A 57,671-nucleotide genomic window follows, 5' to 3' on the forward strand; every position below is an offset into this window, starting at 1 on the left:
GTTTGACAAAGTAATCCTGAAAGTCGATCCAGCCACTTTCAATCTTCACTTTATTTTGAATACAGTCATCGGTAGGCAATAGAATCGGTGTGCTAACACCATAAGAGCGGGCGATATTAGCAGCAATCTCACTGGGTCTAACCCCCTGCTGACGCTGCTCGGTACGGTAGATATGGGTGGCGAAATCTTTATCCCCCAAATACATCCAGGCATCTGATCCCAAGCGTTTTAGCTGATCCAACACTTGGTTGCTTTCATCCTTCAGCCCCCAACCTTTGGTGGTATCGATCTCGTCGGCTAGGGTATAGGTCAGGGTATCAATATCGGGAGACACCCATAATCCGTGAAACGCCTGATCATCAGCCACGTTACCAATCACGCTGAACTGCGCCGCAAACCGGCTAAAAGCAAAACCTTCGGCCATCTTGGCACCGCCCACACCGCCGCTCAGCAGCACAACCTTCAACGGCGAGCTCATGAGGCCACCCGCACGCTAGCGTTTGTGGTCGCGATAAGCTGAAAGCCTTCTCGGCTAGCTATTTCAGTGGGTTGACGTGCAAAGGTTTCAACTACGCTATAGAGCGTGTTACGCCGTACTGGATCGCGCCCCGCACCACTGATCATGCGAATCATATCTTCCGGCACAATCTCCTGCTCATTCTTACCACCTGCGGCCCGCGAGATACTTTCATTCATCAGCGTGCCGCCCAGATCATTCGCGCCGGCCTGTAGCATCTGCTGTGCATATTCTGGCCCCAGCTTCACCCAAGAGGCCTGAATATTATCGACCCAACCGTGCAACATCAGCCGAGATACTGCATGCATACGAATGTTTTCGTCTACTGTTGGGCCCGGTCTAACATTGGGAATATTCATATATAGCGGGGATTCGTAGTGAATAAATCCCAGTGGAACGAATTCAGTAAAACCACCTGTTTGCTTTTGGATAGTGCGTATTTTGCCGATGTGCGAAGCCCAATGTTCTGGGCTATCGATATGGCCATACATAATGGTAGCGGTCGTCGGTAAACCTAACTGATGAGCCGTTGTGATGATTTCAATCCACTGCTCAGTGGTCAATTTATCCCGCGTCAGTTGTTGACGAATTTCAACATCCAGAATCTCAGCGGCGGTACCCGGCATCGAGCCTAAACCATGATCGATTAAATCTTGAATAAACTCAGCAATAGACATCTTGCTCTTTAATGCGCCAAACCAGATTTCAAAAGGCGAGAAGGCATGGATATGCATCGCCGGTACACGCGTCTTGATAGCCTTGAGGATTTCACGGTAGTGGCTACCCTCAATATCGGGATGTAAACCGCCCTGAATACAAACTTCAGTGGCTCCCCGTGCCCAAGCCTCTTCGGCTCTATCGGCCACCTCTTCAAAACTCAGCAACTCGGCAGTGGCTTCCTCTTTACGCTTGGCAAAGCCACAAAATTTACAGCCCATATAGCAAACATTGGTAAAGTTAATGTTGCGGGTAATAACAAAACTCGCTTGGTTGCCCACTGTCTGTTGGCGCAGATAATCTGCTGTTGCGATCAACCCATCAAGCTCGGCACCAGTAGCACTAAATAGGGTGACGGCATCGGGTTCTGAGAGCTCAGTCCCCTCTATAACAGAGACCAGTATGTCGCGGATGTGGACATTAATACCATCCAACTGCATCAGCAGTTTATGTTGCACTGACACGCTGTTATCCAAACTTAAAATACTCGGAGCATTCATATTTCTTTCCTTAATTTTAAATTCAATGACACCTAAGAAAAGACGTGGGGTGCTGACGCTGATTAACGTTATTAACACGACTCAGCATTGAACCAACCTTGCAGAGAAAAGAATGAATAGCGGAACGAAGGTGACAAACAGCAATGTAAACGACAGAAGCGAAAACCACGCTAATGACTAAAAAGGCTGTTTTAAAAATCAGCCGCTGTTGAATTGAGAGGGTCTGAATAGACATCAGTATCACCACTTCTTATTTATTCTTATTCTCGGTAGAGGTTTGCATCCACAAACTTTTTACCAAACGGTAAAATAATACTAGACTAACTTTTACCATATGGTCAAGCTTTTATTGAGAGGTAATTAAAACCCACAAATAAACAATATAACTAATTGAATTATATTGAATTATATTGATTTATATATAATTAATATCTTAATTATAAAAACATATCGGGCGTATTTACTGAGAAAAGAGATAGTCGAAAGAGTACAATTGATAAAATATGTGGCGAGAAAAACCCAATAAGCAGCGTCTTTATCACGGCCATCAAGCACCGCTAGAGGTATTATCGAGGCGTAAAAAAGCCAGATAACATTCTGCGAAGAAGCTTATCTGGCTGTTTAAATAGACAACTTAGTACAAAGTAATCATCGATAGATTTACTTCATTCCTAAGCCTTTAATAACGAGATGTGTCAAAAATTCAGTAGCACGATCGAAATCATTATCCTCTAGCTTCTCTTTACCAAGAGAGAGGCTTACCTGGGAGGAGAAATCCGCATAGGTCTGGGTCGATGACCATATCATGAAAAACAGGTGGTAGGGGTCGACTCTATCCATAACGCCCTCCGCAATCCATTTTTCAACCAGCTTCACATCATCATCTAAGGCCGGTGTCAGGTGGGTCTGAAGATATTTTTTCAGATAGGGTGCGCCATTGATAATTTCAATAGCAAATACTTTAGATGCGTTCGGATAGTGCCGCGAAATCTCAATTTTACTCTTGATATAGTTAGTGAGTATCTCTCTGGGAGAGTCGCCTAACTGATCCATCAAAGTCATCTTCTCGATCAAAATATCGAGGATATTTCGCAACACGCGTTGGTATAGTAGCTCTTTAGAAGAGAAGTAATAGATCAAATTTTGCTTCGACATTCCGGCTTTTTCTGCAATCGTTTCGAGCGCAGTGCCATGATAGCCATTTTGCGAGAACAGCTGTTCTGCTGCACGCAAAATTGTATTCTCGTGGGCTTCGCGAATGCGAGAACGACGACGAGGTTTGTTAATAACGATTTCTTCCGATGAATTCGGCATGGTAGCTGGATATCCGGGAATAGAATAAAGTACTGAACGCTTATTTTACCATGTGGTCATGGATGAGAAAAACAAAGTCTAAGATGCATCTCAGCCTAACACTGAAACACATCCTTTTAGGCCGTGATAGCACGCCATAGCAACCCTGTTTTCGGCCTACGGCCGTTAGCCTTAATCAGCGGTTCGCTCAAACATAAGATCCCACACGCCATGTCCTAGCCGTTCTCCGCGCTTCTGGAATTTGGTCACCGGACGCCACTCGGGCTGCGGCGAATAAGCCTGATCACCCGCCACATTCCGATAACCCGGTGCCGCACTCATGATTTCCATCATATGTTCAGCGTAGTTTTCCCAGTCAGTGGCCATGTGCAATTGACCGCCCACTTTAAGTTTCTTGCGAATAGTTTCGGCAAATGAAAGCTGTACGATACGGCGCTTGTGATGCTTTTTCTTATGCCATGGATCAGGAAAGAACAGCTGTAATGTACTCAGGCTTTCATCCGGAATACATTGGGCCAACACTTCAATTGCATCATCACAAAACACCCGGATATTAGTCAGGCCTTCTTTCTCAACATTGCTCAGCAAGCGCCCCACGCCGGGACGGTGCACCTCAATGCCGATATAGTTCTTTTCGGGCTGATCCTTGGCCATCTCGATCAACGAATCACCCATACCAAAGCCGATCTCTAGCACCACAGGTGCCTCGCGACCAAACACTTGATTCAGATCCAGCATCCCCTGACTCAGTTCTAGGCCCATCTGCGGCCATACCGTTTCCATCGCCTTCTGCTGGCCTTCGGTCATGCGACCAGCACGCAGCACAAAGCTCTTAACGGTACGCATATACTTCTCCCCGACGGAATCTTCCGGGGTCTGCTGTTCAGTTTTGTTATCTTCTGACATCGATCTGGACTCTTATTAAAACAAAACAGCCTGATCTGTGGATCAGGCTGCTACAATCGTTGGTTTAATCAGGCGACCCGAAAGGCCACCTTTGCATATAAATCAATACGTTAATAACGCAGGTTAGACTTTATTACTTAGCGACTATGGTACCTTCCATTGGCGAAGATGCGCTGGCGTATTTCTTCCGCGGCATCCGTCCGGCTAGGAATGCCTCACGACCCGCTTCAATCGCTTTACGCATCGCAGAGGCCATCAACATAGGATTGCGGGCGCCGGCAATCGCCGAGTTCATCAATACCGCTTCACAGCCCATTTCCATGGCAAAGGCCGCTTCAGAAGCGGTACCGACACCGGCATCCACTAACACCGGCACTTTGCAATCTTCCATAATCACATTGATATTGTGAGGATTGAGAATCCCCAATCCAGAACCGATCATCGATCCCAACGGCATAATAGATACACAACCCAGTGATTCGAGTTCTTTAGCGACAATTGGGTCATCACTGGTATAAACCATGACCTTAAAACCATCCCGCACTAACACGTCAGCAGCTTTGATCGTTTCGACCACATTAGGGTAGAGGGTTTTCTGATCGCCTAACACTTCCAGCTTCACCAGATCATGGCCATCCATCAACTCGCGGGCCAGCATACAGGTGCGCACGGCGTCTTCAGCATTAAAGCAACCAGCAGTATTCGGCAAAATGGTATATTTATCCGGTGAGATAACATCCAGTAAGTTTGGCTCATCTGGGTTCTGGCCAATATTGGTACGGCGTACCGCTACGGTCACGATTTCAGCACCACTGGCTTCAATCGCCAGACGGGTTTCTTCCAGATCACGATATTTACCCGTGCCAATCAAAAGACGCGACTGGAAGCTACGGCCGGCGATAATCAGTGGATCGTTATGTTGTTCAGACATTGTGTTCTATCCCGTTAAATTCTGTCATGTTATCTCAAGCATACGTCAGAGCAGCGATGACTCAGCCGCCACCAATCGCATGAACCACTTCGACCCGGTCGCCTTGATGCAGCACTGTTTCAGCGTGTCGGCTGCGAGGAACGATCTCCAGATTCAGCTCGACGGCCACCCGGCGCTCTCCCAGTTCTAGCTGCATAATCAGATCAGCCACACTGGCGCCTTCTTGAACGTCTAGATTGTCACCATTTACCTGTATCAACATTGAGCTTGATCCACTTCTATTAACTTAACTGCCGAAATGCAACCCGGCCAAGATTCAACCAGCCGGCCAGAAACAACATCCCACCCACCGGGGTTATTGCGCCTAACCAAGACTGTCCACTCAACGCCAGCGCATAGAGGCTGCCGCTAAAAAACACAATGCCCGCGATAAAGAGTACCGCCGTTTGATTCCAACCTTTATCAGGCTGACGCAGCATCAATAGACCGATACCAAACAGCGCTAGGGTATGGAACATCTGATATTGGATACCGGTGTGCAACACCTCATACAACCGCTCGCTCAATTGCGTGCGCAGCATATGTGAAGCAAAGGCACCGAGACCCACAGTAATAAAACCACTCAGCGCGGTGAAAAAAATAACAAAACGAGCAGACATAAACGGTACCGGGCAATAAGAGTGGCTATTCTAACAAAGCTAAGCGGTCTCGATAAGCAATAAAAAAAGCCGCACTCATTCGAGGGCGGCTTTTTTTATCCGAGCAACAAAAACCTAAAGGATCAGGCTTCCAGCATCGCAGTTTTAATCTTCTTCATCGCGTTCTTTTCAAGCTGACGAATTCGCTCGGCAGACACTTCATAACGTGCCGCCAGTTCGTGTAGGGTCGCTTTCTCTTCACCCAACCAACGCTGTACCAGAATATCGCGGCTTCGCTCATCCAGCTGTTCCATCGCTTGACTCAGACGCTGATTAGAATCGGCTTCCCAGTTAGAATCTTCCACCTGACTAGCAGGATCTTGGCTGTGGTCTTCAAGGAAATAAGCCGGTGATTGATAAGCCCGCTCATCGTCATCGCCCACGGGAGCATCAAAAGCCATATCGGCGCTGCTCATCCGGCCTTCCATCTCCCGGACAACATGTTCATCAACACCCAGATCACCCGCCATTGCGGTGACTTCAGCGTTAGTTAACCAACCCAGGTTTTTCTTTTTACTGCGCAGGTTAAAGAACAACTTACGCTGAGCTTTAGTGGTCGCGACTTTCACGATACGCCAGTTACGCAAAATAAATTCATGCATCTCCGCCTTGATCCAATGCACCGCAAAAGATACCAGACGAACCCCCATGGTAGGGTCGAAGCGTTTAACCGCTTTCATCAGGCCCACATTGCCTTCTTGAATCAGGTCGGCCTGAGAAAGGCCATAACCGGAGTAAGACTTAGCAACATGCACCACAAATCGCATATGAGATAATACTAACTGACGCGCTGCTTCAAGATCATTCTCAAAATACAGTCGCTGTGCCAGTCCGCGTTCCTCTTCTACTGTGAGAACAGGAATCGCAGTCACCTGACGTATATATGCCTCCAGATTCTGACCTGGAGATAATACTTCAATGACCCGTAGGCTCTTGCCCATTTCTCAACCTCATTACTTATTCATTTCAAAGAGTATCAATATAAGTTAACGCTATGACACTCTTCAGCCAGATTAGTTCCAGCTATTTACAACCCGCTATCCGGTACCGTTTATAGTCACGTCGATCAACCGGTACCCAGCAGACCCACAAAGATAACCACAACACTAGCAGATGGCAAGTGTAACGCCTTAGTCACTTTACCTATATTTACACTTAATGCAGCACTCGGGTTTGATGCAGCGCAACATTTAACCGCTATCAGCGGAATAGACCATCGAAAATTACTGCGGTTGGATCTCTCGAAGGTGCCGGCCCACTGCCAGCCAAGCACCGGATAAGCCCAGTAGAATACTGATCAGTAGTAACAGCAGTGTTTCGACGAAACCTAAACCAGCTAATTCAAATTGACTATTATAGAGCGTTACCAGATGTTCAACCGGGTTACTGAGCAGCAATAGACTCAACTGAATCAGAATCCAAGCACAGACGCCGCCGGCAATACCGAACCAAATGCCATCATAAAGAAATGGCCGGCGAACATAGGCATCCGTCGCCCCTACTAGCTTAGCAATGATGATTTCATCCCGGCGACTCTCGATCGATAGCCGAATAGTATTGCCCACCACCAGTAAGACCGCCATAACAAACAGCGCCGTCAGCACCCAGACTGCCCGCTCAGCCAAGCTTACAAAGCCGGCCAACCGTTGCACCCACTCCATATCCACCACCGCTTCATCAACCTGCGGCAGCGCTTGTAATTTAGCCTGTAATAATGGCACCGACGCCACCGATAGATCACGCGGCATCACCATCACCACGGCCGGTAACGGATTGCTCTCCAGAAAGTCGAATACATCACCAAAACCGGACATCGCCTGAAACTCTAACATCCCCTGCTGGGCGGTGATCAATTCGGTGCCTGCCACATCATTCCGCAGCAATAGCTCGCGGCTTAAGCGCTCGGCATCGTCGTCCGAGACACTCAATTGCAGATAAAGGGCAACCCGTGGATCGCCCTGCCAGCCATCACCTAGCTGTTGTAAGTTTTTTAGCCCTGCATACAGGGCACCAGGCAAGGCTAAAGCAATCGCAAGTACCGCTAGGGTCATGAAGGTGGTTAGCGGTTGTGCCAACAAGGAATAATAGGATTGCCGAGCCACTTCAACGTTATGCCGCACATAACTACGCCCTTTATCACTGATATTGAGCTGATGGTGTTCGGCACCACGGTGTATCTTGGCATCCCGTTTAGGGTTCGGTTCAACCCGAACGGCACCTTTACGACGTTGATTATTTTCCATCACTGACCAACCTACCCCGATTGAGAGTAATCACCCGATGCGGCATCCGCGCAATCAAGCCTAGATCGTGGCTGGCAATCAGCACGGTAGTCCCCACCTGATTAAACTGCTGAAACAGGCGCATCACCTCTTCAGACAGTTTGGGATCAAGGTTGCCGGTCGGCTCATCCGCCAACAGCACCTGAGGTTTATGTACAATCGCTCGAGCAATACCCACTCGCTGTTGCTCACCACCGGACAGCACCACCGGATTAAGTTTCTCTTTTTCCAGCAAGCCAACTTTATCCAGCGCTGCACGCGCCCGACGAGCAGCATCAGCAGGATCGAAGCCACAGATCCGTAGCGGCAAGACAATATTTTCAAATACCGATCGGTCGAATAATAATTGATGATTCTGAAACACCACCCCGACACGACGACGGTGATAGGGAATCTGCCGGTTACTCAAGGTCGCCAGATCCTGATTGCCCACTAACACCCGACCATTCGAGGGTCGCTCCATCAGCATCAGCAGTTTCAGCAGGGTACTCTTGCCCGCGCCAGAATGGCCGGTCAAAAAGGCCATTTCGCCACTGGCAAGGCTAAAGTTAACCTGACTCAGGGCATCATAACCATTGGGGTAACGCTTGGTGACGTTGTCGAAACTGATCATTGATATATTCGATACATGCCGTTAAACCGTTGCTGAAAGTCGACTAGTCAAACAGTGCCGAGACAAATTCCTTTGCCTTGAAGGGGCGTAGATCATCAACCTGTTCACCGACACCAATATAACGAATCGGCAGATCCAGTTGTTTCGCAATAGCAAAGATAATTCCGCCTTTAGCCGTGCCATCTAGCTTGGTTAAGCTGATACCACTCACGCCCACCGCCTCTTTAAACAGCTTCGCTTGGCTCATTGCATTCTGACCGGTGCCGGCATCCAGCACCAACATCACTTCATGGGGAGCATCAGGGTCTAACTTTTTCATCACCCGCACAACTTTTTCCAACTCTTGCATCAGATGATCTTTATTCTGAAGACGGCCCGCGGTATCGGCGATCAACACATCCACATTTTTAGCTTGAGCGGATTGCAACGCATCGTAGATCACGGATGCCGAGTCGGCCCCGGTATGCTGCGCGACCACTGGCACATTATTGCGATCGCCCCAAACCTGCAGTTGCTCAACGGCCGCCGCCCGAAACGTATCACCCGCCGCCAGCATCACAGATTTACCTTCCGCCTGATATTTTTTCGCCAACTTGCCAATAGTGGTAGTTTTACCCACCCCATTAACCCCAACCATCAGTAAGACAAAGGGGCCTTTACTCTGGTTGAAGTCGATCGGTTGCTCTACCTGATCCAACAATCCCGCCAGCTCTTCTTTTAACGCGGTATAAAGCGCATCAGCATTAGCTAACTGCTTGCGGCTCACTCGGGCTGTCAGTTTGTCGATGATCTCCGTCGTTGCCTCAACGCCAACATCGGCCAGTAACAGTTGGGTTTCAATCTCTTCAAAGAGATCATCATCGATCTCTTTGGCACCGAGAAATAGATTACCCAAACCTTCGGTCAAGTTACCTTTAGTGCGACTCAAACCCGCTTTAATGCGGCCGAAAAAACCGGTTTTCTGTTTTGGCTCTGGGGTCGGCGCGATGTCTGCAATGGGCTCAGGCTCGGCAATCACTTCCGCTGCAGCCACTTCTGCGACGATAACGGGCTCAACCGTTTCAGCCAGCTCGGCAGGTGCCGGCGCTACAACGTCGGCTTCTGCTGCAGGGCTAAGTAGGGGTTCAGGCTCTACCACGGTTGCTTGTTCAGCGACCGGTGTTTCAGCAGCGTCGGTAGGCGCGTCCGGCGTTACCGGCTGCGGCGGTGCGGCGGCAACCGTCTCCGTTGCAGCCACGTCGGCTGCAACAACCACTTGATCGGCACTTTCAGCTGGCAGATCGACCGCCTCAACTGAACCTTTCTGAGTATCATCTTTCTCAGACTTGAAAATTGATTTAAGCTTCTTAAACATGCTTGATTACTGTCCGATGTCAGGCGCTAAAGGTGCAAAAAAACAGGGTAATCCCTGTTCCATCCGCGAGTCGTCCTGTATGTTTCATTTAGGCCGGATATCTTACCATAGTAAAGCCCAGCTAGGGCACTGCAAACAGGCCACAAAATGACCAGGAATAACTGATGTCGGATGCTAAATCGCCGCTATTTAACCGCATGTATCTGAAGATTATTGTCTGGATCGTCGCCGTCGCCATCGTCTTACTCACCGCCGGGCAGAACAGCAGCTCAGACTTTATCCGCATCAACAAACACCCAGATCTTCCGCTGTACTATGTCGATCACGACGACACAACGGTGCAACTCAGCTTGCTGTTTCGCACCGGGGCCGCCATTAATAGTGAACAACAACTATTGCAACAACTCCTGCTGCAGCAGGCCGAACAGCAACTAGCCGAGTTAACCAAGCAGCCGCCCTTTAACACACTCAACGCGGCTCTCAGTGCCGGAATTTCCGCCGACAAACTGCAAATATCGATCACCTTACCGGCCAAGCAAGCCAAAGCCGACGCGATAAAAACGATGGCGGAACAACTGCTACAACGATTAAGAGCTTATCACCCCGGCACGGATCTAGAACAGCGATGGACACACTTGGAAGCCGCGCAGTATTTAAACCTAAAAGATCCAGAAAACCGCCTGCTGAGCACCTTTGGCAATCTCATCAGCAGTCCAGCGTCGATACACCCCTTACAACGTTTTGCTGAGTTTTTTCATCACAGCGTTCGCCCGGACGCCGTCACCCTCACCCTGAAAGGGCCTGATACCGCATCACTGGCAGAGCGCCTCAGTTCACTCTTAAGAGCGCCCTCTAGCGACAATCACAGTATCAACCAGCCCCTGAGCCTCAGCCGTCAGCGACTGTCACCGCAGGACAATCAAACCTATCGCCTATTGGGCTTGGCACTTCCTGGACGACAACAGCCTCAATTTGCCACTGAACTGTTAGCGGTTAGCACCCTACAACAGCTGCTGCAACAGCAGTCTCAGATGAACGCTCGATTGGTCTGGAAATCACTGGACAAGCAGGGTTTTGTCGCTATGATTCTGCAGGGCTCGAAAATCAACGCCAATGATGACCTAGGCCCTCTTATGCAAACACTGCTCGCAAAACTCGATGACCGATTGATCAACGACACCCGAGACATGCTGCAGAATAACTACCAGATTCAGATGGAAGCGATCGAACCTCAGCTGAGCCTGCTCAACACCATTGCATTCTATCAATTGCCGCTAGACTACCTGAATAACTTCGAGGAGAAGCTAAATCAGGTTGATAATGCCGAGGTCAAAAAGCAGATCACGCTGTTTCTAACCAGTCCAGGCCGTTATCAGCTCACGCTACCCGCCTATTGATTTAATGCAGCGTTCAACTTTTAAGGAATTAACATGGCCAGACGTCGCCCACAGCGCACCTCTCAAAAAATCAGTTCTGGAAACCAGCAACTGCGAATTATTGGCGGAGACTGGCGCGGCCGCAAGCTAAGCTTTCCTGAAGTTGAAGGGCTAAGACCCACCCCTGACCGGGTAAGAGAGACGCTGTTCAACTGGTTATCGGTTTATATCCCCGGCGGGCGCTGTCTCGACCTATTCAGCGGCAGCGGCGCATTAGGTTTTGAAGCCCTATCCCGGGGTGCGGCCCATGTCACCATGATCGACAACTCATCCGTGGTGATTCGTCAGCTACGGCAAAATATTCAAGATCTAAAAACCCAACATGCGGAACTGATCACCGGCTCCGCTACCGAATGGCTGGAAACCCGCAGTGGCGATTTAGAAGTACAGTTCGATGTGGTCTTTCTCGATCCCCCATTCCACCAAGACCTATCAGCCATCTGCTGCCAATTGCTAGAACAGAACAACCTACTCACCAGCAATGCCATGATCTATCTAGAAACCGAAAAAGAACTCACCAACCCGCTAGTGCCCGACAACTGGCAACTCCATCGCGAAAAAACCGCCGGCCAAGTCACCTATCGGCTTTATAAAAGAACTTGAAAGAGCCTAGGTCAGCTGTGCATCAAAAGTGGTATTCATTATCGAGGGACATACCTTGTCAGACATCGCCAAAACACCGAAGCCACCCTACTATGCCGTTATTTTCACATCGACACGTACTGATGGCGATCATGGATATGCCGAAACCGCCGAGAGAATGGTCGAACTAGCGGAACAACAACCGGGCTTTCTCGGCATAGAATCCGCAAGGGAAGGGGTGGGTATCAGCGTATCCTATTGGGCAGATTTAGACTCAATCAAGCGCTGGAAAGCACATACCGAACATCTAGCAGCGCAACAAAAGGGCCATCAGCACTGGTATTCCTCTTTCAAGGTACGCATTGCAAAAGTTGAACGCGACTACGGCATCTAACCGTATAGCCTGCACTCTTGCTCACTACGCTCTTTTCATCGATACGTCGATTGAGCATCGCCCCTAAAAAGGGGCCTCTCTGGGTGCTGACTAATACGGCAACGCATCATCGACGTAATACCGCGCCTTCATCTGCTCGATCTGTTGCAACGATACCCCGTCATTGGTTTTAAAGGTCAGGCTAAAACGCTGACCGGGGCGCACAATGCCCGGCTGGTGAGCCACATAGCGATGTAACTTGCCTGCACTGTCTTGTGCCATAAAGCCCATCACTACGCCTTTCAAGGCCCTATTGCCGCTATAATACCATTGAGTTGTCCAACTCGTATTACTGGCACGGCGCTGCTGCTCCAGTTTCATATAACTTTCCACCGCCTGCACAAATTGTGCATATTGCGCCTGCCGCACCGCCTCCTGCTTAGCTTGTTGATGATCTACATAAGCGCCAAGGGCTGTGGATAAAATGGCCGATACGCCACCGCCTTCTCCGGCGGTTTCTTGATCATTATTATCGCGCTTCTGCCAGAGACTATTATCGTCACGCAACGTCGCTGCATTAGGGTTGATGCGTCCAGCTTGGTAATACTGTTTTACCTTATCCGCCAGCGCTTTAGTTTCGGCGGCGCGTTCGGCATTAACCGGGTGATCATGGGCAAATAAGCTACGCGCATTACCCTGCTGCTGATATTGTCGCTGCCAAATCTGAGTAGCGGCATAAGGGTCATAGCCAGCTAGCGCACTGTAAAGTACACCGATACGGTCGGCTTCCCGTTCTAACTCATGGGTGTACGCCGCTTGATAGCCCTCTTGCCGGGCTGTTTTCGATGCCAGCAAGCTAATTTGCTGAGATGTTTGCCGCTCACCCACATGATTAGCCACGGTGTGGGCAATTTCATGACCGATCACGGCCGCTACCTCGTCATCGTTTAACTGCTGCATTAACCCCTGATGCACCACGATATAGGTGCCGCCGGTGGTAAAGGCATTAAACGAATCCCGATCGATCAATATCGGCTGCCAGCGCTCTTGACTCAGATGACTGACCTGATGAACCCGATCAAAGATACGCACCAAGCGCTGATATTGCTGTCGATCCAACGCCGCATCAACCTTGCGACCGGCTTTTTTCTCGTCCGCCAATAGCTGTTCTACCGCGGCATTACCCTGCTGTATCTGGGCACTACGGTCGGCAGCACTCAGAGTACGCTCGCCTGTGACCCTATCGGTTTCCGTTATCGATTCCGCAACGTTATACAGACCTTTATCGATGCTCTGTAACGTCGAGCAACCACTGAGCAGCGCAACACTAAATATCATAAAAAATGGAGCTAAACGTTGTCTTATCTTCATCCGATCACCTTTTAATCATCCTGGCTAACCTATATATTCTTTATTGTAATAAAAATATTTTTTCTTATAACCACTAAAGATCTATACATTCCATTATTGTATTTGTGATAGCCTAGCAATTCAGCTAATATCGCGCCCTTGCGGATTTGCTAATATTCATTCAAGCAGAGTAGACGTGAACTCATAATGAACATTGCAGTATACCCGGGTACATTTGACCCTATAACAAATGGACACGCCGACCTGGTTGAACGGGCATCTAAGCTGTTTGATAAGGTTGTTGTAGCCATTGCATCTAGCCCTAATAAAGAACCACTGTTGCGGCTGGAAGAGCGGGTTCGCTTGGTGGAAACAGTAACATCGCACCTCGATAATATTGAAGTGGTTGGCTTTGATTGTTTGTTGGCTGATCTGGTCAGCCAGCAAAATGCTAATATTATCCTGCGCGGCCTACGTGCTGTTTCTGACTTTGAGTATGAGTTTCAGCTCGCCAATATGAACCGCAAGCTAGCGCCGAAGACGGAAAGTATTTTTCTGACGCCGGCAGAGCACTTATCTTTTATTTCATCGACCCTGATACGTGAAATTGCGAGTCTTGGTGGTGATGTAGAACAATTTGTGCACCCATCAGTCCATAAAGTGCTGAAAGATCATTTCGGCCACTAATATTTAAGTCAATACGAGTCAGTGAGGTAGCCACCATGGCATTAATTATCACAGATGAATGCATTAACTGTGACGTATGTGAGCCGGAATGTCCTAATGAGGCGATTGCTCCCGGTGATGAAATATACGAGATCGATCCGAACAAATGTACTGAATGTGTCGGTCACTATGACACACCACAGTGTGTCGAAGTATGTCCCGTAGACTGTATTCCTAAGGATCCAGATCACGTTGAGAACGAAGAGCAGCTGATGGAGAAATACCACAAGCTGACCGGTTAATAAGCGCTTACAAGCCGCGCTTATCGACGCTCCAGCGGTTAAGACTCCGTCATAACCAATAAAAGCAGGCACTCGCCTGCTTTTTTATGCCTGCAATTTACGGCACCTTTTACTTAACTACGCTCACAACGCTAATGGCGTTTGGTCCACCCCATAACGCTGATCCAACAAGCTGCCGATCGCAGTACCTCCTACCGCAAGATGATAGGCATACTGCATATGTAGACAACGCACTTTATCCCAGTGACGAATACCACCGATACCATAGCTATCAAACAGTTCAGTAAAACCCAATTCGGCAATACGCTGTCGATCACTATCCGCCATCATCTGCCAACGTAGATCAACATAACGTTGCTGATCCGCCAAATGCGCAGCCCGCAAGTCATCATCGGTTTCCAGCTGTTGCTCAATACGCTTCACTTCGCCCGAGGTTTCAATCTCAGCGATCGCCTGATAGAGATCTTTCGAGCTAAGCCAATAGAGCGTCGGGAAAGGCTGATCATCCACCAGCGAACGCATTTGTAATACCCCAGGCACGCCCTGAGGGCTCTGCCAAGCGATATCAACCAGTCCACGGGGCTCACGCCCTAGCTGCCGTTCAATGAGTTCAAGCTGCTGTTCAGAGGCGGCCATAGTTGTTCCTGTTCTGCATATTATACTTGTGTGGATTCTAAACGTTCTGCCAGTGTCACCACTTCTTCACCGGCAACTGGCACTCGGGCGGGCATAATCAAGGCACAATTATCAAAGGGGGCGGCAATAAGCTCTTGATCATCGGTGGCGATCAGCTCGCCTTTGCAATACTGCTCAAAGCCTTTAACCGGGATCGCGAAACGAAACTGTTCCGTTTGCGCATTAAGCACCCGGTCAATACGATAATGCCCTGCCGTATCATCCGCAGCATACCCCCATGCGGGTATCTCGACGCAACTATCCAACATGCCATGCTGAGCGATAAATCGCAGGGTCACCGCTAATGCCTGCTGACTGGTCGAGGCAGCAAAATGCTGTCCACACTCCGCCACTAAGGAAACACCTTTGTCGGCGTGACGCTGATGCTCGGAAATCAAAATGCCTTGATGATAACTGCCGGGATCATACAGCAGATGAGGGAAAGGAAACTGCAAGCGGTCGGCAAAGGCGGTATTCCCTGAAGTCTGTGGATAAATCAACATCGGTGCGACCGCAAAGGTGGTGGAGTGCAGATCCAACACACTATCGGCGTTCTCAATATAGGGTAGTAACTCAACGGCGCGGCGGGTTTCGTGACTATCGGGGCAGCTCAACCGCTCCGGTAGCCAGATGCGGTTCATATCTTCATCAAGACAGCGGCTGGCAAACGGCCGTTGTAGATCAAATGTCTGATAAGCATCGACATTGGCAAAAATCAGTGTCATCGCGCCACACATTGGGCGGATATTATTTTCCAACAACCACAGTAAGGCATTCGCACCGCAGATTTCGTTACCATGGGTGAGCGCTTGGATCACCAGCTCTGGCCCTTCGCGGCCCGAATCAAAACGATGAACATAATCAACACCACAATTACCCTGCCGCCAGCCGTTCAGGTCGCGGGGTAACAGCTCAATGGGCGCATCAGATGCGGCGATCGAAAATCGGCACGGTGGTACAGTCATAGAGTCATCATAACCTTTTACTAATAGACGATGGCTAACGCCTATGCTGCGCCCGAAACAGCGGGTGATCGGGTCGATAAAAACCGAGATTTAAAGCCGTTTAAACACTGGCATATTGCTCATCACGTCCGAGCCATCGCTGAATAATCGCATCACTCAACTGCGGATCAGCCATAATCTGTCCAGCCACTTGTTTCACTCGAGTCAACAGATCCGCATCCCGTTGTAGATCGGCCACTTTGAAGGACATCATACCGGTCTGACGGGTACCGAGTACTTCTCCCGGCCCACGTAATTCGAGGTCTTTCTCTGCAATTTTAAAACCATCGGTGGTTTCACGCATGACGGCTAAACGCTCGCGCCCCTGCTGTGACAGGGGCGCATGATACATCAGCAAACAGAAACTCTCGACCGAACCACGGCCCACGCGGCCGCGTAACTGATGTAACTGCGCCAACCCTAACCGCTCGGGATTTTCAATAATCATCACCGAGGCGTTCGGAACATCCACACCCACCTCAATCACGGTGGTAGCCACCAGCAGATCGAGTTCGGCGGCTTTGTAACTGGCCATAATGGCGGCCTTTTCAGCCGGTTTCATGCGGCCGTGAATCAAACCGATGCGCAGCTCCGGCAATGCCTCGCGCAGCGCTTCGGCGGTCACTTCGGCGGCCTGGCACTGCAACGCCTCAGATTCTTCAATCAGAGTGCAGACCCAGTAGACTTGCCGCCCCTGACCACAGGCATCACGCACCCGTTCGACAACCTCTGGACGACGCTGATCCGAAATTACCACCGTATTCACCGGTGTGCGCCCCGGCGGCAGCTCATCGATCACAGAGCAATCCAGATCGGCATAGGCGCTCATGGTCAAGGTACGGGGAATCGGTGTAGCCGTCATAATCAATTGATGAGGTGCCCGATGATCAGTTCGACCTTTCTCACGCAAGGCTAGGCGCTGATGCACACCGAAGCGGTGCTGCTCATCAACCACGACCAACCCAAGATTAGCAAAGTGAACCTCATCCTGAAATAGTGCATGGGTGCCCACCACCACCTGTGCCGAACCATCACTGATCACTTCTAGCTGGGCCTGACGTTTTTTACCTTTTAATTTACCCGCCAACCAAGCTACTTTCAGCCCCAACGGCTCGAGCCAATGGGTAAAACTAATAAAGTGCTGCTCGGCCAGAATCTCAGTGGGCGCCATGATCGCCGCCTGAAAGCCACCCTCAACCGCTTGCAGTGCCGCCAAAGCGGCCACCACGGTTTTACCCGAGCCCACATCACCCTGCACCAGCCGCAGCATCGGATAGGGCTGAGCTAGGTCGGCGCTAATCTCTTGGCTGACCCGCTGCTGAGCCCCCGTCAAGGGAAAGGGTAGTTGTTGTAAAAAAGCATCCTGATACTGCCGATTGGCCCGCAGCTCCGGAGCGCCTGATTGCCGGGCGCGCTGACGTAACTTAATCAGTGAAAGATGGTGCGCCAACAGTTCTTCAAATGCCAATCGCCGCTGCGCTGGGTGATAACCATCGAGTAACTGTTCTTGGTCAGCATCCACCGGCGGACGGTGCAGATAGCTGATCGCCTCATTGAGAGAGGGTAAGCGCCACTGCTGTCGCAGATGCTCGGGTATCAACTCGGTCAACGAGCCTTTGGCGAGATAGGACAGGGCGCCATCGGTTAAGGCGCGCAAGCGGGCTTGATTCATCCCTTCGGTGGTAGGATAGATCGGCGTCAAACTCTCTTCTACTGGCGTAATCACCGTATCATCGACCCGTCGGTATTCCGGATGATAGATTTCCAAACCGCTAGCACCAGTACGCACTTCGCCGAAGCAACGCAACCGGGTGCCCGGTTTAAGATTGTTTTTCTGTGCCGCTGAAAAATGGAAAAAACGCAGTGTAATGGTGCCCGTACCATCTTGTAGGCGACACACGAGGCTGCGCCGCCGTCCCATGGCAATATCGGCCCCTTTAACTTCACCTTCAACGACCCCTTCATCGCCGGGCCGCAGGCCGCCAATAGGCATAATGCGAGTGCGATCCTGATAGCGCAGCGGTAAGTGAAACAGCAGATCTTGCAGGGTACGAATATCCAGCTTTTCGAGTTTCTGCTGCAACGCCGCCCCGACGCCTTTCAGCTCTGTCACCGGCAGTTGCGCGAGGGCGGTATGCATATCAGTGTTTATTTTCCGCGACGGCACAGCTATTCAGTGCGTCAATCAATAGATCGATCGCCTGTGGCCGAGGGAAACTAGCCCGCCAAGCAAGCCCTACGGTGCGCACCGGTGGTGGCGACTTAAAGGGTTTAGTCACCACCATATCCGACTGATAATAACCGCCGGTCGCCGACTTAGGAATTACACTGGCTCCTAGCCCTGAAGCCACCATCATACGGATAGTTTCCAACGAACTCCCCTCGGTGATGGTGTGCTTATCAGAGCCATGGGAGAGGGTCGGACAGGCTTCCAAGACCTGGTCGCGAAAGCAATGGCCTTCGCCAAGCAGCAATAGATCTTGCTCATGTAACGTCTGGCTATCGATCTGATCTTTACTGGCTAAAGGGTGATCCTTAGGCAGCAACATCATAAAGGGCTCATCATAGAGCGGCCGGGTGAGGATATCGGGTTCATCAAACGGCAACGCCACGATAATGGCATCCAACTCACCATTACGAATTTTAGGACGCAGGTTTTCGGTGAAATTTTCTTCGATATAGAGCGGCATCTTCGGCGCCCGCTTTTGTAGTTCGGGCACCAGTTGCGGAAATAGGTATGGTCCGATGGTATAGATCGCACCGACCCGCAATGGGCTGGCCAATTGATCCTTACCCTCTTGAGCTAGATCTTTGATCGACTCAGCCTGCTCCAGCACCGTTTGCGCCTGACGCACCACTTTCTGCCCTACCGGTGTTACCCTCACCGCATGCTTACTACGCTCGAACAGTGCGGTGCCCAATTCGTCTTCAAGTTTTTTAACCGCAATACTCAAGGTGGGCTGGCTGACAAAACAGCGCTCGGCGGCACGACCAAAATGTTGTTCTTGGGCCAGGGTAACGATGTAACGTAACTCGGTAAGAGTCATACGCGGCTTTCCTTTGTTATGATACGGACTCAACCTGAGACAGGATAAGTACTGTGAAGCATATGTTAAACAGGGATCAGATTCTAATCGCCGGTTGCGGTGATGTCGGCAGTCAGCTAGGACTGAACCTCGCCGCCCAAGGACATCAAGTGTTCGGCCTGCGCCGTAATATAAACCAGCTGCCCGCGGGTATCCAAGGGATCGCCGCTGATCTAAGTCAGCCTGACACGCTTCAGGGCCTGCCACAACCGCTTGATACACTGTTCTATATCGTTGCTGCTGGCCAGCGGGATGCAACCGTCTATCAACAAGCGTATCCCCAAGGCCTAAGCAATCTACTGAATGCCCTAGAACAACAGTCGATTCGGCCACGACAACTTTTCTTTATCTCCAGTACGGCAGTCTACCATCAACACCATGATGAATGGATAGATGAACAGTCCCCCACCGAGCCAGACAATTTTTCCGGCCAAATCATGCTGGCGGCGGAGGCGATCGCACTTCAAAGCGGCCTAGCGGCGACGGTGGTGCGTTTCAGCGGGATTTACGGGCCCGGACGCAACTATATGCTAGGGCAGGTTAATCGCGGCATAGGCTACCCTGATACGCCGTCACGCTATAGCAACCGGATTCACCGTGACGATTGTGTCGGCGTGCTGGAACACCTTTACCAACTCTCCCATCAACAAGCACTGCCGCCGCTCTATCTAGCCAGCGATGATGCCCCCGCGCCATTACACGAGGTCAGTGACTGGCTGGCTAAACAACTTAAGGTCGAGATAACGGAAAGGTCAGCGCGGCGTACCATTGGCAGCAAGCGCTGCCGTAATACAGTATTAAAAGCATCAGGTTATCAATTCAAATACCCGGACTATCAGAGCGGATATCCTGAATTAATCGAGGCTTTTCGCCAATAATCGCAGGGATTACTTTTGATCGATATGGGGATCGCGCAACAACGGATCCAGATCTTTCGGGGTATCGGTATGATGGTAATATTGATACCGATTAAAGCGATACTCCATAAAACGGAACAGAGCAATAATCACCGCACTGATCGCTAGATACACCATACCTGCGGCTAAGAACATCTCCAGCGGTGTATAGGTGCGGGCAATAATGGTCCGCGCCATACCGGTCAGATCGAGCAGCGTAATGGTACTGGCTAGCGCACTCCCCTTAAGCATCAGAATTACTTCGTTGCCATACGCAGGCAAAGCGATACCGAAGGCGCGGGGAATAATAATCCGGCGAATCTGCACCGGCTTACTCATACCCATCGCTTCTGCCGCTTCGATTTCACCATTCGGAATGGCCTGAATCGCACTACGGAACAGCTCGGCACTGTAGGCCGCGGTATTCAAACTGAAGGCGATAATCGCGCACCAATAGGGCTGTTTAAGAATCGGCCAAAGGAACGAATCACGCACATATTCAAACTGCGATGCGCCATAGTAGACTAGGAAAATCTGCACCAGCAGCGGCGTCCCACGGAAAAAATAGATATAGATAAAGGGCAACACCCGCACCCAAGGTCGGCTAGAGGCCCGCATCAAGGCGAGCGGTATCGCCATCGCAATACCAATCAGGCCCGAGATCAAGACTAACTCCATGGTTAGCCAAGCGCCTTCCAACAAGCGAGGCAAATACTGCCAGATAACACCCCATTCCCAGGTCATCCTCGATTCTCCCGGCCCGCAGGGTTAGCCACCCGTTCCATAAACATGGTAAATCCTGTGGTCGCGGCCGTCAGCAGTAAATAGATGCAAGCGGCAACCATAAAGAAGGTAAAGGGCTCTTTCGTGGCGCTGATAGCCACCTGTGACTGACGCATAATATCGTTCAGTCCCACCACCGAGACCAACGCAGTATCCTTGAGCAACACCTGAAACAGATTACCCAAACCGGGAATCGCCAGACGCCACACCTGCGGCAGGATAATCCGGAAGAAGGTTCGCCGAGGACTCATGCCACAGGCAAGCCCCGACTCCCACTGGCCGTCCGGAATTTCCATCATCGCCATCCGAAACACTTCGGTCGCATAGGCGCCAAACGCAATCGACAAGGCGGCAACACCGGCCACAAAAGGGCCGATCTCGATATACTCGTCGTAGCCAAAGCCACTGGCGATCCACATTAGCAATTGCGAGCCACCGAAATAGATCGTTAGCACTAACAACAGTTCCGGCAAGCCACGCACCAGCGTGGTATAGCCGGTTGCGAACCAGCGAGCGAAACGGTTTTTCGACAGTTTTGCCGCTGCGCCTGCCAAACCAAACACCAGCCCCACCAATAAACTAGACAGTGCTAGCTGAATGGTGACCCAAGTACCGGATATGAGGAGTTGACCAAAGCCTTGCAGGTCCATGAAATACCCTAAAAAACGGGCCGGTCAACGCCGGCCTCAGTGATAAAAATGGTTATTCACACCATTAATAGATGGAGAATGGGAAATACTTTTTGTTGATTTTATCGTAGGTACCATCGGCAACAATCGCCTTGATCGCAGCGCTAAACTTATCTTTCAGCGCATCGCCCTTACGAACAGCTATACCGATCTTATCGTTAATATCGATATCTTCACCTTGGAAATCAAAGCCCTTACCTTCTTCTGAACGCAACCAGTCATAAGCAGGAAATTTATCCGACAACAATGCATCCAGACGACCCGAAGTCAGATCCAAGTAGGCGTTATCCTGAGTGTCATACAGTTTTACATCAACGACATCACCGAGGTTATCTTCCAGATACTGACCGGCAATGGTCGCTCGCTGTGCGCCAACGGTTTTACCCTTCAGACCCGCTTTTGTCACTTCAATATCGCTACCTTCAGATGTAACGAAGGCCAACACATTGGAATAATATTTTTCTGAGAAGTCGACAACCCGCATACGCTCTTCGGTAATCGACATAGAGGCGATAATGGCATCATATTTCTTTGACCGCAGGCCGGGAATAATACCATCCCAATCCTGTGCCACGATCTCGCAATCAGCCTGCATCTGAGCACACAGTGCTTTAGCAATTTCAACATCAAAGCCAATCAGCTCACCGCTAGAATCAACCATATTAAAAGGCGAATAGGCGCCTTCGGTAGCGATACGGATAGTATCCCCTGCCGTCGCTGTCTGAGCGGCCACAAGACCTCCGGCAACTAATGCTACGGTGGCAAACAATTTACGTATATTCATCATCAACATCCTTCTAATCTTAATTTTCTTATTCAAAAAAGCCTAACTGTGACTGGCCATGAATTCCTGCACACGCTTAGATTTTGGACTATTAAACACTTGCTCTGGTGGCCCGATCTCTTCGATCTGACCCTCATGTAAAAAGACCACTTGGCTGGACACGTCTTTTGCAAAGCGCATCTCATGGGTCACGATCAACATCGTTCTGCCCTCTTCCGCCAACTCTTTCATGACCGCTAACACTTCATTGACTAATTCAGGGTCGAGCGCTGACGTCGGCTCATCAAACAGTAGCACCTGTGGATCCATTGCCAATGTACGCGCTATTGCCACTCGCTGCTTTTGTCCACCGGACAGATTATCGGGGTAAGCATTGCGTTTATCCGCAAGACCGACTTTTTCCAATAACTGCTCGGCCCGCACGGTGGCCTCTGCTTTCGACTGTTTCAACACCTGAGTCGGTGCTTCGATAATATTTTCGAGGATGGTTTTATGTGGCCAGAGGTTAAAGCTTTGAAACACAAAACCAATGCGCGCACGCATCTGTTCCAGCTGTTTGCGATTGGCCGCCACCAGATTGCCATCTTTACCCGGTTTCAACTCCAGTCGCTCATTACCCACGGTAATTTCGCCCTGGCTCGGGTTTTCCAGCAGATTAATACAACGCAGCAGGGTACTTTTACCGGAGCCACTGGAACCCAGAATAGAGATAACATCACCATCATAAGCGGTGAGTGAGACACCTTTGAGGACGGCAAGGTCACCGTAGGACTTATGAATATCGTTCAGCAGCAGGGCTGTTGGGGCATTCGCCATGATCAGGCTTCCATCTGGTATTTATTATTCCGCTGATAACGGCTAAATAACGTGAAGGATAGCGCCTATTGCGTCAAGCACAGTAACGTATAGGCCGGCAGGATCGTCTGCTGCTATCCAGATGTTTCTTATCAGAAACTTCTACAATCAGACAATTTTCCACAAAACGCCCTCGGAAGCAAACAAAAATAGAACACAGGGCCGCAGACAACGGGTAAAAACAGGGCTAAAAACGAAAAATGGCCCCGAAAGGCCACTTTTAATCCACATTTATCGACAATATTTTAACTACTGAACTGACTGAGCAGCGCTTCCTGAGCGCTCACCGGTTCTTCCCCTTCTAGGGGTTTATTAAGCGTATAACTACCATCAGAATGCATCGCCCAACTACGGCAATTATCCGCTAAGTAGAGATCCAAATCACTCTTCACTCGATCGGCTAACTTGCCGGTCAACGGAAAGCCCGTTTCGACACGATTAAGCATATTGCGCTCCATCCAGTCGGCACTGGAACAGAGCACTTCCGACTTACCCTTATTACCGAAATAATAGACCCGGGTATGTTCAAGAAAACGGCCGATGATCGAGCGCACCGAGATATTTTCTGAAATCCCGACAATGCCCGGCCTCAGACGACACATGCCGCGCACAATCAACTCAATTTTAACCCCACGCTGAGACGCCTGATATAGCGCGCGGATCAATTGCGGTTCGGTTAAACCGTTAATCTTAACGATAATATGACCCTGCTTGCCATGCTTTGCTTCTCGCTCGATCATTTCCAGCATGCGCGCGTGCAGTGTAAAAGGCGCATTATGCAGCTTTTTCAAGCGTAGAATTTTGCCCATACCGGTTAACTGATGGAAAATTTTGTGCACATCTTCACCAACATCGGCATCACTGGTCATATAGCTGTAGTCGGTATAAAGCCGTGCCGTACCGGAATGGTAGTTACCAGTGCCAAGGTGGGCATAGCGCACTAGTTTGCCATCTTCACGGCGTACCACCAGCATCATTTTGGCGTGGGTTTTAAAATCAACCACGCCATACACCACCAGCGCGCCCGCTTCTTGCAATCGCCCTGCGAGCTGTAAGTTCGATTCTTCATCGAAACGTGCCCGCAGCTCGATCACCACGGTCACCTCTTTACCACTGCGGGCAGCATCCACTAACGCATCGACAATATCGGAGTTTACCCCGGTACGGTAAAGCGTCTGCTTGATCGCCAGCACCTTAGGGTCTTTCGCCGCTTGTCGCAGTAGGTCGACTACCGGTGAAAACGACTGAAATGGATGATGTAGCAGCTGATCTTTATGACGCAACACATCAAAAATATTTTTCTGTTTGTAGCGCCCTGACATACCCGGCGTAAAGGGCTTCCAGCACAACTGTTTGCAATCAACCAGATCGCGCAAGGCCATCATACGAGTCAGGTTAACCGGGCCATCGACCCGATAGGTATGCGCTTCGTCGAGATTAAATTCGCGCAGTAGGAAGCGGATCAACACCTCAGGGGTACGCTGATCTACCTCAAGCCGCACCGCCGCGCCATATTTACGGGAATGCAGCTCACCCAACAGAGTACGGGCCAGATCTTCCACTTCTTCAGAATCAAAAGTTAAATCGGCATTCCGGGTGATACGGAACTGATAACACCCTTCAACTGTCATTCCAGGAAACAGCTCATCAGCAAATTCATGGATGATCGACGACAAGAAAATCAGATTATCGCCACCATCACAGAGATTATCCGGCAGACGAATCAAGCGCGGCAGTGAGCGAGGCGCGGGAATGATTGCCAAGCCACTTTCCCGACCGAAGGCATCTTTACCATCCAACTCAACGATAAAGTTAAGGCTTTTATTCACCAAACGGGGAAATGGATGAGAGGGATCCAGCCCAATAGGACTCACTACCGGCTGCACTTTCTCTTCAAAAAAGATACGAATCCACTCTTTCTGCTCATCGCTCCAGTCACGCCGACGTTGAAAGTGGATGTTCTCTTTTTCTAGCTGTGGAAAGATGGTCTCATTAAGAATTTTGTACTGCCGTTCAACCTGCGCACTACAGATCTCGCCGATGCGGTTCATCACGACCTGAGGATGCATCGCATCGGGACCCACCGATTCACGGCCATACTTCAACTGTGCCATCAACTCAGCGACTCGAATTTCGAAGAATTCGTCGAGGTTGCTGGAGAATATCAGCAAAAACATCAACCGCTCCATCAGCGGATGGGTCTCATCCAAGGCCTGCTCCAGCACCCGGATATTAAACTGTAGATGACTCAGTTCACGGTTGATATAGAGTTCGGGGGCTTTCAGATCCAGCGGCAGCTCTTCAACCGGTTCAGTAACCGCGATCGCTTCCCGGCTTTCCACCAATGCGATAGAGGCCTCATTGGCCGCCTCGCTTTGATCCGCTAGTTCCACCTGTTCGGCATCTGACAACGCTACCTGTTCATCAGTCAGCTCGTCGACCTGCTCAGTCGCCGGCTCGTTAATCTGCTCGCTCATGTATGCCCCTCTGTTTTTGTATTGTTCCCGTTACCCCGGGATATTACTCATTCAGTACTTGTGCAGCCCGTTTAGCGAAGTAGGTCAAAATACCATCGCAACCGGCTCGTTTAATACAGGTCAGCGATTCCATCATCACACTTCGCTCATCCAACCAACCATTCTGGAAGGCCGCCATATGCATCGCATATTCACCACTCACCTGATAGACAAAGGTGGGGACTTTTAATTCATCTTTAACTCGACGCACAATATCCAGATAAGGCATACCAGGCTTCACCATGACCATATCGGCACCCTCAGCCAGATCCAGTGCCACCTCATGCAAGGCTTCATTACTGTTGGCGGGATCCATCTGGTAATTAAACTTATTACCCTTACCTAGGTTAGCAGATGAGCCGACAGCATCACGGAAAGGACCGTAGTAGGCACTCGCATACTTAGCAGAATAAGCCATAATACGGGTGTTCACTCGGGTATTCAGTTCCAGCTCTTCACGGATGCAGCCAATACGCCCATCCATCATATCGCTAGGCGCAACAATATCGGCCCCCGCTTCAGCATGGGACAGTGCCTGACGTACCAGTGTATCCACTGTACGATCATTTAAAACATAGCCATTGGTATCGATAATGCCATCTTGGCCATGGGTCGTGAACGGGTCCAGCGCCACATCAGTAATCACACCCAACTCTGGGCAGGCATCTTTCAGCGCTTTGACTGCACGCTGAGCCAAACCATCGGGATTATAAGCTTCTTCAGCCAGTTCAGACTTAGCACTCGCAGGCGTTACCGGGAAAAGCGCCACCGCAGGCACCCCTAAAGACACCAGTTCACGGGCCTCTTTAACCAATAGATCGATACTCATCCGCTCGATACCCGGCATTGAGGCAATCGCTTCACGCTGGTTCGTGCCTTCGATAACAAACACGGGATAGATCAGATCATCGGGCGTCAAAACGTTTTCACGCATCAGACGACGGGAAAAATCATCAGCACGCATACGACGCATGCGGGTTTCAGGGAAAAAACGCTGACTATTAGTAAATGACACAGAAAACTCCTTTTAGAAGCGGGTATTTGACCGGAAAACAATGACATTATTATGACAGAAGCCACGGAGTGACGACTATAGATAAAGCATTATACTTAGTGACCTAGATTATAAATGGCTGAAATAATGAATGATTAACACTCTCAGCTCCGTCGTTATGATACTCAACGGCAAATCTAAGTATTTTAAACACCACGAAACATCGAGGGGAATCGCTGGTCCAACCGCTGTGCGGTAAGGTTCAGCCGCTTTCAATCTTCACCTTAAAGGGAGTACCCATAATGAAAAAAGTAGCCGTGATATTGTCAGGATGCGGTGTCTATGATGGTTCAGAGATCTATGAATCCGTATTGACCTTGCTAGCGATTGAGCAGGGCGGTGCCAGCTACCAGTGCATGGCCCCGAATATTGATCAGATGCATGTCATCAACCACCGTAGCGGTGAAGAGATGGCCGACGAGCAGCGTAATGTCCTAACCGAAGCCGCACGTCTTGCCCGCGGAGAGATTATCGATCTCGCCGACGCAAACCCAGCCGACTATGACGCTCTGATCATCCCCGGCGGCTTTGGCGCAGCCAAAAACCTCAGCGATTTCGCCGTTGCGGGTGCCGCAGCAACAGTTAACCCCGCTCTACTGGCCTTCACCCAAGCGATCCACGCCAGCGGCAAACCGGTAGGCTTGATCTGCATCGCCCCAGCCATGACCCCGCTGCTATTTGGCGAAGGCGCCACCTGCACCATTGGTAATGACCAAGCAACTGCCACAGCGATTGAAGCGATGGGAGGTCAACATCAGGACTGCGAGGTTGGCAACATCGTCTTTGATGAGAAATTCAACCTAGTGACAACCCCAGCCTATATGCTCGCCGGTAGTATTAGTGAAGCCGCCAGCGGTATCAACAAGCTAGTAAATAAGGTGCTGCAACTTTCTTGATCGCTGTTATGATTGGCGCCCAAAATACGTTAGCGGGTAGTGAGTAAGGTTATGTTGTCAGTCAAATGGGCCTATTGCCTCAGTTTAATCTTGGCAGTTCAGAGCGACTAATGGCTCACTCACTCTCTCGCCGTATCGGCCTTATCATTACATTTCTGTCTCTTGTACTAACCATCAGCCTGTTGTTGCTTGGTGGTTATCTGCTTAACATCGTGCATCACGTCTCCATTGTTGAGCTTTGGCTACACAGCGATAACCCATTAAACCTGTTAGGCCTGTGGCTAGCGGGTTTTCTCCTGCTGCTCATGCCGACGCTGATACTTGCTAAACAACTGAGCAAAAAGCTGCTGCAACCACTGCATCAGCTCACCGAAAAAACCCGGACTTACAACCGCCAAGGCCCACCAGTGGACTTTGAACTACACAGCGATACCGAATTTAGTGAACTCAGTACAGCCCTGCAAGTGATGCAGGAACACCTCAGTGACAGTGATATTCAGTTGCAACGGATGACCTACCGGGACACCTTAACTGGCCTCAACAACCGCTTCGGGCTGCATCAGGAATTAAGTAAACTGATTCGCTGGGCGCGTAAACAGGAGAGCCGGATGGCGCTGCTGTATATCGACCTCGATCACTTCAAACAGATCAATGCGTCATCCAGCCATGCCTATGGCGATCAAGTGCTGCAAATCATCGCCCAACGGCTGCTCGATGTGATCAAAGCGCAAACCCAGAAGCAGCAGCTTCCTTTCCCTGAGGAGCTACTGATCTCACGCCCCGGTGGCGATCAGTTTGCGGTGATGCTTCCCGATATTCTGCATGTCGATGAAACCGAGCAACTCAGTGGCCGAATTATCGAAGCCCTGCAACAGCCCTATCATGTCAACGACAAAACGTTCAACCTGTCCTGCAGTATTGGTATCACTCTCTACCCAGATGATGCTAATAGCGCCGAACGGATGCTAAAACACGCTGATATCGCCATGTACGAGGCCAAACACGCAGGCCGTAATCGGGCCCGCTATTTCCTCCCGGCGATGCACCGTGAGGTGGAAGAACGGGTCATGATTCAGCAGGGCATCAGCACCGCTATTGCCACTAACCAGCTCTTTCTTGAGTATCAACCCATTGTCGATCTACAACTGCATAAGCTGATTGGGGCAGAGACTTTGATACGTTGGAACCACCCGCAACGGGGCCGATTAGGGCCTGAAACCTTTATTCCCATTATTGAAGAATCCGACCAAATCGGCGCACTAACCGTGTGGCTGATCGAAACGGCCGCCGCCGAACTCGCTGCGCTCCCGTGCCAGCAAAGTGCCAAGCTGTCGATCAATATCTCGTCCGCCATACTCAACAAGCCAGAACTGGCTCGGCTGGTAAATGAAGCTCTACTCAGAGTCAGTCACAGCCCGCACCAGCTCTGCTTAGAGATCACTGAAACCAGCTTAATGAAGGATATCGATAACACCCTGCCGCTGCTCATGCAGTGGAAAGCCGCGGGTTACCGTATCTGGATCGATGACTTTGGAACCGGCTACTCATCTCTCAGCTACCTCGCCCGACTACCCATCGATGGGGTGAAAATCGATCGCAGTTTTATTCAGGATTTGGATCATTCAAAGCCGGTAATCGAAGCGATTCTCGCGCTGGCTGAAACCATGGATCTCTTAACCGTATGTGAGGGTATCGAAACGATCGAACAGCAGTACGCAGTGACCAGCCTCGGCTGTGATTTTGCCCAGGGCTTTCTCTTCTCTGAACCCTTATTGATTGACCAACTCAAAGAACAGTTAGCCTAATCTGTACCATTACGGCCATAACAGCGCCCGATAACCAGCTCGGTGCTAACTTCAGCGTTAGCGTTCACACATGGCCTGCCCAACACTAAAACAGTCTCGACAGGCAAAGACTGCTGTAAATTTTTTGACCTATATCAGCTCAGCAACAGTTATTTAAAAGAAGTCGTGATTCCTGACGATACACCTATATTGTTCAAGCTGATCTGTGATCAAAACCGGAAGCAACAGGATGAAGTACTTAAGCGCTATGTATATCTCATTAAGTGAATCGCTGGGCATTTATACACCGGACCAGCTCTATGAGCTGTTCACTAACAAACAGCACAGTATGCCGATCTCCCGTCATCGGGCCGCGATCATGCAGAGTCGAATTTTCTTCTTCTGTGCTATTTTTGCCGTTTTAGTGCCAACCTGGTCATTGATCGATCTACTCTTTTTACCCAGCGCACTGTGGGGCGAACTGCTATTAATCCGCGTGCTCTCGGCCGCCGCATTTACGTTACTGGCTTGGCAAGCCCGCAAAGAGCCGGATTTACAGCGCGCCCGCTGGTTACTCGCAGGGATGCTATCGATCACGCCGCTGTTTTATCTGGTTTCCGATCACTGGTTACAAGCCTATGAGTTGAGCGGCACCGAACAGGTCATCGCCGAACTCTACGCCCTGCTGCCCTTTGTTATGATTGCTGGATTAACCCTGTTTCCACTAACCCTAAAAGAGCTACTGCTATTCGCCACACCGATGTTGGCCGTGGTGGTGATCTCATCGTTGCCTCAAGTTAACAGTGACATTCCCCAGGCGGTTTCCACTATCTGGCTCTTCTCTTTGATTCTCGGTGTCGCTATGTTCGCCTCCCTGAATCAACTGCGTTATATGCTCTCGCAGGTCAACCGCGCCAGTTATGATGTGTTAACAGGCTTGCTGACCCGTCGAGCAGGCATCGAAATGCTGGATCTGCAATTTCGCTTATCTGCCATGAGTGGCGCCAATCTATCGATTCTTTATCTTGATCTCGACCACTTTAAAACCGTCAACGATGTGTATGGGCATGATGCCGGCGATGTTGTACTCAGAACCGCCGCACAACAACTCAACACTCTGGTACGTAAAGGAGATAGCGTGATTCGTTGGGGCGGCGAAGAGTTCATCATCATTCTACCCACCGCAGAATCCGGTGAAGCCGATGATGTCATTAGACGCTTGATGCATGCCGGACTCGGGCTACGTCCTGATGGTGCGCCTGTGACTGCCAGCATTGGTGTCGCAGAAGTTCAGGCCGATGCCGTTAATGATTGGAAAGCCTTGATCGAACTGGCAGATCACCGGATGTATACCGCGAAAACACAAGGGCGCGCCCGTAGCCTTGGGGTCAACCAAACCGAACTATTGTGGCCTGCAGATTCCGCAGCCTCAGACAGTCCCCTTGAAAAGCAAGTCGCCGACGTGAGCTGTTAACAGCATGATCAATCCATATATCAACACACTTAATTGGTGGGAAAAGGGATCTGTGCTTTCACCACATCACGACATAAATTACGCAGCCAGATACTGCCCGAATCTTGATCGACCGCTTTTGGCCAAACTAAATAATAGTCGATATCTTTTGATTCAAAGGGAAGCGGCTTAATCGTTAAGCCAAACCGTTCGGCATAGCGGGATGCCAGCAAACCGCTGGAACTAAACAACAACTGTGTTCGCCCTACCGCCTCTAAAGCCGCCATAAAATAGGGGGTTCGCAGCGCAAAATGTTTTTCTCTCGCCAGCTTACCCAAAGGGTCATTACCGGGCAGTTTTGCCCGCCCGCCCAAATTAACCAACACATGAGAGTAAGCCAGATAATCCTTGATGGATACCTCCGGCTGTGCCGCCAAAGGGTGATTTTTGGCCATAATCAGGACATATTTCTCTCGTCCAAGCAATAACCGCTCAAAGTGATGAGGCACCCGGATAAAGCTACTACATAGCGTCATATCACAGACCTGATCAAGCTCCTCCAATAAACTGGTTTCCGTCACTGTGGTTGTATCTAGGGACGCATTCGGTGCTTCTCGATAAAAACGTTCGGCGATACTCGGCACATATACCTGAGCCTGATAATGGGTTGTTTGCAAACGGAAAGTCCGATCGCTCAGCTGTGGTTCAAACGGTGGCGCCGACATAACATTGGCGATCTGCTCCAACATTTGCCGCACGGGGTTTTCCAGCGCCAGCGCCTTTGAGGTCGGAATCATTCCTCTGGCCGTACGGACAAATAATGGATCATCAAAGGCTTGTCGCAAACGCTGCAAGACTCGACTCATAGCCGACTGACTAATAAACAGGCGGTCTGCGGCCCGCCCGACATTACGCTCCTCAAGCAGATAGAGCAGCCCCGTGAGGCTCTTAATATCTAACTGTTGGAACTGCCCTGGTAAGACCAAACTATTCATCCGCGCCTCCTCATTCGATCCACCCCAACTAATCCCTTAAGTCTTACCCGATTTCTGCATAATGATATGAACTATTATGCATTGGTAACGAAATAGAATAAACGCCATGCTAGAGGCTCTGCTTTTTCACTAACGAGCACTCATATGACACTGGATCGTAGCCGCTTTTTATATGGACTGTTTTTTTGCTGCATCACGCTGATGTTTTGGGGCATGTTACCAATTGCGCTAAAGCTTTCGACAGGATTTATCGACCCGATCACCCTCACTTGGTTACGGTTTACCTTTGCCGGTATCGTGATGCTCTTATGGCAGCTAAATAGAGGCAAGCTGGCCGAATTTCGCCACCTATCCAGAAGCCACATCATCAGCCTGCTCATCGCTGGCACCATGTTGATAGTAAACTACACCTTTATGGTCTGGGGATTAAGCTATCTTCACCCCGGTGCGGCACAACTTAGCTTTCAGTTAGCGCCACTGTTTCTAACGCTGGGCGGTTGGTGGTTTCTTAAAGAGCGGGTGTTTTGGCAACACTGGACCTGCTTTGCACTAATGGCGAGCGGCATGCTGCTGTTTTTTCACCCCGCGATTGAAAGCAGTACCGGACTCACCGGTATCGGCTTTTTAATTGTTCAGGTCTCGGCCCTCGGCTGGACCGCCTACGCACTGATCCAAAAATCATTATTTAAAGTGCTCTCGCCCTCTAACATTCTGTTGAGCATCTACCTTTATGCGCTGATCATCATGCTGCCTTTTGCCCACCCCACAAGTTTATTAGAACTGAATAGCCAAGATTACTGGGTGGCGCTGTTTTGCTGTGTTAACACCGTTGTCGCCTACGGCGCATTCGCTCAAGCAATGCGCTACTGGCAAACGGTACAGGTGAGCGCCTGCGTAGCCATGACACCGGTGGTTACCTTTATACTCTCGGAGGTTTGTGTCGCCTATGGGCTCTTCAGTGAGGTGATATTTTCGGCCGAGGCCGATCAGTTGAGCTTGCTAGGGATGGCCTTAGTTATCGCGGCGGCGATCACCGTTCAGCTGCTTAGCCCGATGCTGACAAAGCGCCATCAATCAAGGCTGGAACAAGCTTCAGTCCTAAAAACCCCCTTAACTAACGACTGAAATAAAAAATCCGCTACCAGAAGCTGATAGCGGATTCATAAGGCCAGCCGCTAATACGGCTCAAATGTAAAAGATAACGCCTTAAAGGCGAACTTCAATGCCCCGTTCTTTCATATACTGCTTCGCTTCGGGGATACTGTATTCATTAAAGTGGAAGATAGACGCCGCCAACACCGCATCCGCCTTACCTTCAATGCAGCCCGCCACTAAATGATCCAAATTACCCACGCCACCTGAGGCAATCACCGGCACATTCACCGCATCACTGATCGCCCGAGTAACACCAAGATCGTAGCCGTTTTTAACCCCGTCTTGATCCATTGAGGTCAGCAAAATTTCACCGGCTCCCAACTGCACCATCTTTTTCGCCCACTCAACCGCATCCAGCCCGGTTGGCTTACGTCCACCGTGGGTGAAAATTTCCCAACGATCGGTTTCGCCTGGCTGAGAGACTTTTTTGGCATCGATAGCCACCACGATACACTGAGAGCCAAACTTATCGGCCGCTTCGCGAACAAAGTCCGGATTAAACACCGCTGCACTGTTAATCGACACTTTATCCGCACCGGCATTCAGCATAGTGCGAATATCATCCACCGTACGAATACCACCACCCACCGTCAGTGGAATAAACACCTGAGAGGCCATTCGCTCAACCGTATGCACCATAGTATCCCGCCCCTCATGGGTCGCGGTAATATCAAGAAAGGTGATCTCATCGGCACCCTGTTCGTCGTAGCGCTTGGCCACTTCAACCGGGTCACCGGCGTCGCGGATATCGACAAACTGCACCCCTTTTACAACGCGGCCGTTCTCTACATCCAGACAGGGGATAATACGTTTTGCCAGTGCCATGATTTTTACCTATAACAACTCATATACGACTATTAAACAGATTAGCGTTTGCCATCCCAGTTAAGGAAGTTTTTCAGCAGCTGCAGCCCCACCGTATGACTCTTCTCGGGGTGAAACTGTGTAGCAAAAACATTATCTCGGGCAATGGCCACATCGATATCAACACCGTAGTGGCAACCGGCCGCGACCAACGGCTTATCCACCGCATCCACGTAATAACTGTGGACAAAGTAGAACCGGCTAGCATCATCAATACCGTGCCAAAGCGGGTGATCGAAGCGCTGATGCACCTCGTTCCAACCCATGTGTGGCACTTTAAGGCGCTCGCCATCGGTCTCTTTAAGGTCATCGCCAAAGAAGCGCACGGTGCCGTCGAAATGCCCAAGGCAATCAACGCCACCATTTTCTTCAGAGCGCTGCATTAAAGCCTGATAACCCACACAGATACCCAAGAAAGGCTTACCCGAACTGATCGCTTCTGCCACTTCACGGTCAACCCCCAGCCGGCGAATCTCAGCCATACAGTCGCGAATCGCGCCCACACCCGGCAACAATACCCGGTCGGCATTACGCACCTGCTCAGGATCGGCGGTGACCAACACCTCAACATCGGGCATTACATGTTCTAATGCTTTAGCAACCGAGTGCAGGTTGCCCATACCATAATCAATGACTGCCACACTACTCATTTATAGCGACCCTTTAGTCGATGGCATCTGATCTGCAGCCCGTTGATCAATCGTCAACGCGCCCCGCACCGCCCGACCGAAAGCTTTAAAGATAGTCTCGGCTTGGTGGTGGGCATTAAAGCCTTTCAGGTTGTCGATATGCAGCGTCACGCCCGCATGATTGACAAATCCTTGGAAAAACTCCCAAAACAGCTGAGTATCAAATCGGCCAATATTGCCACGGGTAAATTCAACATTCATATCCAACCCTGGGCGACCGGAAAAGTCGATCACCACACGAGACAACGCCTCATCCAGTGGGCAATAGGCATGGCCATAACGCAAAATACCTTTTTTATCCCCAACCGCCTGCGCAAATGCTTGGCCGAGCGTGATACCGATATCTTCGACCGTATGGTGATCATCGATGTGATTGTCGCCCTTGGCAACAATGTCCAAATCAATCAGGCCATGACGAGCAATCTGATCAAGCATGTGCTCAAGAAAAGGGACGCCGGTGTCAGCATTCAGCTTACCGCTGCCATCCAGATTCACAGAAACAGTAATCTGGGTTTCCAGGGTATTACGGGTGACGGTGGCTTTCCGTTCGGCCATGATCTTCTCCGCGATGAGTTAACAGAACTGTTTGTAAAAACATTCGTAAAAATAAGCCGCTATTATACAACCAATAACACCTTAATGCGTAGCACTCGGGCCGATTAGCAGCGTAAAAAGCCCCGGCCAACTTGCTGTTTTCATTTACGGTTAATCTAGGGTCTGTAAAATCGATCTGCTACTATGCTGTTAATAATCAACTTTACAAAAACATGTGACACAAATGGCATGTTTTACTAACAGATCTGCTGTATTGATATATCTGTTACCGATGCATGATCCAAGGAGAAGACATGAAAACGCTGTTAAAGATTTTTGGGGGCCTGATTGCACTACTACTGGTGGTAGTGGTTGCAGGCGGAGTCCTACTGGGGATGTTTTTTGATCCCAACGAATACAAACCTGAAATCCAAAAACTAGCCCTTGAAAAAGGCGGTGTTCAGTTACAGATCAACGGTGATCTAGGCTGGTCAGTCTTCCCATGGCTCGGCATCGAAATCAATCAGATTAAAGTGAACTATCCCGGCAAACCTCAACTGGCTGAGCTGAATCAAGCACAGGTCTCGGTTGAACTCCCTGCACTGCTTTCCGGCAATGTAAAAATGAGCAGCATTTTGTTGGATGGCCTGACGCTAAACCTTGAACAAAGCAAACAGGGTAGTAACTGGGCTGTCGCTGGCACAGCGCAACCATCCACCGAAAGTACCCCAGAGACTGCCGCCGAAAGCAGCGGTGGCGCAGCCATTGCGCTGGATATCGAAAGCATCGCGATCACCAACGGTAATATCAGCTATACCAATACGACCACCGACAGCAAAGTGCTATTGAAAAACTTCTCCATGACCTCGGGCAAAGTCACCACCGGTGCCTACTTCCCTGCCGAACTCAGCTTTCAAGCGGAACAATATCAAGCAGATCAAAAACAGCTAACCCTCGACGCAGCCCTAACCGCTGAATTTTTCCTCGATTTAGCTAACCAGCAATACAATATCAAGGGACTAGCAAGCACCTTAGGCCTCAGTGGTGTAGCCTTCAACGACAAAACCGTACAGGTAAAGCTGAACAGTGACATCGAAGCTAACTTGGCCAACGAAACCGCCACGCTGAAAGGTATGAGCTTGAGCGCCGCCAACGTGGCTGCTAAAGGCGATGTCTCAGTCGCTAGCTTCAGCAAGCCCGTTATCAGCGGCAATCTCAATGTTGCTCAATTTAGCTTGCAAGAGTTACTAGCAGCACTGGGTCAACCGGCAATCGAAACCACCGATCCCGATGTACTCAAAGCCATCAGTTTCAATGCTCAACTCGGCGGTGCCGCCAACACCCTCGGGCTGAATAAAATGAGTCTGAAATTGGATGACACCAACTTCAATGGCAGCTTCGCGATGAATCTGGCCACCGGCTCAATCGCCTTCAATATGAAAGGCGATGAACTGAATGCCGACCGCTACCTGCCCCCCGCATCAGAACAACCCGCACAAGCATCATCCGACAGCAAAGCAAAATCTACAGGATACTCTAAAGAGCCTATCATTCCTGTTGAGCTACTCAAAGGGCTGAATATGGATGTTGATTTGGGGCTGAAAAAATTACTAATCAACAAACTGACTCTGACCAACCTCGAGCTTGCCACCAGTGCCCACGGCGGTTTAGTGAATATAAGCAAACTCAACGCGGATATGTACAGCGGTACGCTGCGTAACTCAGTGATTGTCGATGTACGCAAATCACCGACTAAACTGACGGTTAATAAAAACATCAGTAATATCCAGATCGGCGACCTGCTGATGGATATGGCTGAGGTTGATCGCCTAACCGGTACCTTTAACACCCAAACTAAAATCACCGCTCAAGGCGACTCAGTGCATGCCATCGTTAACAGCCTCAACGGTAACTCTAAAATCACCATGCCCGATGGCGCGGTCAAAGGGATCGATATTGCCCAGACAATCTGCCAAGGCTTCAACAATGTAACCTCCTTGGGCATCGATACCGAACAGGTCGATCGCTCCACCCCCTTTGCCGATCTTAGCAGTAACTTTAAATTCACCAACGGCGTCGTTAGCAATCAGGATTTAATTACTAAACTCGATGCCATCACGTTGCGCGGCAAAGGCAGCGTTAGCCTGCCGGCGCAAAACTTAGATTACCGCCTCGGCTTAACCATTGAAGAAAATCTGTTTAAGAAAACCTGCTCTGTCAATAACAGCCTCGAAGGGGTTGAGTGGCCAGTCAACTGTAAGGGCAGCTTCGACACCGAGCCGGCTAAACTCTGTCGTCCCGATGCCAGCGTGCTCAAAGAGCTGTTAAAACAGAAAGCGAAAAAACAGCTGGAAGGCAAACTGATGGAAAAACTGGGTGGCGAAGAAGGCAGCAAGGCCGAAGGCGCTAAGAAACTACTCAAAGGATTGTTTGGAAGCTAATGACAGCCGATCAGTTCTCCACCGCCGTGCTGGATTGGTTTGACCAGCACGGTCGTCACGACCTGCCTTGGCAGGCCGACAAAACAGCCTATTTCACCTGGCTATCTGAGATCATGCTACAACAAACTCAAGTCAGCACGGTGATCCCCTATTTCGAGCGTTTTCGAGAGCAGTTTCCCACGGTGGAGGATCTTGCGGCAGCAGAGCAAGATGAAGTACTGCACCTGTGGACCGGCCTTGGCTACTATGCCCGCGCCCGTAATCTGCATAAAACCGCTAAGATCATCAGTGATGATTTTGGCGGTCAGTTTCCCGATAGCATCGAAGCGCTCGAGCAACTCCCCGGCATAGGACGCTCCACCGCTGGGGCGATTCTATCGATCTCTACCGGCAAGCGAGCTGCAATTCTCGATGGCAACGTCAAACGGGTATTGGCCCGTTACTACGCCATTGAAGGCTGGCCCGGCACCACCGAAAACATAAAGCAACTGTGGCTATTTGCCGAACACAACACCCCTCACCAGCGAGTTGCCGATTACACCCAAGCAATGATGGATATGGGCGCAACCCTTTGTACGCGCAGCAAACCAGCCTGTCTTCTCTGCCCATTGGTAACAGGCTGTCAGGCCCATCAACAGGGGCGCGAGAATCAGCTTCCTATCGCTAAGCCAAAAAAAACCATTCCGATTAAACAGACCATGATGCTGTTGATTCGGAATGAAGAGGGACAGATATTGCTCCGCCAGCGTCCCCCTAGCGGCATCTGGGGCGGTCTATGGAGCCTTCCTGAAACATCTGACCTACGTGATGCCGAACAGGAAACTGGCCTGCCTATCGATGCTGATAGCGCCTCAGCCCTGTCGCCTGTGCGTCACACCTTTAGCCATTTCCATCTCGATATCACCCCGGTGCACATTGAACTGCGGGATAATGACCTTACAAACAGTGTCATGGAACAGCCCGCCACTCTCTGGTATAACTTACGCCAGCCACAGAAGATCGGTCTGGCCGCCCCGGTAAAAAAGCTACTGGGCAAACTAAAAACCAGCTACACACCGGTCTCAGAGTAAACGATCAGACTAACCTTGGAGAACACCATGACCCGCACCGTAATGTGCCGCAAATACAAAGAGGAACTGGAAGGACTCGATAAGCCCCCTTATCCGGGTGCCAAGGGCCAATTGATCTTCGATACCGTATCGAAAAAAGCCTGGACCGAGTGGACCAACCACCAGACCATGCTGATCAACGAAAAACACCTCAGCTTAATGGACCCATCAACCCGTGAATTCCTGCAACAAGAGATGCAGAAGTTTATGGATGGCGATGACTACGAAAAGGCCGAAGGCTACGTTCCACCGTCGAAATAAGTACAGAAAATAACCAATCACACTAAAACTGCAAAAATAACCACTTTTATGCTGCAGGATGATTGACAGCGCAGCCTGAAATCAGTTTAATACGCACCTCTTGTTTGCCCGGATAGCTCAGTCGGTAGAGCAGAGGATTGAAAATCCTCGTGTCCTTGGTTCGATTCCGAGTCCGGGCACCATTTATTTAGTTAAAAGAGCCTCACTCATCTTGTAAAAAGAGAGCTGGGGCTTTTTTACGTCTGGACTACCGCAGCTCGGAACGCGAACCAAGTTCGATTATTCGTTGCTACGCCCCTTCATAACTATGAACAATAATCCCCATGGGGAAACTTCTCGCTAGGCTCTAGCGCTCAACGTTTTGCTTAAGTAGAGTGGACCTGACAGGCAACTTGTGACCGCTATCGGTCGTGACTTTAAACTTAGGCGCTCAACACTGGTCTTTTTGAATGCTGCCCGCCAGTTATAAAGCTGCGACTCATCAATACCGAGCGCTTTGGCTGCTGAACGACACTGCTTTTGGCTGCGAGCTTTAGAGCTTCTGACTTGAACGATGGAGCGTATTGCCGACGTTTGCCCCTGGATGTCATTGTTCACCGAGCTAAGCGATTTTACTCGTTTAACTCGGTGTTCAAAATGCTGGGGCGGATCAATATAGAGAATACGGGCATACGATAAAAGTAAGTTGCGCTGCAATAAATTAGCTTATCGGGTAACTGGATATTAACCACAGAGCCGCCAACCCGGGAATAATCTCTAAAGGCTAATTTAAATAGCCCTTATGTCTTAATAGTCATCGTTATCTATCTTAGAAATTTACACGTACACCCACGGCAACTTCATGACTTGCGAGATCATCGATCTTAAAACCGTCAGTAAATGAATCCTGCCCAGTGCTTACATCGCCGAATGTGGCATATTGGTATTCACCATAAATGGAAGCCTGTTTGGTTAATGCATAACTGCCACCTACACCCACATTCCAGGTGAATTCAGTGTTATCACCATTTTTATAGTTATCATAATAACCATCGGCTACACCATCAAACGGATCGAATGCAGCAACACCCGCTCCGCCAAGACGTGCTGAGTAGCGGTTCTTAGATACGCCCACGCCAGCTTTAACGTAAGGCGTGAACTGAGATTCATTAGAGAAGTCATAAAAAACTTCTACAGTAAGGGTTGTGCTTTTGACGTCACCGTTGAGTATATATTCTTCACCAGCGCGACTACCGGTGCCGACCTTCCTGTCGTCAAAGTCACTTTCGTGGTAGCCGATACGCCCTTCAACACGCAGCTGCTCATTGAACTGATAACCGATACCCACCTCGCCTGCTATACCGCTGCCTGCATCAAATGATCCAGGAAAATCAGCATCAGAGGCAACATTGTTTCCGTAGGGTGTTGAGTCATTCGCCTGTTGATTGGTGCCGAGTTGTGCCGTCGCATAAAAGCCTTGTGCCAGCACTAATGAAGGAGTGGCTAATATTATTGCAATCGCTGAAGCAAACTTCTTACCTGTATGGTTCATCATTTCCCCTCTTAATTCTCTTAATTGATGTAGAAAGTAGGGCGAGTATGACGCAAACTACCAGAACCGATAAGCTCACTAATTTAGAATGGATTGGTCTGATTATGAGTACAATTGATTTCACCAACTTGCGCCTGCTGGCTGTGTTTGCCACTGTTGTCGAGCTAGGCAGCTTTGCCGCAGCGGCTCGTAAACTCAACACCAGCCGCTCAAGAGTGAGTGAACAGATCGCCAGTCTGGAAACAGTGCTAGCCGTGCGGCTCTTACAGCGCTCAACCCGCAAACTCACGGTCACATCCGAGGGTCGTAATGTTTATGAGCAGGCACAACTACTGCCGGATATTCTACAAAAAGTGGAATCCATAACCCACACCGAAATCCCTAGCGGGCGCGTCGCCATTACGATGAATCACGACACAGCACATAAGTATATTTTACCGGTGCTGGCGGATTTTCAGGCACAGTACCCTGAGGTATATCTGGATTTTATTCTAAGCGATGACACCTTAGACTTTATTGATGACCAGATTGATCTGGGTATTCGGATTGGTACCACAATAGATGATTCACTTATTGCCCGCCCCCTTCACGAAGAAAAGCTGGCCTTGTTCGCCAGCTCGTCTTATCTGGCGCAGGCAGGGACACCAGTCACAGTAGAGGATCTGGAAAACTGCCGCTGGGTGACTCTCATGCAAACCAACTTTAATGGTTCATTACGCCTGTGGGAAAATGGTGCGCCGTTGGAAATAAGACCGAAGGATTTTTACCGCTGCAATGCACCGCTGATGATGCAGCAAATGGTAGCCAACGGCATGGGGATTTGCGCACTGTTTCCATCGATGGTGCAGCAGGAAGTAAATAATAAACAGCTGATTAATGTGATGCCATCGGTAAGAAGTGACACGCTTACATTGGCTCTGGTATACCCCTCGCGCCGCCAGATTCCACAACGAACGCGGGTGGTAATTGATTATTTGCTAGCGGCGGACATGTTTACTTTAAAAGAACCCTGAACTGCTTTTCAGAAGATTTACCATGACCAATAGAGCTAAGAATGATCGTCAGGGTTTTATCTAAAAAGCACCCATTTATATTGGAAAAAGGTTACACATAATCGCACCAGATTTTGTGAAACAGACCATGGAGATGATAGGCATAGAGAGCAGAACCGACATCCCCGCAGCAGACATCGCCAAAGAGTGGTAATGCACCGTCCGCGATAACGAAGAGCATCTCTCCACAGAAGATACCGAGAAAAGCGATAATCATTGCTGCTTTCGGTGCCACCTGATACCCCATATCGCTACTGGAAGCAGCTCCCACTGTACCTACTAACACTATAGAGCAATTGATCGCTTGGTCTGTTCGTTAATGATCGATACCTCAAAAGAGCATGTGCCTTCCTTCATCAGAAGGACGACAGAGTCTTAAAGTCGAAAAAACGAAACAACCTTACTAGGGGAGCAAGCTTCTTGTCGAAGACAGATAAAACAACTTACTTATCTTCGACCGCCGCATCCTAGGCCTTATAGAACTCAGGAAAGATCGCATTATCCGCAGGATAGCTACCGGGACTCACGCGAACCTCCTCAGGATTAACACTCGGATCGGTGCCGGGTCTTGGATCCCAGATAGCATCATCGCCCAACCAGCGGGTTGAGAGGGCCATGCGATCCTGAGTAGTCGATTGGTTACCCGGTGCGCCATGCAGGGTCCAGGCGGAGAATAGCAAGGCATCCCCGGGCTGAAGATCAAAGCCGATAATATCGAAATCATCCCGGGCCGCTTCGATATCGGGACATGGAACACCCTCACCGGTACCGGTCCAGCTGTTCTTATCTGCACCTGAGGTACCGAAAGCTTGCGGCAGATAAAATAGGTCGTTTTGTTGCGAGCCTCGAACAAACTCTAAACCACTGCCCGCTACCGTCACCGGCGTTAGCGCTAACCATATCGAGGCGATCTGCTTACCTCTAAACGGCCAGTAAGGTACGTCCTGATGCCAAGGCGTCGGAATCGCTGTTTCAGCTTTCTTAATCAGTAGATGATCAAAATAGAAACGAGCGCTCTGGCTCTGCATCGCTTGGGCCGCAAGACGGGCGCAACCGGAATCTTTGGCATATTGATAGATAAGATCATGGGAGCGCCACAGGTAACGGTCGGTAAACATCCGCCCTTTTTCGGCTCCGGGGTTAGCATCGTTACAGAGTTTGCCGGGGTTTTCGAGTTGCTGTTGGCCGAAGGCGAGCAGCTGGGTAATCCATTCCGGGTCAACTGCATTACGAACACACACCACCCCCTCCTGTTGATACTGGCGGATCTCTTCTGCACTTAGGTTTCGCTCTATCATGTCGGTTTCCTCTTATAGTTATTGTTGATCCGACTATAGCGTTATCATTAGTATTGATTAAGTCGATAAACTTGATATCTATTATGGAAAAATTTGATTATAGCTCGCTAAGTTTCAAAAGCCTTAACACTCTCAAGCAGATTTATGAGCAAGGCTCTCTCACCGCCGCAGCCATAGAGTTAGGACAGAACCAACCCACCGTAAGCTATACGCTGGAACAGCTGCGTGTCGCACTGCAGGACCCGCTATTTGTCCGTTCAGGCCGTGGGGTAGCGCCCACCCAACGCTGTCACCAGATCATGCCGGAGGTTGAGCACTTACTCAGCGGGATGACGGCGCTATTGCAGCAAAAAGACTTTGATCCCGCCGACGCCTCACTAGAAGTCACTATCTCCTGTAACCAATATGAACTACAGGTCATCGTGCCTCGTCTCGTCCAACGGTTAAATCGAATAGCGCCGAATATTCGTATGACATTTATTCAATCGCAGGTAAATGGCCATCAGCAACTGCAACGTGGTCAGTGCGACCTGCTGCTATCCCCGGTGGTACGGGATTACGAAGCACTCTATCGGCGGGTGCTATTTAAAGATCGTTATGTGTGCTTAATGTCCACCACACATCCATTGGCTCAGCCATCACTGACGAGGGCAGATTATCTCGAGGCTAAGCATGTAGAAATTCGTTATGAGGGGGGCTGGAAACCCTTTTATCTAAATACACCCGAGTTGCAGGGGGCTACGTTGAACATTGCCCTTGGCCTACCGAGTGTCGCTAATATTGTGTCTATCATCGCCAATACCGACCTACTACTGACACTACCGGAACGCTTAGCGCAACTCATCGGTGACTCAATGGCGCTCAAAGACCCACCCTTTAAGAGCGATTTTGAAGTTTGCCTTTACTGGAATAAAATAACTCACCATTCCAAGGCCCATCAATGGCTACGTGAACAGATTATTAACCTCATCTCGAATGAAATCATCCACGCCCCTGACTAACGATTAAGCAAAATGAGCGTTTAGTGCTTCAAGCACCAGAGCGCCAAGAGCGGCGTATCGACTGAGCGCATCGCATGAACAATATGGGATGGGTTGTAAACATAGCCACCGATGCCCGGCGACCACCAGAAATCATCTGCTTGACGCCAAAGACCGTGGCTCAAGACGAGATAGATCTCTTCCGGCAGATGGTGGTGATTGGGATAAGTTAGACCCGGTCGCATTAAACTGATCCCAACCGTTATATCATCTCGCCTCTCAAGTCCGCGAGGGCCAATAATCTCGGCATTGATATGACCGGCCATAAAGTCAGGATGCTGCGGGGAGGAACGCTGAAACCAAAACAGAAGATCAGCGAGCGAAAAGCACGCTTGAGCTAACGAGCGCAGCTGAGGTGGCAACTGAGGAATAGTGGCACCAAGCTGGTGACGTAAATCATACAGTTCAACCTGCGGTGAAATGTGCATAGATGGTAGGGATAGCACTCCCTGCTCTGCCAGCCGCTGACGGATCACTTCGGCGGCTTTGAGCCCCGGCCCAGCCAGCTCAGTCGTTTTTAACAACCCGCTTAACTGAGAGCGAATATCATGCAAGACCGCCACAACATCGCCAGATTCCATCTACTTGTTAGCCGTTTCGATCTTTTTAATATAGGCCTCCATTGAGGCTAAATTAAGCTGATCCACCTGACTCTGAATCTGCATTTTAACATTGGCTTTGGCTTCGCTTGAATAAAGACGATACAGGGTAAAATTAACCCCCAGTGATAATACAAACAGCAGCGTAATCACGATCAACGCGTCCAGATGGAGTTCAAACTTCTTCAATGTTTATCCTTTTCTAAGCAGGGTTCAATGCGCTTAAGCCATTCGCTTGCTGGCTCAGGTATCGAAAATAGATACCCCTGCATCAACGGCCTGCCGTGCTGACGGAGATATTCCGCTTGCTCTTCGGTTTCCACCCCTTCGGCGACAACGCTTAGGTCAAAGCGCGAAGCAATTTGCTGGATGACATTAACCAGCTCGGCATCACCCGCATCATTGAGCATATCGCGGATAAAGCTCCGATCAATCTTGAGTTCAGCTAACGGCAGGCTTTTCAGGTAAAAGAGGCTGGAATAACCGGTGCCGAAGTCGTCGATAGAAAAACTGACTCCCGAATCGGCTAGCGCAATCATCTTACCAACCACTCGATCGATATTATCCAACATGGTGCTCTCAGTAACTTCAATCACTAACTGAGCCGGGTTGGCGTTATAGCGCTGCAAACACTGCTGTGTGTAATCAACAAAATCATCACACTGAAAGCACCGCGAGCTGACATTAACCGACATTTTCAGGGCGGGATGACTATCCCGAAGCCCGCCTAACAGCGCCGATACTTGGTCGATCATCCAACGGTCGATCTGTACAATGAGATCAGACCCTTCTGCCAGCGGAATAAACATCGCCGGACTGATCAAACCATCGTCAGGATGTTCCCAGCGCACCAGGGCTTCTGCGCCATGTAAGCGGCCATCGGAGCATACCTGTGATTGTAGATAGACTCGCAGCTGATCATTTTGAATCCCCAGACGTAAGCGATGTTCGTCGGTAAGCCGTTGCTCAATTCGCTCCCCCATACTGGATTCAAAGAAAACCGCCGGACCACCATCACTGCCCGCATTTTTCGCCCGAAAATAAGCGGTTTCAGCCCGACTAATCACCGATGTTACCGCTTCATCAGGCGCATCCGGATAGATCGCTACACCAACCGCCGCACGTAACTGGAATAGATCATTTTCAATAGCACTGGAAAAACGCACCACCAATTGCTGAATCCCATCCGCCTGCTGATGTGCCGCATCAATGGCTAACGCCGAGCTGCTGTGCACCTGAGGCAGCAGCAACGCAAACTGATCACCTTCGAGACGGGCTAGAGAGTTACCATCGGTTATATAGTCCTGTAGCTCTTTAGATAGGTCATGCAAGATTTTATCGCCCAGCGCCGAACCTCGGGTGACGCAGAGATCGCTAAACCGCTGCAAACCAAACACAAGCAACGAGCCTAAACCTTCTTGACGACTGGTACTGCCCATTAATTGCGACAAACGATCGGTAAACAATAGACGGTTTGGCAGCGAAGTTAACGGGTCATGCCAGGTCAGAAAATCCATCCGCTGCTGCACTTCCCGCAACTGGGTAATATCACTAAACACGCCGATATAACACTTGATCCGGCCATCATCATCAAGCACGGCACTGATAGTCAGTAATTCCAGAAATAACTCACCACTTTTCTTCTTGTTCCAGACCTCGCCCGTCCAATGGCCGGTGCTTTTAATGGACTTCCACATCTCGCTATAGAAAGTCTGATCATGCCGGCCAGAGCGCAACATCCGGGGAGGCAGCCCGATGACTTCAGCTTCGCTATACCCAGACACCTGCGTAAAAGCATTGTTGACGGCGATAATATCGCCCTTGATGTCGGTAATCATTACACCATCATTGGTGCTTTCAAATACCTGAGAGAACAGCTTCTGACGTTCTCGCACCTCAGCTAATTCAGTGGAATACGTTAGCATCTTCTCATGTTGCTGTTGCAACAATGAAAGCTTGTCACTCAACCGCTGGTTGGCCTCTTCTAACTGTCTGACCAAGCTTTTTAGCTTCAGGTGCGTATTCACCCGAGCTCTCACCACCGAGGTGGTAAAAGGTTTAGTAATGTAATCCACAGCCCCCAGTTTTAAGCCATATTCCTCTGCCGTCACATCGCTTTTAGCCGTGACAAAGATAACCGGAATACTGCTGGTTGAGCTATGACTCTGAAGTAGCTTGCACACTTCATAACCGTCCATACCGGGCATCATGACATCCAGTAAAATCAGATCGGGTCTTTCTTTCTCATGCACCAATGACAACGCTGACGGGCCATCGGTGGCAATCATAATATCGAAGTCATCCTTGAGGGATTGAGCCAATACATGGATATTGCTAGGGACGTCATCAACCATCAGCAATAAAGGCTTTGCGCTCGAGCATCGGCTACTCATTGGGACTCCCTTGTCTCTTCAGTGAAGCAAACCCGGTCTCGACCGGTCTCTTTAGCTTTATACAGCTGTTTATCAGCCAGCATAAACAGCGATTCTGGAGGCTGGTTTTTATGGGGATAAACACATGCAACACCAATACTCACAGTGACTCTATCACGCAGAGCATCCGGTGCGTGTGGAATATTCAGCTCACGAATATGCGTCATCACTTTTTCCGCCAGCTCCATTGCCCCTTGCAACGGAGTTTCAGGAAGCAATAGCGCGAACTCTTCTCCGCCATAACGAGTCAGTTGATCCGAGGCACGACCAATCACTTGGTTTAACCTCATGGCTATACGTTGCAGACAATCGTCTCCTTCCCGGTGGCCAAAAAAATCGTTGTACAATTTGAATTGATCGATATCTACGATCAGCATGGATAAACAACTACCTTTACGTTGTAGCCGCCGCCACTCCGCTTCAAGAATTAAGTCATAGGCGCGACGATTACCAACGCCGGTAAGGGCGTCAATAAGGGTACGCTGTTCGAGCATATCGGTGCGCCGTTTTAGCTCAAGATGAGTATGCACCCGGGCCAACAAAATGGGCGCCGAGATCGGTTTGTGGATAAAATCTACCGCTCCTAGCTTAAGCCCTTTTAATTCATCGACTTCATCACTTAAGGCCGTCACAAAGATCACCGGAATATTGCGGGTTTCATTGTTCTCCTTAATTTCACGACAAAAGCTGAAGCCGTCAACCTCAGGCATCATCACATCCAATAGCAGAATATCGGGAATCTGCTTACGTAACACTTCCCTTGCCTCAGCGACATTTCGAGCGATCAATACTTCATAGTGAGGCGCCAACAAGTCGCCCATCAGCCTTAGGTTTGTCAATTCATCATCGACGACCAATACTTTAGCGGGAGAGTCTCCCCGGCTTTGCTGTTGATACCCTGCCTGAATAAAAGCTTTGACCATGTAATTACTCAACCAATTCGCTGCAAAGGTGTGACTTTAGAATAACAATTCGACGTGAAATGCCCACTTTATCAGGCCCCATTCTGTTTACCAAGCGATTGATTTAGCATGACTTCGTTAAGCGTCCTTTCTCTTCTCAGTATCGCCTTTAGACCAATGCTGTTTAAGAATTTTCTGCGCTGCAGGATAATCAAAGCCGTCAATTGCCCGGATCAATCCTGATAGCCAGTCGACATCACTAAAATGTTTATATGACTCTAGTTTAGTCATCAACTCAGAAGACACCAGTCGGTGCCGCTCGACCAGGTCAACAACCTGCAATAATGACTGTTCTAACTCCGCGGCATCCGCCTCATTCAGGAGACAGGCCTGCTTCACTTCAGATTGTTTCAGGTAGGGCTGCAAACACTCAAGAGTCGCGTTGATCGCTTGTTGTAACTGTTCTAACTCAGCCGCATCCGCACGGTTCTGATTCTGCACCTGCTGCTCAAGCCTAGCGGCCTCTTGATGCAGCGGCAACGCCTCAACATTGGCGGCAATGCCCTTTAAGGAATGCAGTGTCTGCTGTAACAAACTTAATGAGGTTCCTGCGACCACTGAGGGTAATAGCTGGGCATCCAGCTTACGCAAGTCATCGTTGAACGCTTGTAACAACCGCTGAAACGATGCTTGATCGCCGCCCAAGCGCTGCTGCAGTTTAGCAAGATCAATCCATGGAGTAGTGCCGTCATCACTCGATGTTTGCTCACCTAGGCCTTCAGCCATCGTAGCCGGCTCACCTGCATAGAGATAACGTCGCAGCATGGCTTCCAGTTTTTTTAACTCAATCGGTTTAACGATATAACCATCCATCCCCGCCTCTTGAGAAGCTCTCTTGTCCTCATCCAGCACCGCGGCGGTCATCGCTATAATAGGGAGGTGCTGCCCGTCGGGCTCTGTCGCACGATAACGCTTAGTCGCCTCAAAACCATTGATATGCGGCATCTGTAGATCCATCAAGACCAGATCCAACGGCTGCGCCGCTATTAGCCTCAATGCTTCCTCACCATTATTTGCCAGTAAAACCTCGACGCCCAGCTTTTGTAATAGAGCCTTGGCTACCATGCGATTGGATGCCTGATCGTCCACCAGCAAAACCTTTTTACCCTTCAGGACCAACGTGGTTAAGGGCTGTTTAACCAGATGTTGAGGCTCACCACGTAAACTACGCTGCACCGCATTATAAAGACGCCGTGGGGTTACCGGTTTAATCAATACGGCATCCGGCTGGGTCGTATTACCAATCAGCTCGGCGGCGCTCTCATTCGCATTGATCATAAGCAAGACATGATGTCGCTCGCCCCGTTGCGCGAGTTCAGCGGACAACGCTGGCCAATGGCTGCGACTGCTGCTATCAAAGATAATCAGGTCGGCTTGTCGCAACTCAGGTGAACTCAACCCTTCCTCCTCGCTACTAACGGCAGTAACCGATGCCCCCAGCGATGTGAGCAGTGCCCCTGTGACCCTCTGACCGGTTGGTTGCGCATCGACTAATAGCACGGACACCTTAGCCAAATCACCTTCAAGTAAGCGCTCACTCTCAGCAACAAGCCCTACCAAAGCGCTAAAGCTAAATTCACTGCCCTGCCCAAACGTGCTGCTCGCCTCAATGCTACCCCCCATCAGCTCCGCCAACGAACGACAAATCGCCAAACCTAAACCCGTACCGCCATATTTACGTGTGGTTGACGCATCCAGCTGTGAGAACGATTCAAACAGTGAGTGGATCTGACCTTCCGGCATCCCAAGGCCTGTGTCGCTGACTCGGAAACGCAACCGAATCTGATCTACCTCGCTGACAGCCTCAACCGCCACCACAATCTCCCCCTGCTCGGTAAACTTGACCGCATTACCAACCAGGTTATTGAGTATCTGTCCCAGCCTCAAAGGATCGCCAATCACCCGGGCAGGCAAGTGCGCCGGCATATCAAGATAGAGACGCAAGCCCTGTTCGTGAGCATCGATGGCAAATAGATCAATAGAGCGGCTCACCACCTCTTCTAAGGAGAACTCGACATGCTCTAGCTCAAGCCGGTCGGCATCCATTTTAGAATAATCAAGAATATCGTTAAGCAGGCTCAGTAGTGCTCGGGACGCATTAAACATACGCATAATATAATCCCGCGCAGTATCCGGCAGATCAAACTCAGTCAACAGCTGACTCAGGCCGACTATAGCGTTCATCGGGGTGCGAATTTCATGGCTCATATTGGCAACAAATTCACTCTTCGCCAAACTCACCGCTTCCGCTTGGCGGCGTGCCTCTTCGAGTATTTCAGAGGCTTTCGCTCGCTCAGTCACATCCACCACCGCGACGATAATCACCTCTTTATCCTGATAGATGATGGGACGGGCGGTCAGCTCGACACGAATCTCACTACCATCTTTTTTACGATGGATTGACTCACGCGAGAAATGCGACGCACTTAGGGATTGCAAGGTACTGCCATCTGTCACCAGATCGGTGAGTTTCAGACGCAAAAACGCTTCCCGCGCATAACCATAGTGGATCTCAGCCGCATGATTGATCATTAAAAAGCGGCCGCTGGCTCGATCCAGCAACATCATCGGCACCGGCGCTAACTCAAACACTTCGTGATAGCGGCGTTCACTGGCTTTCAACGCCTCTTCAGCCTGCTGACGCCGGGTGATATCGATAATAATCGACATGATCAGAGTCCGATGCGCCATGTCTATCTTGCCGTTACGAAGCTCAACAATACGCTTTTCACCGTTCGCTAACCGGTGGGTCTGGCGTATCAATTTTTTATGCCCGCCATGAGTATCCATTCGCTGCGAGCTCAAACCCGCCAACGTCATACCTTTGAAGGTATCGATGTCATAACCATAAAATTCTCGCGCCGCTAAATTAGCATCAAAGATTGTGCCATCTTGCGGATCACTCAACAGCATGGCGACTCCCGCATTACTGAATAGCAAACGGTGGCGTTCTTCACTCACACTCAGCTCATCGGTCATCTCCCGCGCCAGGCGCTGCGCCGCTTTTTGTGAAAACGAAAGGTTCGCCACAATAAAAAACAGTAATAAACTGACCACCAAACCACAGACTAAAACAATCGTGGGCTGACTGGCTCCAACGCTGGAGAGATAACCCGAACGGCTATAGAGATAAATACTCCAATGATGCCCGCCCACATCCAGCACATAGAGATCACTGAAGGCGGGGTCATGTCCCGGTGTCCCGTATAGGGGTTTAGCATAGGGAGCGTTGTTGTAAAGAATATGCTCTGCCGAAGCTTCTTGTCCGTCATAGATTTCAAAATCGATACCTTCCTGATTAGACCCCAGCACACCGCGCATCAAATCACCCATACGAAAAGCACTGTAGACATAACCCAGCAAGGCACTACGACGCTGCTCTATCGTTCCCACCGGAGCATCTCGACGGTACAGCGGGTAATACATCAGAAAGCCATACTGAACGTCTTTATCGGTTTCCTGCACCAGCGTCACACGACCTGATACCGCCGCTTTACTGGTATCCCGGGCAATATTCATTGCCGAACGACGGGTCGGCTCCGAGTACATATCAAAGCCAAAAGCGCGCTGATTACGCCAATCAAATGGCTCTAGATAAACGATCGCACTATAGAGATCTCGCTCGCCTAAAGGCCTGATGTGATAATCAGGAAAACCTTCCGCTTGGATTTCAGCCTCATGCGAAAGCAGTTCCTCCGGCGCAACCATCCGCGCATACCCTAGCCCTTGGATACCGGGAAAGTGATCCTGTAAATTAAGCGTATTGGTAAAGGTGTGCCAGTCTTCTCGACTCACATCACTGGAAGCATTAAATAAACCGATACCACCACGCAGCGCCACCACATACTCATTCATGCGCTGCTCTATCGCTTTACGTACATCCAAAGTCTGAAACTTGAAACGTTCACCCACCCGTTGCTCAATAGCACTATTGGAGACGTACCAAGCCAGCCCCGTCAAGATCAATGAGATCGCCAAAACCACCCAAGCAATCGTTGGCCGGTGTTCTAAAAACTGACGAATACTGATGCCGTATTTCGCTGAATAGGCTTCTGGCATAGATACTGACTCCGGGGCAGGCTGCGCGCCCTTTAATTACACGATAAAAATGCCTAGTCTATCCTTAGATATCAACAGGCCCGACTACACGTCTGTCATCATTAAGATTAGATCACATTAACCAGTTAGCCATTAACTCGGATGATCTCAGATTAAATCGAAATACTGAAGCCGTAAGTTATCCCGTTATTATGCGCAAATATTGACGTCATTAGTCTTTAGAACCATCTTTAATAAGTGTCCACAGGATAACCTAGGAGGCTCTATGACGAGCGATGTTGAGATTGCACTTCAGTTCACCCCTCAGCCGATTGCTGACATTAGCGCTAAACTAGGTATTGATCCGCATCACCTTTATCCTTATGGCCGCGATATTGCCAAAATCGACCTGCAGGCGCTCACCCATAACAACCGCCAACCCGGCAAACTGATACTGGTCTCGGCCACCACACCCACCCCGTCCGGCGAAGGCAAAACCACCACAACCATCGGCCTAGCGCAGGCATTTACGCTACTAAATGAATCCGTCTGCATGGCCTTACGTGAGCCATCCCTAGGCCCATGTTTAGGGATGAAAGGCGGTGCCACCGGCGGTGGTTATAGCCAAATCATGCCGGCCGATAGAATCAATTTACACTTTACTGGCGATTTTCATGCTATCACCAGCGCCAACAATCTCTTATCTGCCGCGCTGGATAACCATATCTATCAAGGTAATGAGCTAACCATCGATCCTAGGCAGATTGTCTGGCGACGGGTAATGGACATGAACGATCGTAGCCTGCGCAATATCGTTTTGGGTCTCGGCGGAAAACTTCAAGGAATCCCCCGAGAAGGCGGCTTCGATATTACCGCCGCCTCCGAAGTCATGGCCATGCTTTGCCTGGCCGAAGATGCCGCTGACCTGCAACAACGGCTCGACCGTACCCTGATTGCTTATACCTATACTGGCGAACCGGTCTATGCCCGACAACTCCACATTACCGGTGCCATGATGGCGCTACTAAGAGATGCACTCCAACCAAATCTAGTGCAGAGTTTTGAAGGCACCCCGGCCTTTGTCCATGGCGGTCCGTTTGCCAATATCGCCCATGGTTGTAACAGCCTGATCGCCACCCGCATGGCGATGCAATACGCCGACTGGACAATCACCGAAGCCGGTTTTGGTTTTGACCTAGGGGCCGAGAAATTTTTCGATATCAAATGCCGCGCTGCGAATCTCGACCCAGATGCAGTCGTATTGGTCACCACGGTCAGAGCGTTAAAAATGCATGGCGGTAAAGCCAAAGACCAACTGGCAAGCGAAGATCTTAGCGCAGTAAAAAAAGGATTAAGTAATCTAGATAAACATATCGAGAGTGTCGCAATTTTCAATAAAAAGCCGGTTGTGGCACTCAACCGCTTTGCCACCGATACTGATCGGGAAATCGAGATTATACGCACCCGCTGTACGACACTCGGGGTCACATTTGCCGTCACCACTCACCATGCCGATGGTGGTCAAGGAGCGCTTGAGCTAGCCCAAGCAGTCATCGCCTCAGTGCCACAGAACAAGCCCTTTAAACCCCTCTATTCTCTCGATCTCAGCGTAATGGAAAAAGTGCGCATAGTCTGCCGGCAGATGTATGGTGCCGATGACGTCGCTTTCACCAAAGAGGCGGCAAAAGACCTCCAACTAGTGCAACAGCTAGGACTGAGCCATCTACCGATCTGTATTGCTAAAGCCCCGAGTTCCTTATCTGACGATCCTAGCCTGCGAGGCCGACCACGGGACTTTGAAGTCACCGTCCGGGCTATTCAGATCAATGCCGGTGCCGGTTTCTTGGTGATTCTAACCGGTGATATCCTGCGTATGCCTGGATTACCGAAAATACCCGCCGCCAATAATATGCGTCTACGTGACAACGGTGTGATCGAAGGCTTGGAATAAACCAACCGCGCGATACTTGCAGACGGATAGCTATCCCGAGGCCCGTCATCCCGACACGCAACTCGCCCTATCAAACTGTTCGGCAACGGCGCTAAAAATACAGTAAAATGCCGGCTTTACTATAGCTAAGTAACCCTGAGCCGTTTGCCGCGCTCGTTAATACCGGATTTTTATCAAATGATACGTGTTTCAAATATTAAACTGCCCCTTGATCATGATGAGCAGGCCCTCACCAATGCCATTTTAACGACCCTCGATATTACCGCTGACCAATTGACTGCCGTTGAGATCCGCCGGCGTGGTTACGATGCACGTAAAAAGAACACCATCTTTCTGATCTATACTCTAGATATCGACACCACCATTAACGATGCGTTACTGGCTAAGCATGTAGGCAATCAATCAATCCGTCTAACGCCGGATATGGAGTACAAGTTTGTTGCTCAGGCGCCCACCGACCTACAAGAGCGGCCACTGGTGATCGGCTTTGGTCCCTGTGGTCTGCTAACCGGACTGGTATTGGCTCAGATGGGCTATAAGCCATTGATTATTGAGCGAGGCAAAGCAGTACGCGAGCGCACCAAAGATACCTTTGGCTTCTGGCGACAGAAGAAACTCAACCCTGAATCCAACGTCCAGTTTGGTGAGGGCGGAGCAGGCACCTTTTCCGATGGCAAACTATCGACACAGATTAAAGACCCCAAGCAGTATGGCCGCAAAGTGCTAACCGAGTTCGTTGAAGCCGGTGCGCCAGAAGAGATCATGTATGTTAGTAAACCCCATATCGGTACTTTTCGACTAGTATCCATGGTCGAAAAAATGCGCGCCAAGATCATCGAGATGGGCGGCGAGATCCGCTTCAGCGCCCGGGTGGATGATCTCCATATCGAAGACGGACAGCTAACCGGTGTCACCCTCGCCAACGGTGAAGTCATCCATTCAAAACATGTCGCCCTCGCGATCGGCCATAGCGCCCGAGATACTTTTCAGATGCTGCTCGATAAGGGTGTCTATATGGAAGCCAAACCGTTCTCGGTGGGCTTTCGTATCGAGCACGAACAATCACTGATCGACCGCGCCCGCTTCGGCAAAAACGCCGGCCACCCCATTTTAGGAGCGGCGGATTACAAGCTGGTACATCACTGTAAGAGCGGCCGTTCGGTCTATAGTTTCTGTATGTGCCCAGGGGGGACCGTAGTCGCAGCCTCTTCTGAAGAGGGCCGCGTAGTAACCAACGGCATGAGCCAATATTCTCGCCAAGAACGTAATGCCAACAGCGCCATTGTGGTCGGTATCGACCCGTCAGATTATCCCGGCAACCCATTAGCCGGCATGGATTTTCAGCGGCAACTAGAAAGTAATGCCTATCTAATGGGCGGCGAAAATTACGATGCCCCAGCGCAAAAAGTAGGCGATTTCCTCAAAGGGAAATCCTCAGAAGCGCTCGGTGATGTGCTGCCCTCATTCAAGCCCGGCATAAAATTGACCGACCTATCAAAGGCACTGCCGGACTTCTGTATCGAAGCCATTCGCGAAGCGATCCCCGAGTTTAATAAACAGATTAAAGGCTTCGCCAAGGATGATGCCCTACTGACCGGCGTCGAAACCCGCACCTCCTCGCCCGTATCCATTAAACGCGGCTACGATATGCAAAGTATTAACACCCGAGGCTTATACCCAGCCGGTGAAGGAGCAGGTTATGCCGGCGGCATTATGTCGGCAGCCATCGATGGTATCAAAATCGCCGAAGCGATCGCCATGAGTATCAATGCGCAGCAAGCTTCTCAGTCTTAACTGAGTCGGAAGCATAAAAAGCCCCTGTCACAGGGGCTAATAGGTCCAACAACGTCAAGCAACCATTAAAGCCTGCTCAATTACCGCCCATACAGAGATACTTCAGTTCGACATAGTCATCGATACCGTACTTCGAGCCTTCACGCCCTAAACCCGACTCTTTAACGCCGCCAAACGGCGCTACTTCAGTTGAAATCAGGCCTTCGTTTATCCCAACCATGCCATACTCCAACGCTTCAGATACGCGCCAGATTCGGCCGATATCGCGGGCATAAAAATATGCCGCCAAGCCAAAGGGTGTATCGTTCGCCATCTCAATCACTTCGCTTTCTAAAGTAAACGGAATCAGCGTGGCCACGGGGCCAAAGATCTCTTCCTGAGCAATCCTCATCGAGTTATCCACATGGCTCAGTATGGTAGGTCGATAACCATTAGCGACACCAGCAAACGGCTCACCACCGGTCACCACTTTAGCCCCATTTGCCAGCGCATCGGCAACTAAGTCCTGCACTTTATTAAGCGCCCGAGCGTCGATTAACGGACCAATTAGTACTCCCTCAGCAAAACCATCGCCAACCGTTAGCGCATCAACAGCCAAGGCAAACTTTTCCACAAAGGCATCATAAACACCCGCCTGTACAAAGATGCGGTTGGTACAGACACAGGTTTGTCCGGCATTGCGAAACTTCGACACAATAGCGCCCACCACGGCGGCATCTAGATCGGCATCATCAAAGACAATAAAGGGTGCATTGCCACCTAATTCAAGAGAGACCTTTTTAACATTCGCGGCACACTGTTCAGCTAACAGTTTTCCGACCGGTGTCGAGCCGGTAAATGAAAGCTTACGCACCCGCGAGTCGGCACACAAAACCCGCCCCACCGCCGGTGCATCGGTCGAGGTAACAACATTGAACACGCCATCGGGAAAACCCGCAAGTTGTGCTAATTTAGCCAGCGCTAACGCCGATAATGGGGTTAGTTCGGACGGTTTAATCACCACTGGGCAGCCGGCCGCTAGTGCTGGCGCGACCTTACGGGTAATCATGGCGATCGGAAAATTCCACGGGGTGATCGCGGCTGCGACACCAATCGACTGCTTAACTACCAATAAACGTTTATCTCGCCCATGACCGGGAATTATATCGCCATAGAGCCGCTTGGCTTCTTCGGCAAACCACTCAACAAACGATGCCCCATACACCACTTCACCACGGGCTTCGCTGAGGGGTTTCCCCTGTTCGGTGGTCATCAGTGTGGCGAGATCATCTTGTGCGGCAATGATCAGATCAAACCAACGACGCAACACGGCGCTACGCTCTTTGCCGGTTCGAGCACGCCAATCCGCCCAAGCATTATTCGCCGCCCCAATCGCCTCGGCAACATCCTCAGCATCCAAATCCGCCACAGCGGCAATCGCTTCACCACTGGCCGGATTGTAAACGGTGAACTGTCTGCCTCGCTGGGCATCACACCACTGTCCATTGATAAACGATTGATGTTGCAGTAAATCAGCGTTATTTAATTGCATAAAACCACCCTAAACTGAAATTTTTTCTAACGCTGCCCGCAGCGGAGCCGGCAACGCGACAGGCCGTTGGCTGGCGCGATCAACATACACATGAATAAAGTGTCCCTGAGCCGATGGTTTATCCTGCCCCTCAAGAAACAGACCGATCTCATAACGCACAGAGCTATTCCCCAACCGAGTCACCGCCACCCCGGCAATCACATCGGCGGGAAACGCCACACTGCTAAAATAGTTACACTGAGTTTCCACCACTAGGCCAATAACCTCGCTATGGTAGATATCCAAGACCCCTTGATCGATCAGATATTTATTCACCGCCGTATCGAAATAACTGTAATACTGCACATTGTTTACATGACCGTAGACATCGTTATCCATC

General features: G+C 50.0%; 53 protein-coding genes and 1 tRNA gene (2 of these 54 only partly in view). 18 read left to right on the top strand and 36 right to left on the bottom strand.

Features of this window, described 5'->3' with window-relative positions:
• The 11 genes from cofD to ftsY all read right to left on the bottom strand — a co-directional run.
• A protein-coding gene (gene cofD, locus AC0L4K_RS18950) for a 2-phospho-L-lactate transferase (RefSeq protein WP_473267547.1) crosses the window boundary here: on the bottom strand, positions 1-478 show its beginning. 539 nt of this gene lie to the left of the window's left edge; the window shows 478 of its 1,017 coding nt (coding positions 1-478); its start codon is at positions 476-478; the stop codon falls past the left edge of the window.
• Positions 475-1,734, bottom strand: coding sequence for a 5-amino-6-(D-ribitylamino)uracil--L-tyrosine 4-hydroxyphenyl transferase CofH (gene cofH, locus AC0L4K_RS18955; protein WP_473267548.1), 1,260 nt, complete (start codon positions 1,732-1,734; stop codon positions 475-477). Before cofH ends, cofD begins: the two co-directional genes overlap by 4 nt.
• A gap of 660 nt (positions 1,735-2,394) precedes the next feature.
• A complete protein-coding gene (locus AC0L4K_RS18960) occupies positions 2,395-3,048 on the bottom strand; it encodes a TetR family transcriptional regulator C-terminal domain-containing protein (protein ID WP_126157054.1) in 654 nt (217 codons plus the stop codon).
• A gap of 171 nt (positions 3,049-3,219) precedes the next feature.
• Positions 3,220-3,954, bottom strand: coding sequence for a tRNA (guanosine(46)-N7)-methyltransferase TrmB (gene trmB, locus AC0L4K_RS18965; RefSeq protein WP_417228211.1), 735 nt, complete (start codon positions 3,952-3,954; stop codon positions 3,220-3,222).
• A 133-nt stretch (positions 3,955-4,087) separates the two neighbouring features.
• On the bottom strand, positions 4,088-4,885 hold the full coding sequence (locus AC0L4K_RS18970) for a thiazole synthase (RefSeq protein WP_417228212.1): 798 nt from the start codon (positions 4,883-4,885) through the stop codon (positions 4,088-4,090).
• A 61-nt stretch (positions 4,886-4,946) separates the two neighbouring features.
• Entirely contained in the window at positions 4,947-5,147 is a 201-nt protein-coding gene (gene thiS, locus AC0L4K_RS18975; protein WP_417228213.1) for a sulfur carrier protein ThiS, read from the bottom strand.
• A gap of 19 nt (positions 5,148-5,166) precedes the next feature.
• A complete protein-coding gene (locus AC0L4K_RS18980; RefSeq protein ID WP_417228214.1) occupies positions 5,167-5,544 on the bottom strand; it encodes a DUF423 domain-containing protein in 378 nt (125 codons plus the stop codon).
• A 122-nt stretch (positions 5,545-5,666) separates the two neighbouring features.
• The gene (gene rpoH / locus AC0L4K_RS18985) at positions 5,667-6,524 is read right to left on the bottom strand and encodes an RNA polymerase sigma factor RpoH (RefSeq protein ID WP_417228215.1); all 858 of its coding nucleotides are present in this window, start codon (positions 6,522-6,524) and stop codon (positions 5,667-5,669) included.
• Positions 6,525-6,806: 282 nt separating this feature from the next.
• On the bottom strand, positions 6,807-7,826 hold the full coding sequence (ftsX, locus tag AC0L4K_RS18990) for a permease-like cell division protein FtsX (RefSeq protein ID WP_473267549.1): 1,020 nt from the start codon (positions 7,824-7,826) through the stop codon (positions 6,807-6,809).
• Positions 7,816-8,478, bottom strand: a complete 663-nt coding sequence (ftsE, locus tag AC0L4K_RS18995; protein ID WP_417228217.1) for a cell division ATP-binding protein FtsE — start codon at positions 8,476-8,478, stop codon at positions 7,816-7,818. Before ftsE ends, ftsX begins: the two co-directional genes overlap by 11 nt.
• 43 nt (positions 8,479-8,521) lie before the next feature.
• Complete coding sequence (gene ftsY / locus AC0L4K_RS19000; protein ID WP_473267550.1) at positions 8,522-9,832, bottom strand: signal recognition particle-docking protein FtsY; 1,311 nt, start codon at positions 9,830-9,832, stop codon at positions 8,522-8,524.
• Positions 9,833-9,996: 164 nt separating this feature from the next.
• Between ftsY and AC0L4K_RS19005 the strand changes: the two genes are divergently transcribed.
• From AC0L4K_RS19005 to AC0L4K_RS19015, 3 genes are read left to right on the top strand one after another with little or no spacing between them, the layout of a single operon-like run.
• Complete coding sequence (locus AC0L4K_RS19005) at positions 9,997-11,229, top strand: peptidase M16 family protein (protein ID WP_473267551.1); 1,233 nt, start codon at positions 9,997-9,999, stop codon at positions 11,227-11,229.
• A gap of 33 nt (positions 11,230-11,262) precedes the next feature.
• Entirely contained in the window at positions 11,263-11,871 is a 609-nt protein-coding gene (gene rsmD, locus AC0L4K_RS19010; protein ID WP_417228220.1) for a 16S rRNA (guanine(966)-N(2))-methyltransferase RsmD, read from the top strand.
• Between the two features lie 55 nt (positions 11,872-11,926).
• Positions 11,927-12,244 carry an antibiotic biosynthesis monooxygenase family protein gene (locus AC0L4K_RS19015; RefSeq protein WP_417228221.1) on the top strand — a complete coding sequence of 106 codons (318 nt, stop codon included), beginning with the start codon at positions 11,927-11,929 and terminating at the stop codon, positions 12,242-12,244.
• A gap of 90 nt (positions 12,245-12,334) precedes the next feature.
• Here the strand turns inward: AC0L4K_RS19015 and AC0L4K_RS19020 are convergent, their stop codons facing one another.
• Positions 12,335-13,594: a M48 family metallopeptidase gene (locus AC0L4K_RS19020; protein ID WP_473267552.1), complete on the bottom strand. Its 1,260-nt coding sequence runs from the start codon at positions 13,592-13,594 to the stop codon at positions 12,335-12,337.
• A gap of 186 nt (positions 13,595-13,780) precedes the next feature.
• Here AC0L4K_RS19020 and coaD point away from each other — a divergent pair, with 186 nt between their 5' ends.
• Positions 13,781-14,260 (top strand): pantetheine-phosphate adenylyltransferase, encoded by a 480-nt coding sequence (gene coaD, locus AC0L4K_RS19025; RefSeq protein WP_417228223.1) that lies wholly within the window; start codon positions 13,781-13,783, stop codon positions 14,258-14,260.
• Between the two features lie 35 nt (positions 14,261-14,295).
• On the top strand, positions 14,296-14,541 hold the full coding sequence (locus tag AC0L4K_RS19030; protein WP_417228224.1) for a YfhL family 4Fe-4S dicluster ferredoxin: 246 nt from the start codon (positions 14,296-14,298) through the stop codon (positions 14,539-14,541).
• A 123-nt stretch (positions 14,542-14,664) separates the two neighbouring features.
• Here AC0L4K_RS19030 and AC0L4K_RS19035 read toward each other — a convergent pair whose 3' ends face one another.
• The 4 genes from AC0L4K_RS19035 to AC0L4K_RS19050 all read right to left on the bottom strand — a co-directional run bounded on the left by AC0L4K_RS19035 (position 14,665) and on the right by AC0L4K_RS19050 (position 19,267).
• Positions 14,665-15,177 carry a DUF501 domain-containing protein gene (locus tag AC0L4K_RS19035; RefSeq protein ID WP_417228225.1) on the bottom strand — a complete coding sequence of 171 codons (513 nt, stop codon included), beginning with the start codon at positions 15,175-15,177 and terminating at the stop codon, positions 14,665-14,667.
• Positions 15,178-15,197: 20 nt separating this feature from the next.
• A complete protein-coding gene (locus AC0L4K_RS19040) occupies positions 15,198-16,181 on the bottom strand; it encodes a M14 family metallopeptidase (RefSeq protein ID WP_473267553.1) in 984 nt (327 codons plus the stop codon).
• 100 nt (positions 16,182-16,281) lie between these two features.
• Complete coding sequence (gene recG, locus AC0L4K_RS19045) at positions 16,282-18,360, bottom strand: ATP-dependent DNA helicase RecG (protein WP_473267554.1); 2,079 nt, start codon at positions 18,358-18,360, stop codon at positions 16,282-16,284.
• A gap of 1 nt (position 18,361) precedes the next feature.
• Entirely contained in the window at positions 18,362-19,267 is a 906-nt protein-coding gene (locus AC0L4K_RS19050) for a hydrogen peroxide-inducible genes activator (RefSeq protein WP_417228228.1), read from the bottom strand.
• A gap of 62 nt (positions 19,268-19,329) precedes the next feature.
• Between AC0L4K_RS19050 and AC0L4K_RS19055 the strand changes: the two genes are divergently transcribed.
• The gene (locus AC0L4K_RS19055) at positions 19,330-20,184 is read left to right on the top strand and encodes an SDR family oxidoreductase (protein WP_417228260.1); all 855 of its coding nucleotides are present in this window, start codon (positions 19,330-19,332) and stop codon (positions 20,182-20,184) included.
• A gap of 9 nt (positions 20,185-20,193) precedes the next feature.
• On the opposite strand, the gene AC0L4K_RS19060 is transcribed toward AC0L4K_RS19055, so the two are convergent.
• The 6 genes from AC0L4K_RS19060 to hemB form a co-directional block, all read right to left on the bottom strand.
• Complete coding sequence (locus AC0L4K_RS19060; RefSeq protein ID WP_417228229.1) at positions 20,194-20,946, bottom strand: ABC transporter permease; 753 nt, start codon at positions 20,944-20,946, stop codon at positions 20,194-20,196.
• A complete protein-coding gene (locus tag AC0L4K_RS19065; protein ID WP_417228230.1) occupies positions 20,943-21,635 on the bottom strand; it encodes an ABC transporter permease in 693 nt (230 codons plus the stop codon). Before AC0L4K_RS19065 ends, AC0L4K_RS19060 begins: the two co-directional genes overlap by 4 nt.
• Positions 21,636-21,699: 64 nt before the next feature.
• Complete coding sequence (locus AC0L4K_RS19070; protein ID WP_473267555.1) at positions 21,700-22,461, bottom strand: ABC transporter substrate-binding protein; 762 nt, start codon at positions 22,459-22,461, stop codon at positions 21,700-21,702.
• 39 nt (positions 22,462-22,500) lie between these two features.
• Entirely contained in the window at positions 22,501-23,274 is a 774-nt protein-coding gene (locus AC0L4K_RS19075) for an ABC transporter ATP-binding protein (protein ID WP_417228232.1), read from the bottom strand.
• 284 nt (positions 23,275-23,558) lie between these two features.
• On the bottom strand, positions 23,559-25,790 hold the full coding sequence (ppk1, locus tag AC0L4K_RS19080; protein WP_417228233.1) for a polyphosphate kinase 1: 2,232 nt from the start codon (positions 25,788-25,790) through the stop codon (positions 23,559-23,561).
• 43 nt (positions 25,791-25,833) lie between these two features.
• The gene (hemB, locus tag AC0L4K_RS19085; protein ID WP_417228234.1) at positions 25,834-26,844 is read right to left on the bottom strand and encodes a porphobilinogen synthase; all 1,011 of its coding nucleotides are present in this window, start codon (positions 26,842-26,844) and stop codon (positions 25,834-25,836) included.
• A gap of 281 nt (positions 26,845-27,125) precedes the next feature.
• Here hemB and elbB point away from each other — a divergent pair, with 281 nt between their 5' ends.
• The 3 genes from elbB to AC0L4K_RS19100 all read left to right on the top strand — a co-directional run bounded on the left by elbB (position 27,126) and on the right by AC0L4K_RS19100 (position 31,037).
• The gene (gene elbB, locus AC0L4K_RS19090; protein ID WP_473267556.1) at positions 27,126-27,779 is read left to right on the top strand and encodes an isoprenoid biosynthesis glyoxalase ElbB; all 654 of its coding nucleotides are present in this window, start codon (positions 27,126-27,128) and stop codon (positions 27,777-27,779) included.
• Positions 27,780-27,889: 110 nt separating this feature from the next.
• A complete protein-coding gene (locus AC0L4K_RS19095; protein ID WP_473267557.1) occupies positions 27,890-29,584 on the top strand; it encodes a putative bifunctional diguanylate cyclase/phosphodiesterase in 1,695 nt (564 codons plus the stop codon).
• Between the two features lie 229 nt (positions 29,585-29,813).
• Entirely contained in the window at positions 29,814-31,037 is a 1,224-nt protein-coding gene (locus AC0L4K_RS19100; RefSeq protein WP_473267558.1) for a GGDEF domain-containing protein, read from the top strand.
• A 29-nt stretch (positions 31,038-31,066) separates the two neighbouring features.
• On the opposite strand, the gene AC0L4K_RS19105 is transcribed toward AC0L4K_RS19100, so the two are convergent.
• Complete coding sequence (locus AC0L4K_RS19105) at positions 31,067-32,011, bottom strand: LysR family transcriptional regulator (protein ID WP_473267559.1); 945 nt, start codon at positions 32,009-32,011, stop codon at positions 31,067-31,069.
• Positions 32,012-32,155: 144 nt separating this feature from the next.
• Between AC0L4K_RS19105 and AC0L4K_RS19110 the strand changes: the two genes are divergently transcribed.
• Positions 32,156-33,136, top strand: a complete 981-nt coding sequence (locus AC0L4K_RS19110; protein ID WP_473267560.1) for a DMT family transporter — start codon at positions 32,156-32,158, stop codon at positions 33,134-33,136.
• Between the two features lie 81 nt (positions 33,137-33,217).
• On the opposite strand, the gene hisF is transcribed toward AC0L4K_RS19110, so the two are convergent.
• Genes hisF through hisB form a run of 3 tightly spaced genes read right to left on the bottom strand, consistent with a single transcriptional unit; the run spans position 33,218 to position 35,274 of the window.
• Entirely contained in the window at positions 33,218-33,991 is a 774-nt protein-coding gene (gene hisF / locus AC0L4K_RS19115; RefSeq protein WP_417228240.1) for an imidazole glycerol phosphate synthase subunit HisF, read from the bottom strand.
• 41 nt (positions 33,992-34,032) lie between these two features.
• On the bottom strand, positions 34,033-34,680 hold the full coding sequence (gene hisH, locus AC0L4K_RS19120) for an imidazole glycerol phosphate synthase subunit HisH (protein ID WP_417228241.1): 648 nt from the start codon (positions 34,678-34,680) through the stop codon (positions 34,033-34,035).
• Positions 34,681-35,274, bottom strand: coding sequence for an imidazoleglycerol-phosphate dehydratase HisB (gene hisB, locus AC0L4K_RS19125; RefSeq protein WP_215951142.1), 594 nt, complete (start codon positions 35,272-35,274; stop codon positions 34,681-34,683).
• Positions 35,275-35,567: 293 nt separating this feature from the next.
• On the opposite strand from hisB, the gene AC0L4K_RS19130 reads away from it, so the two are divergent.
• The 4 genes from AC0L4K_RS19130 to AC0L4K_RS19145 all read left to right on the top strand — a co-directional run bounded on the left by AC0L4K_RS19130 (position 35,568) and on the right by AC0L4K_RS19145 (position 39,246).
• Entirely contained in the window at positions 35,568-37,694 is a 2,127-nt protein-coding gene (locus tag AC0L4K_RS19130) for an AsmA family protein (RefSeq protein ID WP_473267561.1), read from the top strand.
• The gene (mutY, locus tag AC0L4K_RS19135; protein WP_473267562.1) at positions 37,694-38,764 is read left to right on the top strand and encodes an A/G-specific adenine glycosylase; all 1,071 of its coding nucleotides are present in this window, start codon (positions 37,694-37,696) and stop codon (positions 38,762-38,764) included. Before AC0L4K_RS19130 ends, mutY begins: the two co-directional genes overlap by 1 nt.
• Positions 38,765-38,791: 27 nt before the next feature.
• A complete protein-coding gene (locus tag AC0L4K_RS19140; protein ID WP_126157021.1) occupies positions 38,792-39,064 on the top strand; it encodes an oxidative damage protection protein in 273 nt (90 codons plus the stop codon).
• Between the two features lie 106 nt (positions 39,065-39,170).
• A tRNA-Phe gene (locus tag AC0L4K_RS19145) sits at positions 39,171-39,246 on the top strand.
• 626 nt (positions 39,247-39,872) lie between these two features.
• Here AC0L4K_RS19145 and AC0L4K_RS19150 read toward each other — a convergent pair.
• On the bottom strand, positions 39,873-40,598 hold the full coding sequence (locus AC0L4K_RS19150; RefSeq protein ID WP_473267563.1) for an outer membrane protein: 726 nt from the start codon (positions 40,596-40,598) through the stop codon (positions 39,873-39,875).
• A 101-nt stretch (positions 40,599-40,699) separates the two neighbouring features.
• Here AC0L4K_RS19150 and AC0L4K_RS19155 point away from each other — a divergent pair, with 101 nt between their 5' ends.
• Positions 40,700-41,608: a LysR family transcriptional regulator gene (locus tag AC0L4K_RS19155; protein ID WP_417225638.1), complete on the top strand. Its 909-nt coding sequence runs from the start codon at positions 40,700-40,702 to the stop codon at positions 41,606-41,608.
• A gap of 91 nt (positions 41,609-41,699) precedes the next feature.
• On the opposite strand, the gene AC0L4K_RS19160 is transcribed toward AC0L4K_RS19155, so the two are convergent.
• Together AC0L4K_RS19160 and AC0L4K_RS19165 are read right to left on the bottom strand one after the other, a co-directional pair.
• Positions 41,700-41,882 (bottom strand): hypothetical protein, encoded by a 183-nt coding sequence (locus AC0L4K_RS19160; RefSeq protein WP_473267564.1) that lies wholly within the window; start codon positions 41,880-41,882, stop codon positions 41,700-41,702.
• 232 nt (positions 41,883-42,114) lie between these two features.
• Positions 42,115-42,945 carry a phytanoyl-CoA dioxygenase family protein gene (locus tag AC0L4K_RS19165; RefSeq protein ID WP_473267565.1) on the bottom strand — a complete coding sequence of 277 codons (831 nt, stop codon included), beginning with the start codon at positions 42,943-42,945 and terminating at the stop codon, positions 42,115-42,117.
• 83 nt (positions 42,946-43,028) lie between these two features.
• Here AC0L4K_RS19165 and AC0L4K_RS19170 point away from each other — a divergent pair, with 83 nt between their 5' ends.
• On the top strand, positions 43,029-43,946 hold the full coding sequence (locus AC0L4K_RS19170) for a LysR family transcriptional regulator (RefSeq protein ID WP_473267566.1): 918 nt from the start codon (positions 43,029-43,031) through the stop codon (positions 43,944-43,946).
• A gap of 20 nt (positions 43,947-43,966) precedes the next feature.
• Here AC0L4K_RS19170 and AC0L4K_RS19175 read toward each other — a convergent pair whose 3' ends face one another.
• The 5 genes from AC0L4K_RS19175 to AC0L4K_RS19195 form a co-directional block, all read right to left on the bottom strand.
• Entirely contained in the window at positions 43,967-44,566 is a 600-nt protein-coding gene (locus AC0L4K_RS19175) for a dimethylsulfonioproprionate lyase family protein (RefSeq protein WP_473267567.1), read from the bottom strand.
• On the bottom strand, positions 44,567-44,773 hold the full coding sequence (locus AC0L4K_RS19180; RefSeq protein WP_417225648.1) for a hypothetical protein: 207 nt from the start codon (positions 44,771-44,773) through the stop codon (positions 44,567-44,569).
• A complete protein-coding gene (locus tag AC0L4K_RS19185) occupies positions 44,770-46,977 on the bottom strand; it encodes a two-component system response regulator (RefSeq protein WP_473267568.1) in 2,208 nt (735 codons plus the stop codon). The genes AC0L4K_RS19180 and AC0L4K_RS19185 overlap by 4 nt, the downstream gene beginning before the upstream one ends.
• Positions 46,974-47,939 carry a diguanylate cyclase gene (locus tag AC0L4K_RS19190; RefSeq protein ID WP_473267569.1) on the bottom strand — a complete coding sequence of 322 codons (966 nt, stop codon included), beginning with the start codon at positions 47,937-47,939 and terminating at the stop codon, positions 46,974-46,976. Before AC0L4K_RS19190 ends, AC0L4K_RS19185 begins: the two co-directional genes overlap by 4 nt.
• A 117-nt stretch (positions 47,940-48,056) precedes the next feature.
• Complete coding sequence (locus AC0L4K_RS19195; protein WP_473267570.1) at positions 48,057-52,037, bottom strand: CHASE domain-containing protein; 3,981 nt, start codon at positions 52,035-52,037, stop codon at positions 48,057-48,059.
• Positions 52,038-52,302: 265 nt separating this feature from the next.
• On the opposite strand from AC0L4K_RS19195, the gene AC0L4K_RS19200 reads away from it, so the two are divergent.
• Both AC0L4K_RS19200 and AC0L4K_RS19205 read left to right on the top strand, forming a co-directional pair.
• Positions 52,303-53,967, top strand: a complete 1,665-nt coding sequence (locus AC0L4K_RS19200) for a formate--tetrahydrofolate ligase (RefSeq protein WP_473267572.1) — start codon at positions 52,303-52,305, stop codon at positions 53,965-53,967.
• 177 nt (positions 53,968-54,144) lie between these two features.
• Positions 54,145-55,761 carry an NAD(P)/FAD-dependent oxidoreductase gene (locus AC0L4K_RS19205; RefSeq protein WP_473267573.1) on the top strand — a complete coding sequence of 539 codons (1,617 nt, stop codon included), beginning with the start codon at positions 54,145-54,147 and terminating at the stop codon, positions 55,759-55,761.
• A gap of 76 nt (positions 55,762-55,837) precedes the next feature.
• Here AC0L4K_RS19205 and AC0L4K_RS19210 read toward each other — a convergent pair whose 3' ends face one another.
• Both AC0L4K_RS19210 and AC0L4K_RS19215 read right to left on the bottom strand, forming a co-directional pair.
• On the bottom strand, positions 55,838-57,292 hold the full coding sequence (locus AC0L4K_RS19210) for an NAD-dependent succinate-semialdehyde dehydrogenase (protein WP_473267574.1): 1,455 nt from the start codon (positions 57,290-57,292) through the stop codon (positions 55,838-55,840).
• Between the two features lie 9 nt (positions 57,293-57,301).
• Positions 57,302-57,671 carry the 3' portion of an acyl-CoA thioesterase gene (locus AC0L4K_RS19215; protein WP_417225661.1) on the bottom strand. It continues 68 nt past the right edge of the window, so only the last 370 of its 438 coding nucleotides appear in the window; its start codon lies off the right edge, out of view — the gene reads right to left on this strand; it ends in the stop codon at positions 57,302-57,304.

Source organism: Amphritea sp. GJ51-11 (assembly GCF_055808735.1).

Coding starts and splice junctions, on each gene's coding strand:
- cofH (WP_473267548.1), bottom strand. CDS start 1,734: ATGAATGCTCCGAGTATTTTAAGTTTGGATAACAGCGTGTCAGTGCAA.
- AC0L4K_RS18960 (WP_126157054.1), bottom strand. CDS start 3,048: ATGCCGAATTCATCGGAAGAAATCGTTATTAACAAACCTCGTCGTCGT.
- trmB (WP_417228211.1), bottom strand. CDS start 3,954: ATGTCAGAAGATAACAAAACTGAACAGCAGACCCCGGAAGATTCCGTC.
- AC0L4K_RS18970 (WP_417228212.1), bottom strand. CDS start 4,885: ATGTCTGAACAACATAACGATCCACTGATTATCGCCGGCCGTAGCTTC.
- thiS (WP_417228213.1), bottom strand. CDS start 5,147: ATGTTGATACAGGTAAATGGTGACAATCTAGACGTTCAAGAAGGCGCC.
- AC0L4K_RS18980 (WP_417228214.1), bottom strand. CDS start 5,544: ATGTCTGCTCGTTTTGTTATTTTTTTCACCGCGCTGAGTGGTTTTATT.
- rpoH (WP_417228215.1), bottom strand. CDS start 6,524: ATGGGCAAGAGCCTACGGGTCATTGAAGTATTATCTCCAGGTCAGAAT.
- ftsX (WP_473267549.1), bottom strand. CDS start 7,826: ATGGAAAATAATCAACGTCGTAAAGGTGCCGTTCGGGTTGAACCGAAC.
- ftsE (WP_417228217.1), bottom strand. CDS start 8,478: ATGATCAGTTTCGACAACGTCACCAAGCGTTACCCCAATGGTTATGAT.
- ftsY (WP_473267550.1), bottom strand. CDS start 9,832: ATGTTTAAGAAGCTTAAATCAATTTTCAAGTCTGAGAAAGATGATACT.
- AC0L4K_RS19005 (WP_473267551.1), top strand. CDS start 9,997: ATGTCGGATGCTAAATCGCCGCTATTTAACCGCATGTATCTGAAGATT.
- rsmD (WP_417228220.1), top strand. CDS start 11,263: ATGGCCAGACGTCGCCCACAGCGCACCTCTCAAAAAATCAGTTCTGGA.
- AC0L4K_RS19020 (WP_473267552.1), bottom strand. CDS start 13,594: ATGAAGATAAGACAACGTTTAGCTCCATTTTTTATGATATTTAGTGTT.
- coaD (WP_417228223.1), top strand. CDS start 13,781: ATGAACATTGCAGTATACCCGGGTACATTTGACCCTATAACAAATGGA.
- AC0L4K_RS19030 (WP_417228224.1), top strand. CDS start 14,296: ATGGCATTAATTATCACAGATGAATGCATTAACTGTGACGTATGTGAG.
- AC0L4K_RS19035 (WP_417228225.1), bottom strand. CDS start 15,177: ATGGCCGCCTCTGAACAGCAGCTTGAACTCATTGAACGGCAGCTAGGG.
- AC0L4K_RS19040 (WP_473267553.1), bottom strand. CDS start 16,181: ATGACTGTACCACCGTGCCGATTTTCGATCGCCGCATCTGATGCGCCC.
- recG (WP_473267554.1), bottom strand. CDS start 18,360: ATGCATACCGCCCTCGCGCAACTGCCGGTGACAGAGCTGAAAGGCGTC.
- AC0L4K_RS19050 (WP_417228228.1), bottom strand. CDS start 19,267: ATGACTCTTACCGAGTTACGTTACATCGTTACCCTGGCCCAAGAACAA.
- AC0L4K_RS19055 (WP_417228260.1), top strand. CDS start 19,330: ATGTTAAACAGGGATCAGATTCTAATCGCCGGTTGCGGTGATGTCGGC.
- AC0L4K_RS19060 (WP_417228229.1), bottom strand. CDS start 20,946: ATGACCTGGGAATGGGGTGTTATCTGGCAGTATTTGCCTCGCTTGTTG.
- AC0L4K_RS19065 (WP_417228230.1), bottom strand. CDS start 21,635: ATGGACCTGCAAGGCTTTGGTCAACTCCTCATATCCGGTACTTGGGTC.
- AC0L4K_RS19070 (WP_473267555.1), bottom strand. CDS start 22,461: ATGATGAATATACGTAAATTGTTTGCCACCGTAGCATTAGTTGCCGGA.
- AC0L4K_RS19075 (WP_417228232.1), bottom strand. CDS start 23,274: ATGGCGAATGCCCCAACAGCCCTGCTGCTGAACGATATTCATAAGTCC.
- ppk1 (WP_417228233.1), bottom strand. CDS start 25,790: ATGAGCGAGCAGATTAACGAGCCGGCGACTGAGCAGGTCGACGAGCTG.
- elbB (WP_473267556.1), top strand. CDS start 27,126: ATGAAAAAAGTAGCCGTGATATTGTCAGGATGCGGTGTCTATGATGGT.
- AC0L4K_RS19095 (WP_473267557.1), top strand. CDS start 27,890: ATGGCTCACTCACTCTCTCGCCGTATCGGCCTTATCATTACATTTCTG.
- AC0L4K_RS19100 (WP_473267558.1), top strand. CDS start 29,814: ATGAAGTACTTAAGCGCTATGTATATCTCATTAAGTGAATCGCTGGGC.
- AC0L4K_RS19105 (WP_473267559.1), bottom strand. CDS start 32,011: ATGAATAGTTTGGTCTTACCAGGGCAGTTCCAACAGTTAGATATTAAG.
- AC0L4K_RS19110 (WP_473267560.1), top strand. CDS start 32,156: ATGACACTGGATCGTAGCCGCTTTTTATATGGACTGTTTTTTTGCTGC.
- hisF (WP_417228240.1), bottom strand. CDS start 33,991: ATGGCACTGGCAAAACGTATTATCCCCTGTCTGGATGTAGAGAACGGC.
- hisH (WP_417228241.1), bottom strand. CDS start 34,680: ATGAGTAGTGTGGCAGTCATTGATTATGGTATGGGCAACCTGCACTCG.
- hisB (WP_215951142.1), bottom strand. CDS start 35,274: ATGGCCGAACGGAAAGCCACCGTCACCCGTAATACCCTGGAAACCCAG.
- AC0L4K_RS19130 (WP_473267561.1), top strand. CDS start 35,568: ATGAAAACGCTGTTAAAGATTTTTGGGGGCCTGATTGCACTACTACTG.
- mutY (WP_473267562.1), top strand. CDS start 37,694: ATGACAGCCGATCAGTTCTCCACCGCCGTGCTGGATTGGTTTGACCAG.
- AC0L4K_RS19140 (WP_126157021.1), top strand. CDS start 38,792: ATGACCCGCACCGTAATGTGCCGCAAATACAAAGAGGAACTGGAAGGA.
- AC0L4K_RS19150 (WP_473267563.1), bottom strand. CDS start 40,598: ATGATGAACCATACAGGTAAGAAGTTTGCTTCAGCGATTGCAATAATA.
- AC0L4K_RS19155 (WP_417225638.1), top strand. CDS start 40,700: ATGAGTACAATTGATTTCACCAACTTGCGCCTGCTGGCTGTGTTTGCC.
- AC0L4K_RS19165 (WP_473267565.1), bottom strand. CDS start 42,945: ATGATAGAGCGAAACCTAAGTGCAGAAGAGATCCGCCAGTATCAACAG.
- AC0L4K_RS19170 (WP_473267566.1), top strand. CDS start 43,029: ATGGAAAAATTTGATTATAGCTCGCTAAGTTTCAAAAGCCTTAACACT.
- AC0L4K_RS19175 (WP_473267567.1), bottom strand. CDS start 44,566: ATGGAATCTGGCGATGTTGTGGCGGTCTTGCATGATATTCGCTCTCAG.
- AC0L4K_RS19185 (WP_473267568.1), bottom strand. CDS start 46,977: ATGAGTAGCCGATGCTCGAGCGCAAAGCCTTTATTGCTGATGGTTGAT.
- AC0L4K_RS19190 (WP_473267569.1), bottom strand. CDS start 47,939: ATGGTCAAAGCTTTTATTCAGGCAGGGTATCAACAGCAAAGCCGGGGA.
- AC0L4K_RS19195 (WP_473267570.1), bottom strand. CDS start 52,037: ATGCCAGAAGCCTATTCAGCGAAATACGGCATCAGTATTCGTCAGTTT.
- AC0L4K_RS19200 (WP_473267572.1), top strand. CDS start 52,303: ATGACGAGCGATGTTGAGATTGCACTTCAGTTCACCCCTCAGCCGATT.
- AC0L4K_RS19205 (WP_473267573.1), top strand. CDS start 54,145: ATGATACGTGTTTCAAATATTAAACTGCCCCTTGATCATGATGAGCAG.
- AC0L4K_RS19210 (WP_473267574.1), bottom strand. CDS start 57,292: ATGCAATTAAATAACGCTGATTTACTGCAACATCAATCGTTTATCAAT.